At 62.1% G+C, this 56,695-nt stretch carries 55 protein-coding genes (2 of these 55 cut by a window edge); 35 read left to right on the top strand and 20 right to left on the bottom strand.

All coding sequences use genetic code 11. The features are described 5' to 3' along the window. From BLT65_RS30605 to BLT65_RS30590, 4 genes are all read left to right on the top strand, one after another. Window positions 1-743: the 3' portion of an acyl-CoA dehydrogenase family protein gene (locus BLT65_RS30605; RefSeq protein ID WP_091784870.1), read on the top strand. It extends 481 nt beyond the left edge of the window; only the last 743 of its 1,224 coding nucleotides appear in the window; its start codon lies off the left edge, out of view; its stop codon occupies window positions 741-743. Between the two features lie 125 nt (window positions 744-868). After that, window positions 869-1,213 carry a DUF3088 domain-containing protein gene (locus BLT65_RS30600; RefSeq protein ID WP_091784917.1) on the top strand — a complete coding sequence of 115 codons (345 nt, stop codon included), beginning with the start codon at window positions 869-871 and terminating at the stop codon, window positions 1,211-1,213. 61 nt (window positions 1,214-1,274) lie between these two features. Beyond that, the gene (locus BLT65_RS30595; protein WP_091784867.1) at window positions 1,275-2,624 is read left to right on the top strand and encodes an LLM class flavin-dependent oxidoreductase; all 1,350 of its coding nucleotides are present in this window, start codon (window positions 1,275-1,277) and stop codon (window positions 2,622-2,624) included. A gap of 23 nt (window positions 2,625-2,647) precedes the next feature. Continuing rightward, entirely contained in the window at window positions 2,648-4,003 is a 1,356-nt protein-coding gene (locus BLT65_RS30590; protein WP_091784864.1) for an LLM class flavin-dependent oxidoreductase, read from the top strand. 61 nt (window positions 4,004-4,064) lie between these two features. On the opposite strand, the gene BLT65_RS30585 is transcribed toward BLT65_RS30590, so the two are convergent. After that, window positions 4,065-5,255 carry a porin gene (locus BLT65_RS30585; RefSeq protein WP_091784861.1) on the bottom strand — a complete coding sequence of 397 codons (1,191 nt, stop codon included), beginning with the start codon at window positions 5,253-5,255 and terminating at the stop codon, window positions 4,065-4,067. Between the two features lie 223 nt (window positions 5,256-5,478). Between BLT65_RS30585 and BLT65_RS30580 the strand changes: the two genes are divergently transcribed. The 4 genes from BLT65_RS30580 (at window position 5,479) to BLT65_RS30565 (ending at window position 7,765) form a co-directional block, all read left to right on the top strand. Next, window positions 5,479-6,096 carry a LysE family translocator gene (locus tag BLT65_RS30580; RefSeq protein ID WP_091784858.1) on the top strand — a complete coding sequence of 206 codons (618 nt, stop codon included), beginning with the start codon at window positions 5,479-5,481 and terminating at the stop codon, window positions 6,094-6,096. Window positions 6,097-6,306: 210 nt separating this feature from the next. Continuing rightward, a complete protein-coding gene (locus BLT65_RS30575) occupies window positions 6,307-6,651 on the top strand; it encodes a hypothetical protein (protein ID WP_042308957.1) in 345 nt (114 codons plus the stop codon). A 230-nt stretch (window positions 6,652-6,881) separates the two neighbouring features. Further along, window positions 6,882-7,184 carry a hypothetical protein gene (locus tag BLT65_RS30570; RefSeq protein ID WP_244186769.1) on the top strand — a complete coding sequence of 101 codons (303 nt, stop codon included), beginning with the start codon at window positions 6,882-6,884 and terminating at the stop codon, window positions 7,182-7,184. A 200-nt stretch (window positions 7,185-7,384) separates the two neighbouring features. After that, window positions 7,385-7,765, top strand: coding sequence for a hypothetical protein (locus BLT65_RS30565; protein WP_042309010.1), 381 nt, complete (start codon window positions 7,385-7,387; stop codon window positions 7,763-7,765). A 33-nt stretch (window positions 7,766-7,798) separates the two neighbouring features. Here BLT65_RS30565 and BLT65_RS30560 read toward each other — a convergent pair whose 3' ends face one another. After that, entirely contained in the window at window positions 7,799-8,677 is an 879-nt protein-coding gene (locus BLT65_RS30560) for a LysR family transcriptional regulator (protein ID WP_091784852.1), read from the bottom strand. A gap of 215 nt (window positions 8,678-8,892) precedes the next feature. Between BLT65_RS30560 and BLT65_RS30555 the strand changes: the two genes are divergently transcribed. Next, the gene (locus BLT65_RS30555; RefSeq protein WP_042308950.1) at window positions 8,893-9,315 is read left to right on the top strand and encodes a tautomerase family protein; all 423 of its coding nucleotides are present in this window, start codon (window positions 8,893-8,895) and stop codon (window positions 9,313-9,315) included. Window positions 9,316-9,359: 44 nt separating this feature from the next. Then, entirely contained in the window at window positions 9,360-10,172 is an 813-nt protein-coding gene (locus tag BLT65_RS30550) for an acetoacetate decarboxylase family protein (protein WP_091784850.1), read from the top strand. Window positions 10,173-10,277: 105 nt separating this feature from the next. Here BLT65_RS30550 and BLT65_RS30545 read toward each other — a convergent pair whose 3' ends face one another. Then, window positions 10,278-10,919: a glutathione S-transferase family protein gene (locus BLT65_RS30545; protein ID WP_091784914.1), complete on the bottom strand. Its 642-nt coding sequence runs from the start codon at window positions 10,917-10,919 to the stop codon at window positions 10,278-10,280. Window positions 10,920-11,262: 343 nt separating this feature from the next. Here BLT65_RS30545 and BLT65_RS30540 point away from each other — a divergent pair, with 343 nt between their 5' ends. Together BLT65_RS30540 and BLT65_RS30535 are read left to right on the top strand one after the other, a co-directional pair. Next, window positions 11,263-12,837, top strand: coding sequence for an MFS transporter (locus BLT65_RS30540; protein ID WP_091784846.1), 1,575 nt, complete (start codon window positions 11,263-11,265; stop codon window positions 12,835-12,837). Between the two features lie 87 nt (window positions 12,838-12,924). Next, window positions 12,925-13,836, top strand: coding sequence for a LysR family transcriptional regulator (locus BLT65_RS30535; protein ID WP_091784843.1), 912 nt, complete (start codon window positions 12,925-12,927; stop codon window positions 13,834-13,836). Between the two features lie 501 nt (window positions 13,837-14,337). Here the strand turns inward: BLT65_RS30535 and BLT65_RS30530 are convergent. From BLT65_RS30530 to BLT65_RS46675, 7 genes are all read right to left on the bottom strand, one after another. Then, window positions 14,338-15,882 (bottom strand): efflux transporter outer membrane subunit, encoded by a 1,545-nt coding sequence (locus BLT65_RS30530; RefSeq protein ID WP_091784841.1) that lies wholly within the window; start codon window positions 15,880-15,882, stop codon window positions 14,338-14,340. A gap of 11 nt (window positions 15,883-15,893) precedes the next feature. Beyond that, window positions 15,894-19,151 (bottom strand): efflux RND transporter permease subunit, encoded by a 3,258-nt coding sequence (locus BLT65_RS30525; protein WP_091784838.1) that lies wholly within the window; start codon window positions 19,149-19,151, stop codon window positions 15,894-15,896. Between the two features lie 28 nt (window positions 19,152-19,179). After that, window positions 19,180-20,355: an efflux RND transporter periplasmic adaptor subunit gene (locus tag BLT65_RS30520; RefSeq protein ID WP_091784835.1), complete on the bottom strand. Its 1,176-nt coding sequence runs from the start codon at window positions 20,353-20,355 to the stop codon at window positions 19,180-19,182. A 205-nt stretch (window positions 20,356-20,560) separates the two neighbouring features. Continuing rightward, window positions 20,561-21,538: a LysR family transcriptional regulator gene (locus BLT65_RS30515; RefSeq protein WP_091784832.1), complete on the bottom strand. Its 978-nt coding sequence runs from the start codon at window positions 21,536-21,538 to the stop codon at window positions 20,561-20,563. 28 nt (window positions 21,539-21,566) lie between these two features. Beyond that, window positions 21,567-22,256, bottom strand: a complete 690-nt coding sequence (locus BLT65_RS30510) for a gamma-glutamylcyclotransferase (RefSeq protein WP_091784912.1) — start codon at window positions 22,254-22,256, stop codon at window positions 21,567-21,569. A gap of 292 nt (window positions 22,257-22,548) precedes the next feature. After that, window positions 22,549-22,785 carry a hypothetical protein gene (locus tag BLT65_RS30505; RefSeq protein ID WP_042308937.1) on the bottom strand — a complete coding sequence of 79 codons (237 nt, stop codon included), beginning with the start codon at window positions 22,783-22,785 and terminating at the stop codon, window positions 22,549-22,551. Window positions 22,786-23,138: 353 nt separating this feature from the next. Continuing rightward, a complete protein-coding gene (locus BLT65_RS46675; RefSeq protein ID WP_143036589.1) occupies window positions 23,139-23,672 on the bottom strand; it encodes a hypothetical protein in 534 nt (177 codons plus the stop codon). A gap of 234 nt (window positions 23,673-23,906) precedes the next feature. On the opposite strand from BLT65_RS46675, the gene BLT65_RS30495 reads away from it, so the two are divergent. The 4 genes from BLT65_RS30495 (at window position 23,907) to BLT65_RS30480 (ending at window position 27,892) form a co-directional block, all read left to right on the top strand. Further along, window positions 23,907-24,767, top strand: coding sequence for a MurR/RpiR family transcriptional regulator (locus tag BLT65_RS30495; RefSeq protein ID WP_091784826.1), 861 nt, complete (start codon window positions 23,907-23,909; stop codon window positions 24,765-24,767). A gap of 125 nt (window positions 24,768-24,892) precedes the next feature. Then, window positions 24,893-25,933: a C45 family autoproteolytic acyltransferase/hydrolase gene (locus tag BLT65_RS30490; RefSeq protein WP_091784822.1), complete on the top strand. Its 1,041-nt coding sequence runs from the start codon at window positions 24,893-24,895 to the stop codon at window positions 25,931-25,933. A gap of 34 nt (window positions 25,934-25,967) precedes the next feature. Continuing rightward, window positions 25,968-27,305, top strand: coding sequence for an aspartate aminotransferase family protein (locus BLT65_RS30485; RefSeq protein WP_091784819.1), 1,338 nt, complete (start codon window positions 25,968-25,970; stop codon window positions 27,303-27,305). A 32-nt stretch (window positions 27,306-27,337) separates the two neighbouring features. Then, window positions 27,338-27,892, top strand: coding sequence for a carboxymuconolactone decarboxylase family protein (locus BLT65_RS30480; RefSeq protein WP_042308929.1), 555 nt, complete (start codon window positions 27,338-27,340; stop codon window positions 27,890-27,892). A 129-nt stretch (window positions 27,893-28,021) separates the two neighbouring features. On the opposite strand, the gene BLT65_RS30475 is transcribed toward BLT65_RS30480, so the two are convergent. Then, entirely contained in the window at window positions 28,022-28,315 is a 294-nt protein-coding gene (locus BLT65_RS30475) for a DUF4148 domain-containing protein (RefSeq protein ID WP_042309004.1), read from the bottom strand. Window positions 28,316-28,641: 326 nt separating this feature from the next. Here BLT65_RS30475 and BLT65_RS30470 point away from each other — a divergent pair, with 326 nt between their 5' ends. Continuing rightward, window positions 28,642-29,067: an OsmC family protein gene (locus BLT65_RS30470; RefSeq protein WP_035988268.1), complete on the top strand. Its 426-nt coding sequence runs from the start codon at window positions 28,642-28,644 to the stop codon at window positions 29,065-29,067. A gap of 111 nt (window positions 29,068-29,178) precedes the next feature. Next, window positions 29,179-30,018, top strand: a complete 840-nt coding sequence (locus BLT65_RS30465; protein ID WP_091784817.1) for an isocitrate lyase/PEP mutase family protein — start codon at window positions 29,179-29,181, stop codon at window positions 30,016-30,018. An 82-nt stretch (window positions 30,019-30,100) separates the two neighbouring features. Here the strand turns inward: BLT65_RS30465 and BLT65_RS30460 are convergent, their stop codons facing one another. Further along, on the bottom strand, window positions 30,101-31,591 hold the full coding sequence (locus BLT65_RS30460; protein WP_091784814.1) for an HdeD family acid-resistance protein: 1,491 nt from the start codon (window positions 31,589-31,591) through the stop codon (window positions 30,101-30,103). 226 nt (window positions 31,592-31,817) lie between these two features. Here BLT65_RS30460 and BLT65_RS30455 point away from each other — a divergent pair, with 226 nt between their 5' ends. The 6 genes from BLT65_RS30455 (at window position 31,818) to BLT65_RS30430 (ending at window position 36,109) form a co-directional block, all read left to right on the top strand. Next, a complete protein-coding gene (locus BLT65_RS30455; RefSeq protein WP_244186768.1) occupies window positions 31,818-32,531 on the top strand; it encodes a glutathione S-transferase family protein in 714 nt (237 codons plus the stop codon). Window positions 32,532-32,721: 190 nt separating this feature from the next. Then, window positions 32,722-33,300: an RNA polymerase sigma factor gene (locus BLT65_RS30450; protein WP_091784808.1), complete on the top strand. Its 579-nt coding sequence runs from the start codon at window positions 32,722-32,724 to the stop codon at window positions 33,298-33,300. Between the two features lie 16 nt (window positions 33,301-33,316). Continuing rightward, on the top strand, window positions 33,317-33,631 hold the full coding sequence (locus BLT65_RS30445; RefSeq protein ID WP_042308918.1) for a hypothetical protein: 315 nt from the start codon (window positions 33,317-33,319) through the stop codon (window positions 33,629-33,631). Further along, a complete protein-coding gene (locus BLT65_RS30440) occupies window positions 33,628-33,924 on the top strand; it encodes a 4Fe-4S dicluster domain-containing protein (protein ID WP_042308916.1) in 297 nt (98 codons plus the stop codon). The genes BLT65_RS30445 and BLT65_RS30440 overlap by 4 nt, the downstream gene beginning before the upstream one ends. A 28-nt stretch (window positions 33,925-33,952) precedes the next feature. Next, a complete protein-coding gene (locus BLT65_RS30435; protein ID WP_081921006.1) occupies window positions 33,953-34,204 on the top strand; it encodes a hypothetical protein in 252 nt (83 codons plus the stop codon). Window positions 34,205-34,297: 93 nt separating this feature from the next. Further along, the gene (locus BLT65_RS30430) at window positions 34,298-36,109 is read left to right on the top strand and encodes an ABC transporter transmembrane domain-containing protein (RefSeq protein WP_091784805.1); all 1,812 of its coding nucleotides are present in this window, start codon (window positions 34,298-34,300) and stop codon (window positions 36,107-36,109) included. 155 nt (window positions 36,110-36,264) lie between these two features. On the opposite strand, the gene phaC is transcribed toward BLT65_RS30430, so the two are convergent. From phaC to BLT65_RS30415, 3 genes are all read right to left on the bottom strand, one after another. Next, window positions 36,265-38,007, bottom strand: coding sequence for a class I poly(R)-hydroxyalkanoic acid synthase (gene phaC, locus BLT65_RS30425; RefSeq protein ID WP_091784802.1), 1,743 nt, complete (start codon window positions 38,005-38,007; stop codon window positions 36,265-36,267). A 15-nt stretch (window positions 38,008-38,022) separates the two neighbouring features. Then, on the bottom strand, window positions 38,023-38,493 hold the full coding sequence (locus BLT65_RS30420) for a MaoC family dehydratase (protein WP_091784799.1): 471 nt from the start codon (window positions 38,491-38,493) through the stop codon (window positions 38,023-38,025). A gap of 278 nt (window positions 38,494-38,771) precedes the next feature. Further along, window positions 38,772-39,773: an AraC family transcriptional regulator gene (locus BLT65_RS30415; RefSeq protein ID WP_042308910.1), complete on the bottom strand. Its 1,002-nt coding sequence runs from the start codon at window positions 39,771-39,773 to the stop codon at window positions 38,772-38,774. Window positions 39,774-39,979: 206 nt separating this feature from the next. Between BLT65_RS30415 and BLT65_RS30410 the strand changes: the two genes are divergently transcribed. The 9 genes from BLT65_RS30410 (at window position 39,980) to BLT65_RS30370 (ending at window position 48,733) form a co-directional block, all read left to right on the top strand. Next, window positions 39,980-41,035: a beta-keto acid cleavage family enzyme gene (locus BLT65_RS30410; protein ID WP_042308908.1), complete on the top strand. Its 1,056-nt coding sequence runs from the start codon at window positions 39,980-39,982 to the stop codon at window positions 41,033-41,035. 146 nt (window positions 41,036-41,181) lie between these two features. After that, window positions 41,182-42,501: an MFS transporter gene (locus BLT65_RS30405; RefSeq protein ID WP_042308905.1), complete on the top strand. Its 1,320-nt coding sequence runs from the start codon at window positions 41,182-41,184 to the stop codon at window positions 42,499-42,501. 76 nt (window positions 42,502-42,577) lie between these two features. After that, on the top strand, window positions 42,578-43,558 hold the full coding sequence (locus BLT65_RS30400; RefSeq protein WP_042308903.1) for a quinone oxidoreductase family protein: 981 nt from the start codon (window positions 42,578-42,580) through the stop codon (window positions 43,556-43,558). Between the two features lie 10 nt (window positions 43,559-43,568). Continuing rightward, complete coding sequence (locus BLT65_RS30395) at window positions 43,569-44,417, top strand: TauD/TfdA dioxygenase family protein (protein WP_091784796.1); 849 nt, start codon at window positions 43,569-43,571, stop codon at window positions 44,415-44,417. A 20-nt stretch (window positions 44,418-44,437) separates the two neighbouring features. Continuing rightward, complete coding sequence (locus tag BLT65_RS30390; protein WP_091784907.1) at window positions 44,438-44,998, top strand: RBBP9/YdeN family alpha/beta hydrolase; 561 nt, start codon at window positions 44,438-44,440, stop codon at window positions 44,996-44,998. Between the two features lie 39 nt (window positions 44,999-45,037). After that, window positions 45,038-45,433 (top strand): Rieske (2Fe-2S) protein, encoded by a 396-nt coding sequence (locus tag BLT65_RS30385; protein WP_091784793.1) that lies wholly within the window; start codon window positions 45,038-45,040, stop codon window positions 45,431-45,433. Between the two features lie 2 nt (window positions 45,434-45,435). Then, the gene (locus tag BLT65_RS30380; protein ID WP_091784790.1) at window positions 45,436-47,064 is read left to right on the top strand and encodes a 3-(methylthio)propionyl-CoA ligase; all 1,629 of its coding nucleotides are present in this window, start codon (window positions 45,436-45,438) and stop codon (window positions 47,062-47,064) included. 103 nt (window positions 47,065-47,167) lie between these two features. Further along, complete coding sequence (locus BLT65_RS30375; RefSeq protein WP_042308876.1) at window positions 47,168-48,313, top strand: porin; 1,146 nt, start codon at window positions 47,168-47,170, stop codon at window positions 48,311-48,313. Between the two features lie 30 nt (window positions 48,314-48,343). After that, window positions 48,344-48,733 (top strand): BON domain-containing protein, encoded by a 390-nt coding sequence (locus BLT65_RS30370; RefSeq protein ID WP_042308874.1) that lies wholly within the window; start codon window positions 48,344-48,346, stop codon window positions 48,731-48,733. Between the two features lie 151 nt (window positions 48,734-48,884). Here BLT65_RS30370 and BLT65_RS30365 read toward each other — a convergent pair whose 3' ends face one another. Continuing rightward, window positions 48,885-50,687: a sensor domain-containing diguanylate cyclase gene (locus BLT65_RS30365; protein ID WP_244186766.1), complete on the bottom strand. Its 1,803-nt coding sequence runs from the start codon at window positions 50,685-50,687 to the stop codon at window positions 48,885-48,887. Window positions 50,688-50,771: 84 nt separating this feature from the next. Beyond that, window positions 50,772-52,367 (bottom strand): EAL domain-containing protein, encoded by a 1,596-nt coding sequence (locus BLT65_RS30360; RefSeq protein ID WP_091784784.1) that lies wholly within the window; start codon window positions 52,365-52,367, stop codon window positions 50,772-50,774. A gap of 676 nt (window positions 52,368-53,043) precedes the next feature. Here BLT65_RS30360 and BLT65_RS30355 point away from each other — a divergent pair. Together BLT65_RS30355 and BLT65_RS30350 are read left to right on the top strand one after the other, a co-directional pair. Further along, complete coding sequence (locus BLT65_RS30355) at window positions 53,044-53,469, top strand: hypothetical protein (protein ID WP_244186764.1); 426 nt, start codon at window positions 53,044-53,046, stop codon at window positions 53,467-53,469. Window positions 53,470-53,948: 479 nt separating this feature from the next. Next, complete coding sequence (locus tag BLT65_RS30350) at window positions 53,949-54,227, top strand: hypothetical protein (protein WP_091784781.1); 279 nt, start codon at window positions 53,949-53,951, stop codon at window positions 54,225-54,227. A 187-nt stretch (window positions 54,228-54,414) separates the two neighbouring features. Here the strand turns inward: BLT65_RS30350 and BLT65_RS30345 are convergent, their stop codons facing one another. From BLT65_RS30345 to BLT65_RS30335, 3 genes are all read right to left on the bottom strand, one after another. Then, the gene (locus tag BLT65_RS30345) at window positions 54,415-55,296 is read right to left on the bottom strand and encodes a hypothetical protein (RefSeq protein ID WP_091784779.1); all 882 of its coding nucleotides are present in this window, start codon (window positions 55,294-55,296) and stop codon (window positions 54,415-54,417) included. A 143-nt stretch (window positions 55,297-55,439) separates the two neighbouring features. Continuing rightward, the gene (locus BLT65_RS30340) at window positions 55,440-56,357 is read right to left on the bottom strand and encodes a DUF2950 domain-containing protein (protein ID WP_091784776.1); all 918 of its coding nucleotides are present in this window, start codon (window positions 56,355-56,357) and stop codon (window positions 55,440-55,442) included. 12 nt (window positions 56,358-56,369) lie between these two features. Further along, window positions 56,370-56,695, bottom strand: the 3' end of a protein-coding gene (locus BLT65_RS30335) for a DUF3300 domain-containing protein (RefSeq protein WP_091784773.1). The gene runs 1,021 nt beyond the window's last position; only the last 326 of its 1,347 coding nucleotides appear in the window; its start codon lies beyond the right edge, outside the window; its stop codon occupies window positions 56,370-56,372.

Raw genomic sequence — 56,695 nt, 5'->3', positions numbered from 1 at the left:
GCACGGCGTTCTCCGACTTCGCACGGCTGAACCTGCAGGATGAGAACGGCAATCCTGTGGTCGCTATCGTGCCTGTCAAACGCGAAGGATTTCGCGTGCTCGACGACTGGGACGGCATGGGCCAACGGATGACGGCAAGCGGCAGCCTCGAATTCGACAACCTGCTGGTGCTCGCAGACGAGGTGACGCCGCGCGTGCAGACGACCTTGGCCGGCCGTCACGGCGGCGCGCTGCGGCAGTTGCATCTCGTCGCAGTGGGCGCCGGGATCGTGCGCAACGTGGTCGCCGATGCCAAGGGCTATGTGCTGCGGCATGGCCGTCCCGCGCTGCACAGTCCCGCGCCATCGGCGCGCGAAGACGCGTTCATCCAGCAGGTGATCGGCGATCTGACGGCACACAGCCATACGATCGACGTGCTGGTGCGCGACAACGCGCGCGCGCTGGAGCGCTCTTCGCGGGCGATCCGCAATGGCGAGCCCGATGCGGAGGCACGCGTGCTCGAAGGCGCGCTCGCGACGGCGCGAACGCAACTGATCGTCAGCAAGCTCGCGCTGTATGCGGCCGAGCGCATGTTCGAAGCGGGCGGTGCGTCGGCGACATCGCGCGTGCATAACTTCGATCGTCACTGGCGGAATCTGCGCACCATCTTCAGCCACAACCCGCTATTGCACAAAGCGCGCGTGATCGGCGATTACGAACTGAACGGCGTGACGACGCATCTGACGGAAGGCCGTGTTTTCTAGGGCGATTCGCTCGCGCAAGCGCGCATAGCGTGCAACGGCATATCGATGTGCCGATTTCTTCGTGGCGGCGCGCAAGCGCCGCATTCGACAATACCAACGATACATTCCCACAGGTGCCTCGCGCGATGAGCCGTGATCTTCTTCTGTTGCTCGAACCCGGATTTACCGATCCCCGCTATCCGGGCGAACGTTTCATCTGTCCCGACGGCGCGCCCATCGAAGGGCTACTCGCCAGCGACCCGGCGCGCGTTGCAGGGCTGGACGTGCGGCGCGTGCCGTTCGAGCGTCCGCGCCAGGCTGTCGTCGAAGTGCTCGACGAAGCGCATCAAGGCTTGCCCGTGCTCGTGCTGGGTGACGAGCAGCCCGCGCCCTCCGATGCGCAGACGCTGGGCGAGCGCCGCTTCGTCACCGACACGCGCCGCATCCTCGACCTGCTCGCCGAGCGCCACGACTTTCCGAAAGTGCATTGACGCATCAGTGAAAGCATCATGAGTGCGCGTGCAAGCGCACCCGACACAGCGGAGAATTTCGATGAGCCGTATCACGGCACCGGCCACGCCGCGCCGCCTGCATCTGAACGTCAACATCCTGCACTCGGGCTTTGTGCCTTCCGCGTGGCGGTTAGCCGACGCGGACCCGCGCGCATTCGTCGACGTCAATCACTATGTGCGCGTCGCGCAGATCGCCGAAGCGGGCAAGCTCGATGCTGTCTTTCTCGCGGATAACGCCGCGATCGTCGACCAGATCGATTTCCGCCCCATCACCGCGCTGGAGCCGACCGTGCTGCTCGCGAGCATCGCCGCCGCGACGACACGCATCGGCGTGATCGGCACGGCATCGACGAGCTATAACGAGCCTTACAACATCGCACGGCGTTTCGCGACGCTGGACCACGTGAGCAACGGACGCGCGGGATGGAACGTCGTGACGACGGCCGATCTGCCGTCCGCGCGCAACTTCGGCCGGGATGCCGTGCCGGACCATGCGCAGCGTTACGAGCGCGCCGCCGAGTTCACCGAACTCGTGAAAGCGCTGTGGGACAGCTGGGAAGACGATGCCTTCGTCGGTGACAAGACGGGCGGCCGTTTCGTCGATGTTTCGAAAGTGCATCCCGTCGCGCATCGCGGCCGGCACTTCGATGTGCAAGGTCCGCTGAACCTGCCGCGCTCGCCGCAAGGGCATCCCGTGGTGGTGCAGGCGGGCGGTTCGCCCGATGGCCGCGATCTCGCCGCGCGCCACGCGGAAGCGGTGTTTTCCGCGTCCCAGTCGTTCGAGGAATCGGTGGCCTACCGGCGCGACCTCAACACGCGCGCGGCGGCCTACGGGCGCCCCGGCGTGAAGGTGCTTGCCGGTCTCACGACCATCATCGGCGCGACCGAGGCGGACGCGCTGCGCCGGCGAGACGAACTGGTCGATCAGATTCCCTGGCGCTACAGCCTGAACCGTCTGGCAGGTACGCTGGGCATCGACGCGGAGCGTCTGAAGCTCGACCAGCCGTTGCCCGACGATCTCGCGCTGCCCGGTGGCGGCAACGGCAACCACACGTTCTTTCACGCGACCATCGCGCAGGGCCGCCGTCACGGCTATACGGTGCGCGAACTGATCCGCTCGCTGGCGGGCGGAACGGGGCATCGCGTGGTCGTCGGCACGCCCGAGCAGATCGCCGACGATATCGAGCACTGGTTCAACGGCGGCGCAGCGGACGGCTTCAATCTGATGCCCGATGCGTTGCCGAGCGGTCTGCAGGACTTCGTGGACGGCGTCGTGCCAATCCTGCAGAAGCGCGGCATTTTTCGCACCGACTACGAAGGCGCGACGCTGCGCGAGCACCTTGGGCTCGCGCGTCCCGACAATGCGCAGCTATGGCGCAAGAGTGCCTGAGTCCACTCCCATTCTCTCCAGTCATGAGTACACGTAAGGGGCATCTGCGCCTCGGCGCTTTTCTCTATCCGACGGGACATCACATTGCCGCATGGCGGCATCCCGACTCGCGGGTCGACGCTGGGCGCAATTTCCGGCACTACGTGCAGCTTGCGCAGGCCGCGGAGGCCGCGAAATTCGACCTGGTCTTTCTCGCGGACGGCGCGGGCACGCGCGGCGACAATGTCGATTTTCTCAGCCGCACCGCGCACAGCTATGTCGCACAGTTCGAGCCGCTCACGCTGTTGTCGGCGCTCGCGGCCGTCACGGAACGGATCGGCCTGGTCGGCACGGCATCGACGACATTCAACGAGCCGTATCACATCGCGCGCAAGTTTGCGTCACTCGATCACATCAGTGGCGGGCGCGCGGGGTGGAATCTGGTCACGTCGTCGAGCGCGCACGAGGCGAAGAACTTCAACTTCGACGAGCATCTCGCGCATGCGCGGCGTTATGAGCGCGCGGTTGAATTCGCCGAGGTCGTCGAGGGTCTGTGGGACAGCTGGGACGAAGACGCGTTTGTGCGCGACAAGGCATCGGGGCGCTACTTCGATCCATCGAAGCGTCATGTACTTGACCATCGCGGCGAGTTCTTCAATGTGCGCGGGCCGCTGAACGTCGAGCGGTCGCCGCAGGGCAGGCCCGTCGTCGTGCAAGCGGGTTCGTCCGAGGCGGGCAAGGCGCTGGCCGCGCGCACGGCGGAAGTGATCTTCACCGCGCAGCAGACGCTCGACGATGCCGTCGCGTTCTATGCGGACGTCAAAGGCCGGATGGCGGCGTATGGCCGCGAGTGGGACGATCTCAAGATCATGCCGGGCGTGATGCCGATTGTCGGCGCGACCGAAAGCGAGGCACGCGAAAAGTTCGACGCGCTTCAGGCACTGATCGATCCCGCCGTGGGGCTCGCGCTCGTCTCGACGGTGACGGGTGGCTTCGATCTGTCCGGTTATCCGCTCGACGGTCCGATCCCGGAACTGCCGGAAACCAACGCAAGCAAGAGCCGCCAGTTGCTGGCGCTCGAACTCGCGCGGCGCGAGAACCTCACGATCCGCGAACTGTATCTGCGCATCGCGGGCGCGCGTGGACACTGGCAACTGGTCGGCACGCCGGAGCAGATCGTCGATGCGCTCGAAGAGCGCTTCGTCAACCACGGCGCGGACGGCTACAACGTGATGCCCGCGCTGCTGCCCAACAGTCTCGACGATTTCATCCGGCTCGTGCTGCCGGAACTGCGGCGACGTGGGCTGTTCCGCAGCGAGTACGAAGGGTACACGCTGCGCGAGAACCTTGGTCTGACGCAGCCTGTTTCGCGCTATGCGCGCGAAACGGTGACGCAGTGAGTTGCCGCGAGTACTTGCGTCACCCATAACGGGTGACGCACTCGAATCCATACCAGAACTATTAGAACTTCACGCGCACACCCGAGAACACCGCGACCTGACGATTCGTCGATGAAGCCGTGCCCGCGTCGGCAATAGCCGCAATCTTCTGATAACCCGTGCCGACACGCGTCGATGCATCGCCCGCCGCGAGTTGATAAGCCGCAGACAGGTAAAGGTCGGTGCGCTTGGACAGCGCGTAATCGACGCCAAGTGTGAACTGATGCCAGCGCGGCTTCAGGTTCGCGCCGTTGGTGCCGGGCAGATTGCTCGCGCGTCCATCCGTGTACGTGTACACGCCGATCAACGTCAGCGAGGGCGTGAACAGATAGCGCGCGTTCAGATCGTAGTTGTTGAACTTGCGCGACGAGCCATCGCTGTAGTCGAGCTGCGTGTGGCTCCACGCGAAGCCGAACGTCGCTGCGCCGAGCGCGTAGCTGGTGCCCGCTGCCGCAATCTGCTGACGCACGACGCCGCCATTCAATCCATAGAAGAACGCGCCGCTGTAGTCGTCGCCCGATGTGGTCGATGCGCCGCCGATCGCGCCACCCGTGTTCGATGCGGCGTTCGGATGATTCAATACGTTATAGCCGCCGCCGATCGAAAACGGACCGTTCGTGTAGTTCGCCGCCACGCCCCATGCGCGGTTGTTGCTGAAGCCCGTGCCGTTGCTGCTGTTCGCCTGGTTGCTGAATGCGTAGAGGCCATCGACGGTGAAGCCCGCAATCGTGTCGCTGCGGAACTTGACTGCGTTGTTCACGCGAAAGGTCTGGTTCAGATTGTCGTTGTCGCCGATGTGCGTCGACGGCGACCAGAATCCCGGGCCCGCATACTGCGAGACGAGATCGGTCACAGGCTCGTATTGGCGGCCAACGGTTACCGTGCCGATGCCCGTCTTCTGCACGCCCACGAAAGCCTGGCGGCCAAACAGACGTCCGCCTTGTCCCGCCGTGCCGTCGTTCGGACGGAAGCCGCTTTCCAGCGTGAAGACCGTCTTCAGTCCGTCACCGAGATCTTCGACGCCGCGCAAGCCCCAGCGGCTGCCGTTGAGCTTGCCGCTTGTCTGCTGGATGTTGCTCGCGCCTTTCTGGTTGTTGGTATAGGTGATGCCCGCGTCGACCAGTCCATACAACGTGACGGCACTCTGCGCATGCACGAGTGCGGGCGATGCAGCGACAAGACTTGCGGCGCTGGCCAGAACAACACGCTTCATTGGATTCCCTTTTTATTGAAGTCACTGGATTAATAAGGAACCCGATGCTATTAGGGAGAACACTAAACACGAAGCAACTATTTCTACTTTGTTATTCAAATGCAATGCGATTTACAACGGACTTTCGCAGTGAAATGCAGATCAGCCGCGTCGCGGATTACGTTGTGGCATAGTGGCGCTCTCTCCGGACTCGCAACTTTAAGTCGATATCCATCGAGGCTCTATGATCGATTTCTCCGCCGTGGCGGCAGTGTTCTCTGTTTATATCGTCGGTGTCGTGATACCGGGGCCGAACTTCGTCGCTGTCGCGCACAAGTCGGTGTCGGCAACACGTCCTGATGCATTTGCGCTTGTCGCCGGGATCGTGGTGGTCAATCTCTTCTGGGCCACCTGTGCGATTCTCGGCGTCGGCGTCGTATTTGCGATCTTTCCGTGGATCGCCATTGGCGTGAAGCTCGCTGGCGCGGGCTATCTGATCTGGTTCGGCCTGCGCCTCATCATGTCGGCGGGAACGCGTCCGATGGCGGTGCAAAAACCTTCGGCGTCGTCGAGCTTTGGCTCTGCGTTCATGCAAGGTGTCGCGACCAACATTGCCAATCCGAAATCGATCGCGTTCTACGCGGCTGTGTTTTCAACGGCGGCGCCTGCGCATGTGTCCGCACCGACCTTCGTCGCGATGCTCGCGACCGTGGGCATGGTGGCGTCGTGCTGGTACGGCGGCGTCGCGTTGTTTCTGTCGCATGAGGCTGTCTCGGGCGCGTATCGCCGCGCGCAGAAATGGATCGACCGTGCGTGCGGTGCGGTGATCGTCGCGCTTGGCATACGACAGGCGCTGCGCTGACCGCGCGGTCTGTTTTGTGTTGGCGCAAAAGGAGGACGTTCGTAAATCGGCGGGGGCGCGAAAAGGGGTAGACTTTCGGCTACGCACGCTGAACCGGGTGCGACGGGGCGCTCATTCGAGTCGCCCCGTCTGCCATGTGCGCAGGTTGTTTTCAGTGCTACAGCACATACGTATTGAAGACAGGCCGAACAGAATTGAGGTCCACAACCCATGCTAAAACCCGAATTCAATGACGCGGGTAGCGCGCGTCCAGAACTGCTTTGCTACCTCGTGGCCACCGCGGCAGCGTCGTACGCGTTGACGCAGGAGTGGCGCGTCGATCATGTCGTCGAATGCTGCCGCCGCTGGCTCGCGAAAAACGAGGTGAAGATGGACTGGCTCGACCGGGTCCGGATCGGGCAGTTCGCGTTGAAGATCGCGAGCAAGGATCTGCTTGACGCGGGCATCGCCGTGCGTCTGTCCAGTGTCAATGCGCTCTTTACGAGCGAGATGGAACTGAACGAAGCGAGCACGATGGTGCAACGGATGATGTCCTTGTGTCAGGAAGCGCTCTGAGCAACGTTTTGATCAAACGTCAAGCCTGAATGGCGGAGGGTTGCACCGGGCGAACACTGTGTTGCAACTTCGATAGCTGATCGCGAGACGGGGCCAATTCATACTTCGCGATGGTCGCGCACCGCATCGTGCAGGTGCGAGCGTTCAGCTTAGAGGTTGTCGTGAATACATCTGAAGTCAATCAAGTCCTCTCAGGTCTGACTAATCTGATCAGAGAACGCGTGGCAGTCGTGGCGCGAAGACGGGCCGTGCGCGCGGCAATTTTCGCGCTCGTGCCCTTGCTCATGCAGGCGTGCGCGAGTTCCGGTCCCGTCGTCGAGACGGGCGATGCGGGGCGATACACGCTACACGCATCGGCGGCGGGCGGCAGCGCGGCGTGGGCGAGGTCTCACAAGGCAGTCATGCAGAGCGCAAGCAACTTTTGCGCGCAACGAGGCGAGGTGCCGAGCGTCGTGTCGGAGTCGTCCAAAGGCGTGCGGGCGCTCGAGACCCACGAGGCGCAACTCACGTTCGAATGTCACCCGCACTTTTGACGGACGCGTCAACCAATACGACAGACGAAACGGAAAGCTAAAAGTGCAGCGGGCGTAAGCCATCGTTAAGGATCCGCAGCTATAACGTTTGATGCAAATGCGATCTGGGTGGCGCTGCCAGTCAACGATCAAAAAAGGGTGACCCGGACTCGCGGATTCAACCGACGACAGCGTCGATGTCCATTCAGAGGTCGCCCGTCATGACGATCAACTCTCGCTCCATTGGGCGTGTTCCCGCGCTTGTTCCCAGGCTTGTTCCCGCGGCATTCGCGCTGCTGCTCGCGACGCCAGCCTACGCCGGGTCCACCTGTCCCGACTTCGTGATTCTGCCGTCGGGTAGCGTGTTCAACATCGCGAAGCTGATCGCGGATACGGGTTCTCCGGAGGCCGCGCTCAAGAAGGCCAAGGGCGCACTCGATGAGATCGCCGCAAACGGCGGTTGTCCGAAGTCAGTGCGACGCGCCGTGTGTGACGAAACGATGGCTGTGGCGAGAAAAGCCGTCGTCGCGCTTGAAGCCTGCGCCGCGCATGGTCCTCAGGCTGACGGCGTGGACAAGGACGGGCGCACTGCATCGAAGTAGGCGGGGCACTAAGCAGGTCACTAAGCGGCCGCGTCAAGCCGACGCGTTCGTCGTACGCAACGCGACGCCCAGGCTGCGGATCGTTTCTCTCATGCCGGCGTCTCGCACGCGCGTATAGACGGCGATTTCGATCGGCGCGAGCGGCGGCAAGCCGAGCCGGCTGCCGACATCGACGGCTCGCGGCGGGCATCCGCGCCGCGTCATGGGCGCGACTGCAAGACCTGCCATCACGGCGGCGCCCACCGTGCCGATGCCGCCACCGACAAATACCTCAGTCCACTTGATGCCTGCTTCATCGAGCGCCTTCAGCGCGTTCGCGCGCACGCCGCAAGGGGCGGACAGCGACGCGATCCGCAACGGCTCGCCGGGACTGTGCATCCATTGTGGCGAGGCAAACCATCCACAGTGTTCGACGAACAGTTTTTCCGCGTCCCTTCGCGTGGCGTCGCGTCGCGCGAAGACGGCATCGAGTTCGCCGGAGTCGTAACCGGCGAGCATTTCGCTGGACGCGCCGATCTTCACTTCGACCCGCAACGTAGGGTCCTGCGCGGAAATGCGGGCGATCAACGGTATCAACCCGTCCGCGGCGGTGTGGTCGATGATGCCCAGGCGCAGGCTGCGTTGCGCCTGCACTGTCGGATTCAGCGCGCGGTCGTGCGCGCTCAGCAACTCCCGCGCGGCCGCGAGGAATGCCGCGCCCTCGGGCAGCAACTGTACGCGCCGCGGCGTGCGTTCGAGAAGGCGGCGCCCCAGCCGTTCTTCGAGCCGCTTCATCTTCAGGCTGATCGACGATTGCGTGATGTCGAGCACTTCGGCGGCGCGCGTGAAACTGCTGAGGTCGGCGACCAGCACGAATGCCTGAACGTCGTCGAGGTCGAGGCGCCGCGTCGGAGATTGATAATCGGTTCTCATGTTAGCGGCTCCAGTCATCGCGAATTTAAATCATAGACGAGTGCCTGGTTTTTCGCAGATTCAGCGCAATACTGCGTCCACAAAGCAGGACGAAGCAAGAAAGCGTGTTTTCAATCATTGGTGAAATTCATCACAGAAATACTTAGTGATGAATTGTTGTTATCGAAGTGCAACCCTAAGATTCATCTCAAGCAAACGCACTTCAGGAGCTTCAAATGCCAATGACCCATGTCTCGATGCGCAGCGGCAAACCCGCTGCGTACCGCACTGCCGTTCTCGAAGGTATCCACGAAACGCTTCACACGTCGCTTGGCGTGCATCCGGAGACGTTCTTCATGACCGTCAGCGAACACGAGGATGCGAACTTTCACGTCAACACGACTTTCCCGTTCACGCGCTCGTCCGACGTGCTGCTGATCCAGATCACGCTGACAGCGGGCCGTTCAGCCGACGACAAGCAACGCTTCTATCAGGACCTCGTTGCGCGGCTCGAAAAGAACCCGGGCGTCAAACCCGCCGATGTGTTCATCAACCTCGTCGAGGTGGCGGGCGAGAACTGGTCGGCAGGAAACGGACTCGCCGGACGAAGCGCAGCTTTGGCAGCGGACGGCTCGACAGCCGCCGGCACTGCCGCCTGAAACATCGCCATCCGCCTTACTCAAATCTGATTCTGGAGAACATCATGTCGAAGCAATACGCCGTTCCTCTGTCGCCCCGTGGTCTGTCGAGCATTGCGCCGCCGCCGCCGTGGCACTATTCGGGCGACTTTCTGATCGTCGAGTTCTGGGCCGATCCCGCCGCTGTGGCTGCGACGTTGCCGGCGGGTCTGAGCGTCGATCCGTCGTCGCCGGGTCACGCAACGGCGCTGTTCGTCGACTGGCAGTTCACGGGCCAAAACGATGAACTGCTGGACCCGGCGCGCTATCAGTACCGCGAGTTCTTCCTGCTCGTCGATGCGTTGTATGAAGGCCAGCCAGTCGCATACTGCCCGTACATTTTCGTGGACAACGACTCGGCGATGATGCGCGGCCTGATTCAGGGCTTTCCGAAGCGCCTCGGCGCCGTGTACCAGACGCGCACGTTCGCGGCACCCAGCCTCGCTGCTGCGCAGGTAGCGCCGGGCGCGCGCTTTGCGGCAACGGCATCGGCGGCGGGCCAGCGCATTGCGCGTGCAGAGGTCAAGTTGACGGGCAAGGTGGACGATCCTTCAGCGGTCAGTCTCGCCGGACGACCGATCGTCAATCTGCGTCACTTCCCGAGACTGGCTGCCGGGCAGCATGAGACGCCCGCCGTCCACGAACTCGTGATGTCGATCATGGACGACCCCCGCATGGCCGACGTGTGGGCAGGCGAGGGGCAACTGAGCTTGCCCGTCGCCGAGGGTGAAGAGATTTCCGATCTCGCGCCTGTGCGCGTCGGCGCGGGTTATCGGCTGTCGATGTCGTACACGGTGACCGACCTGAAGACGCTGAGCGACGGCACGCAGGCTGCGTGAGATTGACTTCACACCGCTATCGAAGTGACGCCACGCGGCCCAGGAAGCAAAACTTCCGGGCCGCGTGGCTTGTTGCGCATTTGATCGCGCAATACGCAACGGCTGTTACGCCGCGAGTCGTTCTTCATGACGTGCAACGACGGCCGCTTCGTCGCTGAGCGCCTTCTGCGCAGACGGGCGAGCTTCGACGCGCGCCACGTAGGCCATCAGGTTCGTCAGATGGTCGAGCTTCACACCCGAACGCTCATGCCACATTGTTGCCCACACGTAGGCGTCGGCGACGGTGAACTGCTCGCCCGTCAGATACGGGCGTCCATCGGCGAGACGCTTGTCGAGCGCGGCGTAGGCCGACAGCAGCTTGTTCGTATGGAATTCGATGCCTTCCGGCGTCATCAGTTTGCGCATCAGCGGAATGTGTTTTTGCGCGATCTCGGTGGCGACGAAAGTCAGCAGTTGATCCATGCGCACGCGCTCGATCGTCCCGCGTTGCGGAATCAGATCGGAGCCGGGATGCTGGTCCGCCAGGTACGACGCGATCACGACCGTTTCCGTCAGGATGTCCTGACTTTCGTTGTCGAGTTCGAGCGCGGGCACATACAGCAGCGCGTTGACATCGGCGAACGCCGAGCCATTCGACGTCGACTTGCCGAACACGTCGAAATGCACGAGTTCCGGCGCGAGGCCGAGTTCGTTGGCGACAAGCTGGACGGCGAGTGAGCAGGTTGCTTTGGCGATGTAGAGCTTCATGATCGACATTCCTTTTAGCGCGGACCGGTCAGGGTCGGGTTTCGTTGGGGCGCCGTCGTCGGCACCGTTGCAGCGAAGTATGGGCAGTTTCGGTTGCGCGATAAACGGGGCAAGGAGAGTCGCTGAGTCGCTTCGCAAGCGACAATCCGGCAGGGGCATGCGGACGTCACGCGGTTCTGTGTGGGTGCAACGTGTTTCGATTGTCGCGTCGTGGGAGACGCACTGAATACCGCGCGGCTGTTTATCGAGTGAGTATCGGGCTGCATAATCGGGCCCCTGTCTATCAGTCGTGATGCAGCGTTGCATCACCGGCACCTCTCCTGTCATTACCTCTTTCCCGATCATGCGCACTCCCTCGTCTAACGGCGCGGAGGGCAACAAGCTGCTGATTCTGGCCGCCGTCTGCCTCGCCGCGTTAGTCTTGCCCCTGTCTTTCTCCGGGGGCGCTGTCGCGACTCCCGCAATCGGTCGCGATCTTGGTGGCACGGCCACGTCGCTGACCTGGATCACGAATGCGTTCATGTTGACGTTCGGCAGCTTGCTGATGGCGGCGGGCGCACTCGCGGACCAGTTCGGTCGAAAGAAGCTGTTCGTTGTCGGACTTGGCGGTTTCGTGCTGACGTCGGTGGCGATGAGCTTCGTGCCGTCGGTGTTATGGCTCGACATCTTGCGTGGCGCACAGGGCGTGGTCGCCGCCGCGTCGCTGTCGAGCGGCGCTGCTTCGCTTGCTCAGGAGTTCGATGGACATGCGCGCACCCGCGCGTTCAGCTTTCTTGGCACGAGCTTCGGTATCGGCCTCGCTTTCGGGCCGTTGATGGCGGGTGTGCTGATCGAGCATTTCGGCTGGCGTTCGATTTTCATGGTCATCGCAGCGATCGGCACGCTTGCGTTCATGTTCGGCGTGCCGCGCATGCGCGAGACGCGCGATCCGGGCGCGACGGGCCTCGACTATCCCGGCACGATCACCTTCACGGCGACGCTCGTTCTGTTCACGTTCGGTGTCATCCAGGCGCCGGCGAGCGGATGGGGCAGCGCGCCCGTCGTCCTGCTGCTGATCGCTTCCGCCGTTTTCCTCGTTGCCTTCATCGTGATCGAGACCAGCGTGAAGCGGCCGATGCTGGAACTGAGTCTGTTTCGCTATCCGCGATTCGTCGGCGTGCAGATCTTGCCGGTGGGGACGTGCTACTGCTATATCGTGCTCGTCGTGATGCTGCCGTTGCGCTTCATCGGCGCGGAAGGACTCAGCGAAATCGACGCGGGCGTGCTGATGATCGCGCTGTCGGCGCCGATGCTGATGGTGCCGCTTCTCGTTGCGTCGTGTACGCGTTGGGTATCGGCGGGTGTGCTGTCCGGTGTCGGCTTTCTGATCGCCGCGGCGGGACTCTACTGGCTGAGCCTCGTCGACTTCAGCGGAGCGAAGGCCGCGCTCGTGATGCCGATGCTCGTGATCGGCATCGGCGCGGGCATGCCGTGGGGGTTGATGGATGGCCTGTCCGTCAGCGTCGTGCCCAAAGAGCGCGCGGGCATGGCAGCAGGCATATTCAGCACGACGCGCGTGGCGGGTGAAGGTATTGCGCTCGCCATCGCGACGGCCATTCTTGCGGCGTTGGCGCACACGAGCCTGATGCGCGTGGTGCCGGATACGGACGCTGGAGTCGCCGCGCGAATCGCGGAAGCGGCACAACGCGTCGTTGCTGGCGACATGATCCATGCGGCGGCGATTCTTCCGGAAGCCACCCGTCACGCGCTCTCGATGAGTTACGCGGATGCATTCACGCGCCTTCTGCATGTGCTGATCGTCATCACGCTGCTATCCGCCGTGGCGACGTTTGCTTTCCTCAGTCGCACGTCCAGTCGGAATGACGATCCCGACGCGCAGACGCGAGCAAAGCAGTTGAAAGAAACGGTGGACGCATAGCGTGAACCACACGGCTGTCTCACGCGAAATTGCAACGGACCTGCTAAAGTTGCCGAACCCCTCGATTCCACGCCAATCGATCGTCACATGAACGAACGCGCAGATGCACCGATCAATGAGATCGCGGTCTTTGTTGCGGTCGCGCAGAGCGGCAGCTTCACCCGCGCGGCCGAAGAAATAGGCAGCAGCAAGTCGAATGTCGGGAAGGCGGTGCAGCGGCTCGAAGCGCGCCTCGGCACGAAGCTGTTCCAGCGTACGACGCGCGCGGTCCGCCTCACCGAAGATGGCGAGACCTATCTGCAGGCCGCGCAACAGGCGCTCGACGGTCTACGCGAAGCGGAGCAGCAGCTCGCGTCGAGACGCTCGGAGCCGGCGGGGCGCGTCAAGATCGATCTGCCTGCGGGGTTCGGCCGGCTGCTTCTTCCCAGCTTCATTCAACTGCGCGACAAGCATCCAAAGATCACGCTCGAAGTGGCGCTTACCGACCGGATGTCGGACCCCATCGGCGAAGGATGGGATGTCGTCGTGCGTATCGGTGCGTTGCCCGATGATAGCGAGCTGACGGTGCGCAAGCTGTGCGATCTGCGGCTCGGGCTCTATGCGTCGCCGGAGTACCTTCAACGGCGCGGCGACATTCACGATATCGGCGCGCTCGCTGCACACGATGCGATCGTTTTTCGTGGACCTTCAGGAAGGTTGCGCGCATGGACGCTGCAGGATAGTGATGCTGTCAGGGAGTATTCGCCACAGCCCGTGCTGGTGCTCGCCGACGGACAGGCGCTCGTGGAAGCGGCTGTGGCCGGTTTCGGTGTTGCGCAGATTCTTGATCGCGTGGCGCTTCCTTACGTGAAGGCGGGAAGGCTTGTTCATCTGTTGCCGAATGCCGATGTCGATGGGCCACCCGTGCATGCGATCATCTCGCTAGGGCAGAAGATGGCGGCGAAGACGCGCGCGGTCGTTAATCATCTCGCGGAGATGTTGCAGGGGGAGGGGCGCTAGGGGCTTGTGTTTCGATTTCTTCGATAAAGGGTTTGTTGAGGATTTTTTGGGGGCGTGGCTGGCGGATGTTTGAGGTTTGTTCTGCGTGGACGCCATTGGTCTTTTGCTTTTGCTGGCATCCGCGTTATGCCTACGTGCTTCAAGCGTTGCCCCTGTGCGGGGCGGCACCTACTTTTCTTTGCCGCCGCAAAGAAAAGTAGGCAAAAGAAAGCGGCTAACACCGCCAACCCTTGTTATTGCCTGCGGGCCCCCAACGGCCCCGTCCCGTTCGCGGCGGCGTTCTTGCTGAGACCCGCTGCCAACGCTCTTGACAGTCACATCACCTCCTTCAATCACCCGTAGAGAGGCTGGCGGCAGCGAATCGTTGCTGCCGCCCAGGTGGCAAACTGTGTGTAGGTTGTCGCGTCATACAAGTCTGCGCTCTTGCGACACCGACCTCGCGTTCCAGTTCGGAGTGGTGCGTATGGCGCGAAAGCCTGCTCACAGTTGTCCCATGAAGCCTTACTTTTGTGCGACCGTCGTTTGCGTCGCGGTTGGATGCCCCGCTTCACCCAGCGCGGCCGGCTGTGGAACGACATCACCCCATCCACCGCCGAGCGCGCGTATCAGATTGACCGTCGACGCTGCCTGCACGCCCTGCAGTTGCACGGCAGCGCGTCTCGCTTGCAAAACAGTCCGCTCGGCGTCGATCACGTCGAGATAGTTCACAGCGCCTTCCACATACTGCTTGCGGGAGAGATCGGCGGCGCGCTGCGACGCATTGACGGCCTCGTCCTGAGTGCGCGTTTGGGTTTCGAGAATGCGCATGTCGGAGAGGTTGTCCTCGACTTCCTGAAACGCGACGAGAACCTGCTGGCGATACTTCGCCACATCCTCTTCATAGACGGCGCGCGCATTCGCCAGATTGCCCTTGCGACGGCCGCCGTCAAAGATCGGCACGTTCAGCGCAGTGCCCGCCAGCGGACCCAGCAGAAACGCGCGGCTGCTCCATTTGAAGAGATCGCCGAGCGTCGCCGATTCGAAGCCGCCCGTGCCCGTCAATGTCAGCGACGGGAAGAATGCTGCCTTCGCAATGCCGATGCGCGCATTGGCGGCCGCCATGCCGCGCTCCGCGGCAGCGATATCCGGACGGCGCTCCAGTAGCGATGAAGGCAGGCCAGGCGGAATCCGCAAGTTGACGGATTCGAGTGGATTGGCCGCCATCGAAAATTCTGCCGGTGCCTGGCCGAGCAGAACCGCGAGGCTGTGTTCGGAAGCCGCGCGAAGGCGCTGTACCGTCATCGCATCGGACTTTGCTGACGCAAGCTCGGCCTGTGCGCGTTGCAGATCGAGTTCGGTGATATCGCCTTCCGCAAATCGACGCTGCACGAGTTTCAACGCCTGTTCGCGCAGGGACACGGCCTGCGCGAAAACCTGCGCTTCGGCATCCAGTTCGCGCAATGCAAAGTAGTTTTGCGCGACATCCGCCTGAAGCGTCAGCAGCACCGAACGATAGAGCGCTTCGCTTTGTTGCGTATCGGCTTTGGCGGCGTCGACGCTCGACGCGACGCGGCCAAACAGATCAACCTCGTACGATGCGCTAGCCTGCGCGCGCCAGAAGGTTTGCTGCGGCACGTTCGTGCCGTCGGGTTCGAACAGCGATGCCGCCGACACACGTTGCCGCGTCGGGCCGAATCCCGCATCGAGTGTCGGGAACAGGCCCGCGCGCGCCGCCTGGTTCAATGCGCGCGCTTCCTTCACGCGCGCGGCGGCCGCCTTCAGATTCTGATTGGCGTCGAGGGCCTGCTGTTCGAGTTCATCGAGCTTCGCGTCGCCGAATACTTTCCACCATTCGCCTCGGGACATGTCCTCGGAAGGCTGTGCTGTTTTCCAGGCACCCACTGCTTCACCCGCAAGCGGTTGGGGCGGCGCTTCCTTGAACGTGCCGCTGACGCCCGGCGTCGCGGGCACGTCGTAGGTCGGCGCCAGCGAGCAACCGGCGACGGCCAGCAGCGCGCCAAGCAGCAGCGAACCCGTAAAACCCTGTTTCCAGAATGTGCTTCTCATGATGAGGCTCCTTAATCCTGCAACGCCGGTTCGCGGACCTTCGCATCAGGTGCGGCGGGCCTGCCGGTCGCACCCTGTTCGTTGCCGTCGCGCTCGTGCGGACCATGAATGTGCGGACGGCGGCCGTGCTTGTCCCTGAGCCGCTTGCCGCCCGAGAGCTTGCGCAGGATCACGTAGAACACAGGCGTTAGCAGCAGGCCGAAGAACGTGACGCCCAGCATCCCGAAGAACACCGCAATGCCCATCGCGCGACGCATCTCCGAACCGGCGCCCGTCGAGATGACGAGCGGCACCACACCCATGATGAAAGCGATCGACGTCATCAGAATCGGACGCAGACGCAGGCGGCATGCTTCGATAGCCGCCTGCACGATGGAACGGCCCTGAATTTCCAGCTCCCGCGCGAACTCGACGATCAGAATCGCGTTCTTCGCCGACAGACCGACCAGCACCATCAAGCCGATCTGCGTGAAGATGTTGTTGTCGCCACGCGTGAGCCACACGCCGAACAGCGCGGACAGAATGCTCATCGGCACGATCAGCAGAATGGCGAGCGGCAACGTCAGGCTTTCGTACATCGCGGCCAGCACGAGGAACACCAGCAGCACGCTGATGGGAAACACCCAGAACGCGGTATTGCCCGTCAAAATCTGCTGATACGTGAGATCCGTCCACTCGAACCGGATGCCGCGCGGCAAGGTCTGCGCGGCGATGCGCTCGACGGCCGCCATCGCCTGGCCCGACGAGTAGCCCGGCGCGGGTCCACCGTTGATGTCGGCGGCGAGATAGCCGTTGTAGCGCACCACCATTTCCGGGCCGTAAGTCGGCGTCACCTTCACGAGCGATGACAGTGGCACCATCTCGCCCTTGTCGTTGCGCGTCTTCAGTTGCAGGATGCTGTCCGCCGTCGCGCGGAACGGCGCGTCGGCCTGTGCCCGAACCTGATACACACGGCCGAATTTGTTGAAGTCGTTCACATACAGCGAGCCGAGATAGATCTGCATCGTGTCGAAGACGTCCGTCACGGAGACGCCGAGTTGCTTCGCCTTTTCGCGGTCGAGTTCGACATTCAACTGCGGCACGTTGATCTGATAGCTCGAGAAAGACGGACCAAGCTCGGGCGCCTTCGCAGCCGCGGCGAGGAACGCCTGTGTGGCCTTGTTCAGCGCTTCGTAGCCGAGCGCGCCGCGGTCTTCGATCTGCAGCTTGAATCCGCCGATCGTGCCGAGACCCTGGACGGGCGGCGGCGGAAACGTCGCAATGGCCGCGTCCTTGATGCCCGCGTATTTCGTGTTCAGTCCGCCGACGATGTCGGCCGCCTTTTCGCCTTTGCCGCGCTCCTTGGAAGGATTGGTCACGGAGAACACCAGGCCGCTGCTCGACGAATTCATCAGGCCCGTCACCGAGAGCCCCGGGAATTCCGTCGTGTGCCTGACGCCCGGCTGCCGGCGCGCGATGTCGCCCATTTCGTTCACCACCTTCTCGGTGCGATCGAGCGATGCGCCTGCGGGCAGTTGCAGGATGCTCACGAAATAGTCCTTGTCCTGCGCGGGGACGAAGCCGCCGGGCACGATCCTGCCCAGCAGGACGGTGCCGCCCAGCAGCACGGCATACACGGCCATCATCGCGAGCTTGCGGTTGATGATGCCGCCGACACCCTTGCCGTACGCATCGGAGCCGCGATTGAACAGCTTGTTGAACAGGTTGAAGAACGGCCCGAAGAGGCGGTCCATGACGCGCGTGAGCCAGTCCTTTGGCGCGTGATGGTCCTTCAGCAGCAGCGCCGAGAGGGCAGGCGACAGCGTGAGCGAGTTGAACGCCGAGATGACGGTCGAAATCGCAATCGTCATCGCGAACTGCTTGTAGAACTGCCCTGTGAGCCCCGACATGAACGCAAGCGGAACGAACACGGCGACCAGCGTGAGCGCAATCGCGATGATCGGTCCGCTCACTTCCCGCATCGCCTCATACGATGCTTCGAGCGGTGTTAGGCCCGCCGCGATATTGCGCTCGACGTTCTCGACGACGACGATCGCATCGTCGACCACAATGCCGATCGCCAGCACCATGCCGAACAGCGACAACGCGTTGATCGTGAAGCCGAACGCGAGCATCAATGAGAACGTGCCGACAATCGATACGGGCACCGCGAGCAGCGGAATCAGCGAAGCGCGCCAGGTTTGCAGAAACACGATGACCACGACCACCACGAGGAAAATGGCCTCGAACAGCGTGTGTACCACGGCATCGATGCTTTCTCGCACGAACTGCGTCGGGTCGTAGACGATTTCGGCTTTGACGCCTTCTGGCATGTCCTTTTGCATTTCGGCTGTGAGCCGGCGGATATCGTCCGAGATCTGCAGCGAGTTCGCATTGGGCTGCTGGAACAGGATGATCTGAACGGCCTTCTTCCCGTCGATACCCGCGCGCAGCGCGTAATCGGACGCGCCCATTTCCACGCGCGCGACGTCACCCAGATGCGTGACCGCGCCATCGGGTGACGTCTTCAGGATGATCCTGCGGAACTCGTCTTCCGTTTTCAGGCGGCCTTGCGCGTTCACGCTCAACTGCAGCGGAATGTTGGTCGACATCGGCGCGCCGCCGACGATGCCCGCCGCGACCTGCACGTTCTGCTCGCGAATCGCTTTCACGACATCTGTCGCCGTCAGGTTCTGGCGTGCCACCTTGGTCGGGTCGAGCCACACGCGCATCGAATAGTCGCCCGAACCCCATAGCACGACTTCGCCGACGCCCGGCACCTGCGCGAAGCGGTCCTTGATGTTGATGAGCGCGTAGTTGCGCAGATAGGTCAGGTCGTAGCGGTCGTTCGGCGAGACGAGATTGACGCCCATCGTGAGCGTCGGCGACGACTTGACGGTCGTCACGCCTAGCCTCTGTACGTCTTCGGGCAAGCGCGGCATCGCCTGCGATACCCGGTTCTGCACGAGTTGCTGCGCCTTGTCCGGGTCGGTGCCGAGCTTGAACGTTACCGTCGTCGTCATGTTGCCGTCGCTGTTGGCCTGCGACTGCATGTACAGCATGTTCTCGACGCCGTTGATCTGTTCCTCGATGGGCGACGCCACGGTCTCCGCGATCACTTTCGGGTTCGCGCCCGGATACTGCGCGCGGACCACGACGGAAGGCGGCACGACTTCGGGATATTCCGCCGTCGGCAATTTCGTCAACGCGATCACGCCCGCCAGCAGGATCACCACCGACAACACGGCCGCGAAAATCGGCCTGTCGATGAAAAACTTTGATATGTTCATGATGAGTCTCTCGTCCCTTCTCGTCTTGTTACGCCGGCTGGCGTGCTGCGTTGACCATGTCGACGGCGTGAGGCTGCACGGTGTCGTTCGGACGGGCGCGCATCGAGCCGTTGACGACGATGCGTTCGCCTGCCTTGAGACCCGAGTCGACGACGCGCAGGTTGTCGTGCAGCGCCCCGAGCTTGACCTCGCGGTAATGGACCTTGTTCGCGCCGTCGACGACGAGGACGTACTTTTTGGCCTGATCGGTGGCGACGGCGGCGTCGTCGATGAGGATCGCGGGGTGCGCTTCGCCGCCGCCTACTTGCACGCGCGCGTAAAGGCCGGGGACGAGCGTGCCGTCGCGGTTGTCGATGGTCGCGCGCACGCGAATCGTCGCCGACGACGTGTCGAGCCGGTTGTCGACCGAACTGATCGTGCCTTTGAGCGAATAGCCTTCCTCGTTCGCAAGACCGATCGTGACCGGCACCTTTGCATTGCGGTCGCGGCCGAGGTACTGCAGATAGGTTTGTTCGTCGACTTCGAACGACGCGTAGATGGGGGACACGGAAACGAGGGTCGTCAACAGCGGAGCGTTGGCGCCCGCCGACACGACGTTGCCAACCGTCAGTTCCGCGCGCGACACGCGGCCCGTCACGGGTGCTGTCACGTTCGTGTAGCCGAGATTCACCTGAGCGGATTCGAGCGAGGCTTCAGCCGCATTGACGGCTGCCGATGCCTCACGGTCCGCGTTGTGCTTTTCGTCGTAGTCGCGTTTTGCGATCGCGTTATCGGCGAGCAGGTGGTCAGCCCGCGCCGCATCCGTCGACGCATACGCAGCGCGCGCTTTCGCAGCCGCGAGTTGCGCCGCCGCGCGATCGACTTCCGCCTGATAGGGACGCGGGTCGATCGTGAACAACGGGTCGCCTTTTTTCACCAGTGCGCCGTCCTTGAAGTACACGGCGACGATCGTGCCGGGTACGAGCGGGCGCACGTCGACGCGGTCGATGGCTTCGAGCCGTCCCGAGTAGCTTTGCCAGTCCGTGATGGTCTGGGACAGGACCGTCGCGACATCGACTTCGACGGCGGTTGGCGGCATATCGGCGGCATGGGCGGTGTCGACGGGACCGCTGAGCGGACCGCGAAGATAGCCAAGCCCGGCGACAGCGCCAACGAAGGCAACAGCACCGAGCGCGACGGTCATCCGTTTTCGGTTGGTATACATGGATAGATATCCTTATCAATGTAAATGGATCATTGAAGAAGCGGTCGAATTGATTTCCTGCGCGAGCCCGTTGCGTTCGCGGGCTGTCAGCGTTGCCGCGAGTATGGACTGCGCGATCTGGCGGATAAAGCGGGCGGGAGTGGTTTCTTTGTAGCTTGTGGAGCGACAATATTGCGTGCGTTCGACGCAGTCCTCCGCGAACCGGCTATGAATGCACGAGGGCCGTTTCCTGGGATCGTGCGATGCCGTGATGGTCGTGGCTCATCGCCACGGATGGGCTTTTACGAAGCAGATGACAGCCTTCGAACCGCTCGGACACCCAATCGACAAACGCCCTGACCTGCGGCGACAAATGCCGGTTGTGCGGATAAACCGCCCACACAGGCAGGGGCGCGCGGCGCCATTCGCCCAGCACTTCGATCAGCGCGCCAGTTTGCAGATGGCGCGAAGCAAAGAAGTGAGGCACCTGGATCAGCCCGAGCCCCTGCAGTCCGCATTGAAGGTAGGCGTCGCCATCATTGGCGGCGAGTTTCGAACGCATGCGGACTTCCACCGGCTCGCCGTCGACGATGAAGTTCATCTCGATGATTCGTCCGTTGCGGCGCGAGAAATAGTTGACTGCGACGTGAGCGTCGAGCTCGACCAGCGACGTCGGCTCTCCGAATCGCGACAGATAGTCCGGGCTGGCGACAGTGACGAACTCCGATGTGCCGATACGCCGCGCGACCAGCGTCGAGTCGGGCAGATGCCCCATGCGTATCGCGCAATCGACGCTTTCCTGCACGAGGTCGACGGGTTTGTCGCTGACGCCGAGCATCAGATCGATGTCGGGATAGCGCGCGTGAAAGTCGTCTAGCGCGGGCACGACGACGAGCCGGCTTATCGAGCCGGGCATGTCGACTTTTAGTTTTCCGCGTGGCAGGGCCGCAGTCGAAAGCGAGGTTTCGGAGTCTTCGACGTCGGCGAGAATACGCGCGCATCGCTCGTAATAGGCCGCGCCGTCGGGCGTCAGGCTGATGCGTCGCGTGGTGCGGTTCAGCAGCCGCACCTTGAGGTATGCCTCCAGATTCTGGACGATCGTCGTCACGGACGAACGTGTCATCTGCAGCGCGTCGGCCGCGCCGGAAAAGCTGTTGCAGTCCACGACCCGCGTAAAGACCTGCATCGCCTGAAGTTTGTCCATGATTGCGTGCTTCGTGTCGAGGCGTCTTTCAATGCTCGCCACGGCAGACTGGGCCGGCGCACGAGTCGTGCGAAGGACGTTCGATTGCGTGGACAATCGCCTCGACATAAGGATCGTTCACGCCGCATTCCGCAAGCGCGGCGTGAAGCTTGAACAGATACTCGGCATTGGTGCCGAACGTGCCCGTCGCGCACCCGATCAGCGGGGCGACGGTCGGCACGGACGAATCGTGCTGGAACTGCTCGCGGGATTCGTCGGCGACGAAGGCAATCGCGTGCGTCTCCTTGCCGTCTTCGAGCGTGATGGGCGCCCAGGTGGGACGGTACGACCCGAGCACCATCTCCCGTATCCAGATGAGCCGCAACTCGTCGTTCGATGTCGCGGCGCGTAGTTGAAACGCGATGCCCCGGGTGTGCCCGCCGGGACGAAGCGCGAGCATCCTGCCTGGGTTGTCCGGGATTGCGCGGCCCGCTGTCATCTGCAGGCAGAAGCTGCGTTGCCAGCCGTGCAGCGTCGCGACCATCCGCTTGTCGAACTCGATCATCGGGTTCCAGATGAGCGAGCCATAGGCGAATACCCATATCGAGGCGACGCCCGCTGGCTTGTCCCGCAGCGTTGCTTCGAGCGATGCGGCGATCTGTTCGAGCGTCCAGAGGTCCGGCAACGATTCGAAGTGTTGCAGGTATGCGCCTGAGTCAATGATCTGTCTGGTCACCATCTTCGTCGCCCGTGGAGATTGCGTCACATCGGGACATGACGCGGTGATCGGCGACATGTCCGGAGAATGGGCACGAGTATGACGGCGGCAGCGCGTCGGATAAACCGTTGCTGCGGAAACGCTTTGGCGACGCGGGGGCGACAATCGGGTGACTCATCCGCGAAGCATGTGACGCAGCGCTGTTGCGCCAGCGAGATGGCGTGTGATGGTCCAGGCAGGGTGGGCGCGTGCTTCGCCCGATGACGGCGCGAAGCACGCGTTACGCGCAGCGAATGTGCGCGGTGGGTCGGTGTCAGTCTTGCGGCAGCGGTTGCCCGGGCGCTTGCCAGTGCTCAGTGACGGCCTTGTCGGTGATACGCACCTTCGCGAGAAGCGGCACATAGCCACGCAACTTGATCTCGCCGACAGCGAGCATTTCTGAACGGTAGATTTCCGGGGTTACTTTGGTGCCGTCCTTGAATTCGACGGTGTATCCATCGATCGGCCCCCATCGGCCCTTCGGTACGGGTTCGACATAAACGTGCAACATTTGATTTTCTCCAGCGGTATGAAAAGAACACTGGGCGGGTCGCACCGGCTCGCCGATCGGTCGGCTGGTCGTCGTCGGTTATCCACCTCTTGTATAAGAGAGTACCGAATCGGGTGATAGGCGCGAGGTAGGAATGTGGTGCGTCGAACGGATAAAAAGTCTCATAAAATCAAAAGGATGCTGGTGTCATTTCATATTGAGAAAAGAGTTTTTCCCATGCGCATCGCGTTCACGATGCCATGCAGCATTCGGTTTTGTGACACGGGCCATGATTTCGCAATGTGGGATTTCGAGTGCCGGTGGTAAGCGCGCGCATGTCGAGCGGGATTTGAAGGCCATTGCGTTCACGCGAACTACGCATCGTCTTCTTCACGATAGACGCGAGGCATATGCAGGCACGGCGTCGTTAGAAATACCTGACCGGTCTTACTCACAACGATTGATCCTCTCGTGTCGAGAATCGAAACGTTCAGGATAAAAACCAGATTGGTGATGTTCCGCTTGTTGTCGGGCGTTTGCCACCACCAGAGTTCGGGCATTTTCAGATTGAGAAAATACATGCCCATGAGGCTGATTCCCGCTTCCGATGTCGGCCCGTTCTTTTTGTGCATCGGTTCACAAGACAAAACCTTTATTGTCTCCAGTTCTCCAATGCCCCAGAAAGCGGCCGAGAAATTTCGCGCGACCAGACCTTCAACCGGTACTCCGTCTGCGCTGCGGACACGGACGAGAGTCGGAACTTTGATTGCCGACTTGTCCGCGGCAGGGTTGAACATCGGACCAGCGGGTGTCGACGTAAAGCCGATTGCTCCGTCGATGAGGATGTCTTCGTGAGCAAAGCGGGCGGGGGTATCTACGGGTGCCTTGACGATAGGTCCAGTAACCACGGTGTACTCCTTGTTATGGGCGCAATTGCGACGCGGGATGATTTATCTGCTTTCGAATCGCCGACGAGTGCTGCTCCATTACGTTAGGTCAAGCAGGGTGACTTCGCGTTTTGAAGTGTTGGCAAGCGAACAAAACATCATGGTTCTTCAGCAAGTCCACCACGCCACTCTTCATTCGCCCGCCTTCATACCGGGTGATAACATTTGTTGTCATCCTCATTCCCGGTACACCGTATGCCCGACACCTTCGACCAGCTCGCCGCCCTGATCCGTGGACGTTTCTCCGAACTCAGTCCGCAGTTCCAGATGGGCGCGGCGTTTCTGCTCGATCACCCCGATGAGGTCGCCGTCTCGTCGATGCGCAAGGTGGCCGAGCGCGCGCAGGTGCAACCCGCGTCGCTCGTACGGCTGTCGCAGCAACTGGGCTTTCCGGGCTGGAACGAATTGCGCGACCTGTTCGTCGCGCGGGTGCGCACCCGGCCCGAGCCGCTGACGAGCCGCGCCCGCTCGCTCGTCAAGGGTCACGCGAAAGACGCGCTCGCGCACGATCTGCTCGTCGCGCAACAGCACAATCTCGAAGTCACGGCCGCGCACAACACGCGCGTCACCGTCGAAGCGGCCAAGCTGTTGCGGCGCGCGCCGCACGTCCATGTCGCCGGGTTCCGGTCGTGCTTTCCCGTCGCGTTCGGCTTCGTCTATGGATACCGGCTGTTTCGCTCGTCCGTCTCGCTGCTGTCAGGCGAAGCGGGTACGCTCGAAATGCAGTTGCGCGGCATCGAACGCGACAGCGCGACTATCGTCGTCAGCTTTGCGCCGTATTCCGTCGAGGCGGCGCGCGTCGCCGAAGCCGCGCTGGAAAAGGGCAGCAAGCTGATCGCGATCACCGACAGCGCCGTGTCGCCCATTGCGCTGAACGCCGACAAAGTGTTGATCTTCTCGCACGAAAGCCCGTCGTTCTTCCCGTCGCTGGTGGCGGCGACGGCGATTGCGGAATCGCTGGTCGCGCATCTGCTCGCGCTCGAAGGCACGGACGCCGTCCAGCAACTCGAACTCGCCGAGCAGTCGCTGCACGCGAAGGGCGCCTACGTGCCCTGACCGGCGCCCGCAACCTTCAAGGCCATGTCAAGGCAACAGACGGGCGCATTGCGTCGTCATTGACAACATATGTTGTAATGAACTATAAATGTGCATCGCGTGTTGATTGATGTTCGAGGTGTCGTGTGTCGAAGCAGGGTTGGGAATTGCATCGGATAGCGGGCGAGCCGTTTGAAATCGGCCGTCAGCTTGGCGAACTGGCGCGGCCGGCGTTCGATGCGTACATGCAGCAGAGCGCCGCGTGGCGCGGCGTGCAGGCGTGGCGTGGCCACGCGTTCGTGCAACATCTGCGTGACGCGGCGCGCGCGCACTGTCCGGATCAGCTAGCCGAACTGGATGGCATGGCGGCGGGTCTCGGCTGGCGGGCGGACGACATTTTCCTGTGGAACTGCCGCGGCGAACTGGTGCATAACACGCCCGACGGCTGTACGACTTTCGCGGCCGTGCGCAGCGGCGACACGCTGATCGTACACAACGAAGACGGTGATCCATTCCTGCTTGGCAAGGGTTTGCTCGTCGACATCCAGCCGAAGGGCAAGCCCGGCTTCATCAGCTTCTATTACCCAGGCTCGTTACCCGGCCACACGTTCGCGGCGAATCGCGCGGGTCTTGCGCAGGCGATCAACAATCTGCGCATCCGTCAGCCGGTGACGGGCGTGCCGCGCATGTTCCTGACGCGCGCGGTGCTCGATCAATCGACGCTCGATCAAGCCGTGCAGCTTCTGCACGACACGCCGCGCGCGAGCGGCTTTCATCACACGCTCGCCGCAGCGGGCGACCGCCGCGTGTTCAGCGTCGAGGCCACGGCAATGCGCTGTTCGGTCGAACGCGTCGAGCGCGTTTCGGGCCACGCCAATCACATGATTCATGCTGGCTGCGAAGACGAGGCGCAAATCGTTACCGATTCGTCATGTGATCGTCAGGCGCGTGTCGGCGTGCTGCTCGAACAGCGCGGCGCGCAGATCGACGGCGACGCGCTCGTCGACATGCTGCATGACAAGGCGCCTACGGGTCTGCACATCTACCGCGACGACCCACGCGATCCCGACGACGAAAACACGCTCGCGACGGCGCTGTTCCAACTCCGTGACGACGGTGTCGCGCTGCGCGTGTACGCGCAACACGCCGTCGTTTTCGAAACCTTCATTGCACGCACGGCGGCCTGAAAGTCGCTGGCTTGCGCTCACCCAAGGAAAGCGCATGACTACCGTATTCCACCGCATGCCGAAGCAGACCTTGCCCGTCGCCGTCAAAGGCGAGGGCATCGAGATCGTCGATTCGACGGGCAAGCGTTATATCGATGCATCGGGCGGCGCGGCCGTCTCGTGTCTCGGCCACAGCAACCAGCGCGTGATCGATGCGATCAAGCGTCAGGCGCAGGAACTGCCATACGCGCACACGTCGTTCTTCACGACGCAGCCCGCCGAGGAACTCGCCAGCTATCTCGTCGAACGCGCGCCGCAAGGTCTCGCGCATGTGTATTTCGTGTCGGGCGGATCGGAGGCGATCGAGGCGGCGTTGAAGCTCGCGCGTCAATATTTCGTCGAAGTGGGGCAGCCGCAGCGGCGGCATATCATCGCGCGGCGTCAGAGCTATCACGGCAACACGCTGGGCGCGCTTGCGATCGGCGGCAATGCTTGGCGGCGCGAGCCGTTCCTGCCGCTGCTGATCGACGCGCATCACGTGAGCCCGTGCTACGCGTATCGCGAGCAGCGCGCGGACGAAACGGAAGAGCAGTTCGCGCAGCGCCTCGCCGACGAACTGGAGCAGAAGATTCTCGAACTCGGTTCCGACACGGTCGCCGCGTTCGTCGCGGAGACGGTCGTCGGCGCGACAGCGGGCGCGGTGCCGCCCGTGCGCGAGTATTTCCGCAAGATTCGCACAGTGTGCGACCGCTACGGCGTGTTGCTGATTCTCGATGAAATCATGTCGGGCATGGGCCGAACGGGCCACCTGTTCGCGTGCGAAGAGGACGGCGTCACGCCTGATCTGCTGACCATCGCAAAGGGCCTCGGCGCGGGTTATCAGCCGATCGGCGCAACGCTCGTGAGCGACAAAATCTATCAGGCGATCACGGGCGGTTCCGGCTTCTTTCAGCACGGCCACACCTATATCGGCCACGCGACGGCCTGCGCCGCCGCGCTCGAAGTGCAGCGCGTGATCGCCGACGAGCATCTGCTCGACAACGTAAAAGCGCGCGGCGAGCAACTGCGTTCGCTGCTGCGCGAACACTATGCGCAGCATCCGTACATCGGCGACGTGCGCGGGCGCGGACTCTTCGTCGGCGTGGAACTGGTGCAGGACCGCGCGACGAAAATGCCGTTCGATGCGAAACTGAAGCTGCATGCCGCGATCAAGCGCGAGGCGTTCCAGCGCGGGCTGATGGTGTACCCGATGGGCGGCACCGTCGACGGCAAGATCGGCGATCATGTGCTGCTCGCGCCGCCGTTCATCTGCACGCCGCGCGATATCGAACAGATCGTCAGCCGCCTGACGGATGCGATCGAAGGCGCGCTCACGGCATCGGGCGCGGCCTGATCAACCCACACACCCTGCACGAAGAGCGATTCATGACCAACCGCCTGCCTTCTTTCGACGCCAGCCACGCGACACCCGACCAGAAAGCCGTGCTCGACGAAATCCTGTCGGGACCGCGCGGCAATCTGAACGGGCCGTTTCTCGGCTGGATTCATAGCCCCGAACTCGCGCAGCATGCGCAGCGCCTCGGCGCATTCTGCCGCTACAAGACGGGCTTGCCGCTGCGGCTGTCGGAACTGGCGATTCTCGTTACGGCCTCGCGCTGGCAGGCGCAGGCCGAGTGGTTCATCCACTATCCGATCGCCATCGACGCCGGCGTGCGCGCCGAAGACGCCGAGGCGATCCGCCTGGGCCAGGCGCCTTCGTTCGCCGACGCCGACGATGCGCTCATCTACGCGTTCGCGACGGAACTGTACGACGCGAAGCGCGTGTCCGACGCGACCTACGCGAAGACGGTCGAGCGCTTTGGCCACGAGGTCGTGATCAATCTGGTCGGGCTGCTCGGCTATTACGCGCTGGTCGCGATGACGCTGAACGTGTTCGGCATGCGCGCGCAAGGGCAGGACTCGTTGCCGTTCCCCGAGTAAGCGCGCGTCAAGCGCGACAAAAGCAAAGGCCCCGGCTGACTTCATGAGTCAGCCGGGGCCTTTGCAGTTTCGACGGCGGCGCGTGATCGTCGAATCAAACGCGCCGCGTTACGTCACGGCAAACAATGCTTAGTTGCCGCGGAACGTCGAGAAGATGCGCTGTTCGACGCTCGGACGCTTGCCCGATTGCGACGAGCCAGCCGTCACGCCGCCGACTTCCGTCGCTCCCGACGTTGCGCCCAATTGCGGCTTGGCGGGCGGATACGCCACGTCGTTCTGGTCCAGCGAGCCGTTTTGCTGCGCGGCGACCAGTTCGGCCTGAACTTGCGCGCGCGTCACGGGGCCATTGGCTTGCTGCGCGAACGCGGCGGCGGGAACGATCAGAGCGGATGCGACGACCACTGCGGAAAGAAGCGATTTCATGATGACCTCCGAGAACATTTGTTGATCGGTTCGGTTTGAACACCGATGTCCGAACCGTTGGGCAGAGTGTATTGCCGCGAGGGTGATGAAAAAAGCGGCAGATTGGATAAAGATTCTTGCCGTGGATGAAATAATGGCCATGCGCGCCGCTTCACGGCAGTGCCACCGATATCCGCCTATGATGAAGCTTCGGTCCACGCCCACGGCCCACGGGTTTGGCGCAGCACGCGTGACCGATGCCGACGCCGCGTGATTCCGGGCGGGACCGTCGCGGCCGGCATCGTGGTTGGGAACGCGGCAGCGCGAACGCGACACAGGAGCGACTAATGAAGCGCAAAGCATCAGCAATCTGGCAGGGCGGTCTGCAAGACGGCAAGGGCTCGATCTCCACCGATAGCGGCGTGCTCAAGGACACGCAGTATTCGTTCGCGACGCGCTTCGAAAACGGCATCGGCACGAACCCCGAAGAACTGATTGCGGCGGCGCATGCGGGATGCTTTTCGATGGCGTTGTCGGCGGAACTCGGCAAGGCGAACATCAAACCGGAGCGCATCGCGACCACGGCCACCGTCACGCTCGACAAGGACGGCGGCGGCTTCGCGGTGACGGCCTCGCATCTGGACGTCGTAGTGAAGATTCCGGGCGGCGACAAGGCCGCATTCGACAAGGCCGCGGCCGACGCCAAGGCCGGTTGCCCGATCTCGAAGGTGTTGAACGCAACGATCACGATGGACGCGAAGCTCGAAACCTGAGCAACCTGCGCATCTTCTGCGTTTGCCCGGTCACGAGACAGGCTGGGCAAAACTTCCCATTCCGCACATTACGAACCTTCCGCATCCACTTGCGCGACCGATGGAGCCGCCATGACAACAACACAAGCAGACAAGGCGCGGGCGTTTCGCGCGCTTCACGAGGCCAGCGTGCCGTTCATCATTCCCAATCCGTGGGACATCGGCTCTGCGCGCCTGCTCGAAGCGCTCGGGTTCAAGGCGCTGGCGACCACGAGCGCCGGCTACGCATTCACGCTGGGCTTGCCGGACAACGCCGTCGGCCGCGAGCAGATGATCCGGCATCTTGCCGAACTCGCGCCCTCGACGGATCTGCCAGTCAGCGCGGACCTCGAAAACGGCTTCGGCGACGCGCCTGAAGATGCTGCCGAAACGATACGCCAGGCGGGTGCGGCGGGCGTCGTCGGCGGCTCGATCGAGGACGCGACGGGCCGTGCCGGCGATCCCATCTACGCTCACGAACTCGCCGTCGAGCGCGTGCGCGCCGCCGTGGAAGCCGCCCGTTCGCTGCCGTTTCCGTTCATGCTGACGGCGCGCGCGGAGAACTATCTGAACGGGCGCGCCGATCTCGCCGATACGATCCGCCGCCTGCAGGCTTTCCAGGAAGCGGGCGCCGACGTGCTCTACGCGCCGGGCCTGAAAACGCGCGAGGATATCGCCGCCGTCGTCAGTTCCGTCGACCGGCCCGTCAATGTGCTGATGGGCATGGCGGGCATGCCGTTTTCCGTCGACGATCTCGCGCAGATGGGCGTGAAGCGGATCAGCGTCGGCGGGGCGCTTGCGCGCGCGGCGCTGGGCGCGTTGCTGCGCGCGGCCAATGAGATGCTCGGGCGCGGCACGTTCACGTACACGAGCGAAGCAGCGACGATGAAAGAGGTCACCGACCTGTTCGCGGCCGTGCGCAAGCCTGATTAATGCAGCGTTGCGCGTGGCGTGATCCATTCGCAACCGGGCAGAACGGCGCGACGGCGATTCGCGCGAACGGCATGGACCCGCGTTACGAAGCATCCGGGTGTTTCGCGGGGTAATGCTGATCGGTTGCCGGCTGCCAGGGCGGCTCCAGGCTTTCTTCAGACCCCGAGTCCCGACCGGCGACGTCCGTATCATAGATATTCGATGCGGCCGCTTTTTCCGCACGCCAGCGCTGGCGCGATGCGTACATCGTCTGCAGCGCGAGGCGTGCCATCTTCACCCATCCGGAGGGGCGCGGGTCCGCCAGCATGCTGAGCGCGCGTGCGTAGTCGAGCGTGAGTCCGGGCGTCCATGCCATCGTCGCCGAGCGTTTTCTGACCTGTGCCGCGACCCAGAGTTCGGGCGTGGTCGCCACGCGCAGGAACGGCTTCCAGCCGCTGCGCTTTCCCCACGCACGCACCGATGCGCCCTCGATCGCCGCCTCCAGCGCTTTCGCGACCGTGCTAGAACAATTGCGGTACGTGAGGTTATACGTCGTATCGCGACGATACTCGGCCCAGAATCGTGCGAGACGCTCCGGATCGTAGTTTCGGATGCGGATCTGCCGCGTCGACGGACACCATGCTGCCGATTCCGTCGCGTAGTCCGGCTGGAACAGACCGGGCACATCGTTGTCGCGTGTCGCGCGCAGGATCCGCGAGAATTCCTCCGGCGACCTCTCGATTTCAACCGCCGGGTACAGGCTGATATAGATGCCTTCGGCCGTTTCGAGCGCGGCGTGCCCCGTCGAGATCGAGCCGTTCCTGTCGACGGCGGCGATGTAGCGGTCGACTATCGGCTGCCGACGCGCTTCGGCTTTGACTGTCCCAACGGGCGTCCAGACGTGTACGGTCAGCACGTGCTCGTGCGGTTCGGGCGGACCGTCGAATGAGTCCGGCAGCGGGCGCTTCAGTTCGACGGGTGTGTCCGTCATGGCGGCCGTTGCGTGTGCAGTGGGTTTCTCATCGGCGACGGCGGGATTGACCGCCATTCGCCTGACGCGCATGGCGAGCAGGATCATGTTCCAGCCGCCAAACAGCAAGCCGAATGCCACGCAGTACGCAACGGTGCCCGCATAGTGATCGGGGTAGGGCTGATAGAAGAAGATTGCAATCGCAACCTCCAGCCCGCCGCCTGCGGCTGCAATTTTCCACTTCCGGTAGCGGACCACTCTGGCCGCGATGATTTGCAATGCGCCGTCCACGAGAAACAGCGTGCCGAAGATCATCGACAGAATAAAGTTGCCGTGCTCCCCGCCGACCAGCACGAGGGCTGCGGACAGAATGAACGTGATCCCTTTCACGTAGCGCAGGGTGCGCTGGCCGCCCATGCCCGTCCATGCGACGCATACCGTCGCGACGCCCTCGAGCAGCAGAAGGGCGGCGAACGGCATGATGGGGAACCACAGTGCGCCGTCGAGCGCATCGCAGAAGATCGTCACACCGAGCGCGACGCTCAGGCAGCCGATCATCAACAGTTCGCGCCAGCGGACGCGGAGATAGTCGACACCAAGAAGAATCATCGCGAGACGGACCATGATTTCATCCTTGCTGCATTTCCCGGTTGATACAGGCCGGGAGACCAGTTGGACTGCGCTTGCCACGGGCGTCTTGAGCTATGCCGCGTGACGGGCAACACAACGCATCATAGTGCGATTCTGTGAGATATGAGAAAAGGTTGGCGGGATGCAGGTTGAGTGCTGCAGCGCGTGTTTTGTGTGACGATAAGCGGTGAATTTTTACGTTCCCTCCGGCGTAGCGAGCGTGCCTGTCGCCGGCGTTAGAATGCCGGTACCCTTTGCAGCCGGGCAGTTTCAACGAAGGAACGTCACCATGCTCAAGGTCTACGGCTTTTCGAAGGTCAACGCTGTCGCACGTGGCCACACACGCGACCTGCGCGTGCTGTGGGCGCTCGAAGAGATGCAGTTGCCGTTCGAGCTGGCCGGCATGGACCATCCCGCACATGATCTGAACACGGAAGCCTATCGCCGGCTCAGCCCCTTCGAACAGATCCCGTCGATTGACGACGACGGTTTGGTCGTGTCCGAATCCGCCGCGATCGTCGCCTACCTGGCGAAGAAGTCGGGCCGCCTGATTCCCAGCGACCGCGCCGGCGAAGCACAGGTGATGCGCTGGTGCTTCGCCGCGATGAACACGGTCGAGCCACCGCTGCTCGGTCTGATGGTGCTCGACTGGACGGCGGATGGCAGCTGCGGCAAGCACCGCGAATTTCTGGTCGGCTGGGCGAACCGGGTGCTGACGAACCTGGAGCGCTGGTTCGCTGACCGCGACTTCGTCGCGACAGACGGTTTCACCGTCGCCGACATTTTGATGACGCACGTGCTCTCCTCGGGCATCAAGGACGAGCGGTTGATCGCGCCGTATCCGGTTGTCGCGTCGTATCGGGATCGGTGCCTGGCCCGGCCCGCGTGGAAGCGGACCATCGATGCGTACTGCGCGCGGGTCGAGGCGGGATAGAGCGTCATCGTCGGCCAGGGCGAGTTCAACGTCACCTTCGCCGCAAAACCTCAGCTTGCCATGCCGATTGCGGTTCTCGCGGCGTCCAACTCTCTCGACACTTCACCCTAAGCGTGCTCGCTCGCAAACAAATTTCGCGAGTCAGTCACTCGCGTCACAATATTTTTCTTCGCGGATCGTCATCACGGGTATGGAACCGCCAAACGCCCCGAGCACGATGACCGAGCAGGACCGCGAAATCGCCGCTGCGGTCGCCCGCGAGCGTCCAAGGCTGCGCAATTTCATCCGCCGCCGCGTCATCGATCAGGACGAAGCCGACGACATCCTTCAGGACGTTTTCGAAGAACTCGTCGAGGCATGGCGGCTGCCGGACCCCGTTGAGCAGGTCGGCGCGTGGCTGTTTCGCGTCGCGAGAAACCGGATCATCGACCGCTTCCGCAAGAAGAAGGAAGTGCCACTGCCCGATGCCACCAATGCTGAAGAAGCCGATGGCGAATACCGCCTGGACCTGACGCTGCCCTCAGCCGATGCCGGACCCGAGGCCGCCTACGCGCGCGCGGTGCTGCTCGACACCTTGCGCGCCGCGCTCGACGAGTTGCCCGCGAACCAGCGCGAGGTGTTCATCGCTCACGAACTGGACGGCCGCAGCTTCAAGGAGATGGCGGCCGCGACGGGTGTCGGCGTCAACACGCTGCTCGCGCGCAAGCGTTACGCGGTCCTGCATCTGCGCGAACGCCTGCGCTCGTCCTACGACGGCTTCGAGATATGAACCCAAGGAGAATGGAATGAAGTTCCGCCGCAAAATTTTCGCCAAGGCGCTGATGCTCGTGCTGATCATTGCGCTGCTGGGCTGGATCGTCATGAGGCTATGGAACTGGATCATCCCGACCCTCGTGATCGATGCGCATGCAATCGACTATCCGCGTGCGATCGGTCTGCTCGTGCTGTGCCGTATTCTTTTCGGTGGATTCCGGGGACATGGCGGCTGCTACAAAGCCCGGCAATGGCGTCACTGGCAACAGATGACGGAGCAAGAGCGTGAGCGGCTGCGCAACGACCCCACGTCGGCTTCGCGCCAGAACGAGGGAGCGGGCACATGACACGCAATGCCACTTCGGCTTGCAAACAGCCGCCCGGCGTGATCGTCCCAAAGGTCGATTTCGCGCGCTGCGAAGGTAAGGCGGATTGCGCGGTTGTTTGCCCTGAAAACGTATTCGACATCCGCCGCATCGATGCAGCCGATTACCAGGCACTCCGCCCATTACAACGCTTCAAGCTGCGCGTGCATGGGATGAAGGTCGCCTACGCGCCGCGTGCGGACGCGTGCCGCGCATGCGGCCATTGTGTGTCGGCGTGTCCCGAGCACGCCATCACGCTCGTCAGGATGCGCTGAACAGACGTTCCACTTCGAGGTTGAGACAATGACGATGCTCAGTCCACATGAACTGGCCACGCTGATGCTCGTGCGCAGCGCACCCGATCAGATCGATACGACGCGTGTCGAACTCGATACCCTGCTGGATTACCGGCTCATCTCTATCGAGCCGCGCGTTGGCGGATGGCGTCGTCCGATGCTGACGCCCGCCGGCGTGCATTTGCTGGAAGCCACGACGCGTCTCGAACGAAAACACGACGGCGACGCGCTGACGAGGGAAGACGATAATCTGCTCTAGCGACAAAGACGAACCGACGACAAACCGTGCCGCGAACGTCTTGATCCACGGGCTGACATAATCGATCTGTCGCCCATCCACCCAGACATCTCCATGCCCGATACCCCCGCGCGCACGCTACGCGTCGCTCCGCTTTTTGCCCTGCTGCCGTTCCTGCGTCCGTATGCGAGGCGCTGGGCGCTCGCGTTTCTGGCGCTCCTGACGTCGGCGGGCGCGACGCTGGCGCTGCCCGTGGCGTTCAAGTACCTGATCGACCGTGGCTTCGCGAGCGGCGACCGCACGCATATCGATCGCTACTTCATCGCGCTGTTCATCGTTTCGCTGATTCTCGCCGCCGCGACGGCGCTGCGCTTCTATTGGGTGTCGTGGCTCGGCGAGCGGGTCACGGCCGATTTGCGGCGGGCCGTCTACGACCACGTGATGCGGATGAGCCCGCAGTTCTTCGAGACCACGCAGACGGGCGAGGTGCTGTCGCGGCTCACCACCGACACGACGCTGATCCAGACCGTGGTTGGCACGAGCCTGTCGCTTGGACTGCGCAATGTGCTGCTGGCCGTTGGTGGCATTGCGATGCTGATCACGACGAGCCCCGTGCTGTCCGGCTACATCATCGCGACGCTGGTCGTGGTGGTCGCGCCCATCGTGATCTTCGGGCGGCGCGTGCGGCGGCTTTCGCGCGCGAGCCAGGACAAGATCGCGAATGCCAGCGCGCTGGCGGGCGAAGTGCTCAATGCAATGCCGACCGTGCAGTCGTACACGCAGGAGACCTATGAGGCGAAGCGCTTCGGTAGCGCTGTGGAACTGGCCTTCGACACAGCGCTCACACGCATTCGTGCGCGCGCGTCGCTGACGGCGGTGGTGATCGTGTTCGTGTTCGCCGCCGTCGTGTTCGTGCTCTGGCTGGGCGCGCAGGCGGTACTCGCTGGACAGATGACAGCGGGTCAGCTGTCCCAGTTCATCCTTTATGCGGTTTTCACGGCGGGTGCAGTGGGCGCCGTCGCCGAAGTGTGGGGCGATCTGCAGCGGGCTGCAGGCGCAACGGAACGGCTACTGCAACTGCTGGCTGCGCGTTCGCCAGTGGAGGAGGCCGGGACGACCGTGCCGCTTCCGGCGCACGGAGACGGCATCCGTTTTCACGACGTCAGCTTCTCCTATCCGTCTCGTCCCGGCATCGCCGCGCTCTCCGGCTTCTCGCTCGATGTCCGTCCGGGTGAGCATGTCGCGCTGGTCGGGCCGTCTGGCGCGGGCAAGACAACGCTGTTTCAACTGCTCTTGCGCTTTTACGAGCCGCAGTCCGGCGACATACTGATCAACGGTGTGTCGACGAATCAGGTACCGCTCGCGTCGTTGCGCAAGGCGATTGGCGTGGTGTTGCAGGAATCGGTGATCTTTTCGGGCAGCGTGCTCGACAACATCCGCTACGGGATGCCCGACGCAACGCTCGCGCAAGTTCAGCGCGCCGCTGGGATGGCGGCTGCCGCCGGCTTTATCGAAGAACTGCCGCAAGGGTATGACACGTTCCTGGGGGAGCGCGGTGTGCGGCTGTCGGGCGGTCAGCGTCAGCGCCTTGCGATTGCGCGCGCGATTCTCAAGAATCCGCCCATCCTGCTGCTCGACGAAGCGACCAGCGCACTCGATGCCGCGAGCGAACGGCTCGTGCAAACGGCGCTGGACAACGCCGCGCTGAACCGAACGACGCTTGTCATCGCGCATCGTCTTGCTACTGTGCAGCAGGCGGATCGTATCGTTGTTCTGGACCAGGGCCGCATTGTCGCGCAAGGCCGTCACACAGAGCTTCTGCAGAGTTCGCCGCTTTATGCGCAGCTTGCGGCACTGCAGTTTGGTGAACTGCATGGGAAGAGTGTGGAGCGTGACGTCTTGCGCGCTCACGTTGGATTGCAGTGAGCCGGGCAGGCGAACTTGCACTGCCGTCGGCTGCAACCGGCCGCGAACCGTTCTCCATCCTGATCGCGGCAAGTGCAGCCGCATAGCGGGACGCGTCTGATTGCGACGCTCCCGTCCACTTCATGCAATCGTCACCGTAGCCGGGTGCGACGACTCTAGTCCGCCCGCACCTTCACATACCTGCCAGGCGCCGGTTCGATCGGCTTGTGTTTCGCGTTGCCCAGCACCTTGCGCGCTTTCACCTGCTCGCCCGCATGCTGCTTCAGCCACACGATCCAGTGATTCCACCAGCTACCCGGCTGTTCTTCGGCGGACGCCAGCCATGCATCGGCTTCGCTGGCAGACTCGTCGCTCGTCCAATAGCTGCGCTTGTTCTTCGAAGCGGGATTGATGACACCAGCAATATGTCCACTAGCGCCCAGCACGAATTCGACCTTACCGCCTAGCAGTTGTGTCGAGCGCCACGCGGATTGCCATGGAACGATGTGATCCTCCTGCGTTGCAAGCAGATAGCTGGGCATGTCGATGCGCTTGAGATCGACGGGCGTGCCGCACATCGTGAGCTTGCCGGGCACGCGGAGATTGTTCTCCAGGTACATGTTGCGCAGATACCAGCTATACATCGGCCCGGGAAGATTCGTGGTGTCCGCGTTCCAGTACAGCAGATCGAATGCGGCAGGCGTCTTCCCTTTCAGATAATTGTTCACGACGTACGGCCAGATCAGATCGTTCGCGCGTAACGTCTGAAAGGTGAAGCCGAGCTCACGTCCGGGATACAGCCCACCGCGTCCGATTGTCTGCTCGCGCATCGACACACCCGCTTCGTCGACGAATATGCCAAGGTCACCCGGTTCGCTGAAGTCGAGCAACGCTGTCAGCAAGGTCACGCTGGATACCGACTCGTCGCCATTGGCACGCATCACCGCGAGTGCGGACGACAGCATCGTACCGCCGACACACCAGCCCAATGCATTGACCTTGTCGGCGCGACTGATGGCGCGCGTCACTTCGATGGCCTTCATCACACCGTGTTCGAGGTAATCGTCCCAGCGGGTATTCGCCGTCTGTGCATCTGCATTGCGCCAGGACACCATGAACACGGTGAAGCCCTGTTCATTGGCAAAGCGCACAAAGGAGTTCTGAGGCTGCAGGTCCAGAATGTAGAACTTGTTGATGCAAGGCGGGACGATCACCAGCGGGCGCTGCGCGACCGTTGGCGTGAGCGGCGCGTACTGGATCAGCTGGAACAGATCGTTCTCGAATACCACCGACCCTTCGGACACCGCGACGCTGCGGCCCACTTCGAACGCGCTCTGATCGGTGATCGAAATGGTGCCTTGCTTCATGTCCTCCAGCAGATGCGTGAGGCCCGCCAGCAGACTGCTACCGCTGGTTTCGAGCGCACGCCGGATCACTTCGGGATTGGTCGCGGCAAAATTCGAAGGGCTCGCCAGGTCGATGAACTGCCGCATGTAAAAACGGAGCTTGTGCTTTTCCTTCTCATTCAACGCGCTTGCCTCGGTCATGTCTTCGAGCATCTGGGCGTTGATCAGATAGTTTTCCTTCAGAAAGCCAAACCAGCCATTTCCGGACCATTCTTCGGCGTGAAAGCGCCGGTCGCCACGCGTTGGCTCCGCGACCGGCTTCCCGCCCGTCTGTGCCCCGAGCACGCGAGTCAAGGCGCTGTTCCAAAGCTCTGCTTGCTGTTGCCAGTATCGGGTGCTGGCACGCATCATGATGTTTCGCGCGCCGGATGCGACGGGATGGATCTCGTTGCCATCGGCGTCCGTCACGGTCACGTCGGGACCGTCGGTTAGCGGCAGCCCTCGCCAGAAACTGAAGCTGGCATCGAGCCAGCCTGTAGAAAACTCATCCGGCATGCTAAATAACATCTTCATATCAAATCCCGACCATTACCTTTTATTCACTGAAAGTTCCGCGGATGTCTTGCCCAGATCGTCGCGCGAAGTGGGCATGACGAGCGCGTCGCCTTCTATCACGACCTTGCCGCCGACCGTGCAGACCGTCGACATCACCACGCGGCGTTTTTCCGGGATCAGTTCCTTGATGGTCACTTCTGCGTGTACCGTGTCGCCTGGGCGTACGGGAGCCTTGAATCGAAGATTCTGCCCAAGGTAGATGGTGCCCGGACCCGGCAACCGGCCGGCGATGGTCGCGGAGATGATGCTCGCGGTGAGCATGCCGTGCGCGATGCGTCCCTTGAAGGGTGTCGTCTGCGCAAATTGCTCGTTGATGTGAACCGCGTTCATGTCGCCCGACGCACCAGCGAACAACAGAATGTCGGCCTCGGTGATGGTCTTGGCAAAGCTGGCGCTCATGCCAGGCTGCAGGTCTTCGTAGTCGTAACCGTTCAGGTCGTTCATGCGTTTATCCAGTTGCCGGCGTGCATTCCCCACCTTCATCGTGTCTCGGCACGTCATGGAGCTGCATCGTTCGGTTAGTCCGAGCGGTTTGTCGTGCCTGCTATCGTACTGTCAGGGTCTGTCGATGCCCGTGTCCAAACCTGCCGTTGCAGTGACAAAGCAGGCCATGCTGGCCATCAGGGCAATGCGGGAGCGTCGCGCGCTGGCGTGCGCCAGTGCGTCGAGATCAATGCTCCGGGTGGAAACCGACGCGGGTGATGACCGGGTCGGCGGTATCGTCATTTCGACCGGCTGTTTCGCCAGTCACGCGGCGTCATACGAAATTGCGAAGTGAACCACTTCGTGAACGAGCCCTGTTGCGAATAGCCCAGCAGTGCTGAGACCCGGCCGATCGGATAACGTGGATTGCTCATATAGCGCACGGCCAGTTCGCGCCGCACTTCCTCGACGAGCGTCGAGAAGCTGGTCTCAGCCGATTCAAGCTGACGCTGCATGGTGCGTACGCTCAGACCCAGCTGACGCGAAACCAGTTCGACCGTGGCTTGCTCGAGCGGTAGCAGCAGGTAAATCGCCTTGCGCACTTCGAGCGCGGCGGAGTCGTCACTCGCCGCGTTCATCGGCGTGGCGAGGCTTTCGGCGTATCGCACAAGTTCTGGATCAGCGGCAGGATTCGGGTAGTCGAGATCGGCCGCCGCACAGACGAAGCCGTTGAAGTCGCTTCCGAACTGCATTTGACAGCCGAAGAAGCGTCGATGAAACGTCAGGTCGGCGGGTCCGGCATGAACAAAATGGACAGTGCGCGGCTTCCAGTGGTCGCTGAGCAGCGCGCTGGCGTGGCGCGCGAGGACGGCCACCGCCAGCTCGATCGCCTGCTTTGTCGGGGTACCCGGTTCAACGACGAGTTCCTCCCTGATCGTGACCGTGTCGCCCGCGTTCTCAACGTAGACGGCCAGCGCTTCGTTGAGCAGATGCCGGTATTCGGCTGCAGCGAGCAGCACCTCGCGCAATGTGCGTTTGTGGGCGAGCAGGATATTGACCACGCCCGTCCCGAACTTCTGGCGGGTTTCCGCCATTTGCAGGGCGAAGGTCGGGCAAGACGCCATATCGGCCGTCAGTTCGATGAGCCGGCAGCATGCGGCGGCCGGCACGCGATCGTCGGGATTGGCGAGCGCTGCCGCATCGATCCCGACCTGCTGCACGAGCTCGAACGGGTTCAGTCCGAGCCGCCGTGTCACATCGAAATAGCCGCCCATCGCTACCGACCGCAGCATCGTTTCCATCGCTACTCCCGTTTGAACGTGTAGGCGGCCAGCTCGCGCCTGCAACAGGCTAGGTGTTTTCACGGAGTGGCATGCAACGCTAAAACAATGGCGCCCAATCACAAAAGTGTAGCGCGTGATTCCCGTACTGTGCGGATATCGGTTCTGGTGTTTTCGCTGATACGACGCGACACCGGAAGGCCATCACCCCACATCGGAGATCAAAGATGCAGTTTCTCGACGATTCGCTCCACCCGGAGAACCAGGACAAGGTCGTTATCACCACCGCCCCGTATGGTCCGGAATGGATGCCGGCTGACTTCCCGGAAGACATTCCGGTGACGATGGACCAGCAGATCCAGAAGGCCGTCGATTGCTACAACGCCGGCGCCACGGTGCTTCACCTGCACGTGCGCGAACTGGACGGCAAGGGCTCGAAGCGCCTGTCGAAGTTCAACGAACTCATCGCGGGTGTGCGCGCCGCCGTGCCCGACATGATCATCCAGGTGGGCGGTTCGATCTCGTTTGCACCGGAAAACGACGGACAGGCCGCGAAGTGGCTCTCCGACGATACGCGTCACATGCTGGCCGATCTCGACCCGAAGCCGGACCAGGTGACGGTCGCGATCAACACGACGCAAATGAACATCATGGAGTTGCTCTATCCGGAATACCTGGCAGGCACGTCGCTGTCCAATCCGGCGTTCATGGCTGCCTACAGCGAGATGACCGTGCCGGCGGGCCCGGCATGGGTCGAGGAACATCTGCGCCGCCTGCAGGCCTCGGGCATTCAGCCGCACTTCCAGCTCACGGGTATTCACGCGCTCGAAACGCTCGAGCGCCTCGTGCGCAAGGGCGTCTACAAGGGGCCGCTGAACCTGACGTGGATCGGCATCGGCGGCGGCTTCGACGGTCCGAACCCGTTCAATTTCTTCAATTTCGTTCATCGCGCGCCGGATGGCTGCACGCTGACTGCCGAGTCGTTGCTCAAGAACGTGTTGCCGTTCAACATGATGGCAATGTCGATGGGCCTGCATCCTCGCTGCGGTATCGAAGACACGATCATCGACCAGCACGGCAATCGCTTCACGTCGGTGCAGCAGATCGAGCAGTGCGTGCGTGTCGCGCGCGAACTCGGGCGCGAAATTGCCACCGGCAAGGAAGCACGCGAGATCTACCGCATCGGCGTGCAGTACGAGACGGCCGATGAGACGCTCGCGGCTAACGGCATGGCGCCGAACCGCGAGACGGGCGTCAGGAACCTGCCGCTGCGCGCGGCGTGACGGTAGGCGTGCAGGTGAGGCGTCGATTGTCGTAAAAGGCGGAACTCCCCGGTTAGCGCCGGGGAGCGAGTTGCGATATCCATAAGCGGTTGCTGTGCCCTGCGGGCAAAGACGGCCGCTATCAAGCGGGACAGAGGAGACACATCATGCTCATGCAGCATGCCGAACCCACGGCGGGCAATGTACCCGTCACACAGGCCGACGTACGCGGCTATGCCTGGATCGTATTCGCCCTGACGGTCGGGCTGCTGCTCTCCGACTACATGTCGCGGCAGGTGCTGAACGCCGTGTTTCCGTTGCTCAAGGCCACATGGGGCCTGTCCGATACCCGGCTGGGTTCGCTGAGCAGCGTGGTCGCGCTGATGGTCGGCGTGCTCACCTTTCCGCTGTCGGTGCTTGCCGACCGCTGGGGGCGCGTGAAGAGCATCGTCCTGATGGCCGCGATGTGGAGTCTCGCGACGCTGGGCTGCGCGATCTCGACGAACTATGGCGAGATGCTGCTGGCGCGGGCGTTCGTCGGTATCGGCGAAGCTGCCTACGGCAGTGTCGGGATCGCAGTGGTCCTGAGCATTTTCCCCGCACGGCTGCGCTCCACGCTGACGGGCACGTTCATGGCGGGCGGGGCGTTCGGCTCAGTGCTGGGCATGGCCCTGGGCGGCGCGGTTGCGGCCCAGATGGGCTGGCGCATGGCGTTTGGCGCGATGGCGGCGATGGGGATCGTGCTGGTGATCGTCTACCGGCTTGTCGTTACCGAAAAGCGTCTCGCGCTGCTGCAGCCGGCAAGCCTGAACAAGGCGGAAGGGCTCGGTGTGCGGATGAGCCTGCGCGCGCTGATGAAGGGGCTGTTCTCGACGAAGTCCGTCGTGTGCGCCTATGTCGGCAGCGGGGTCCATCTGCTGGTTCCCGCCGCTGTGTGGGCGTGGATGCCGAGTTTCCTGAATCGCTACTACGGCATGCCCATCGGCAAGGCCGCGACGAGCGCGGCAGTGTTCGTGCTGGTGACGGGCCTTGGCATGGTGGTGTGCGGCAGTCTCGCCGACCGGCTCAGCAAGAGTGGACGCGAACGGAAGTGGAGCGCCGCGATTGCCTTCTGCCTGGCGTGCTTCACCCTGCTCGTGATCGGCTTTCGCATGCCTGCGGGTCCGTTGCAACTGATCGTGATTGGCGTGGGTATGTTCTTCTGCGCAGGGGCGAGCGGCCCGTCGGGTGCGATGGTGGCCAACCTCACGCCCCCGTCGATTCACGCATCGGCGTTTGCGACCCTGACGCTCGCGAACAACCTGCTGGGTCTGGCACCCGCCGCCGTGCTCACGGGCCTGGTTGCCGACCGGCTCGGACTGCTTGGTGCATTGCAACTCGTGCCGTTTGCGCCGCTCATTGCAGCTATCGCGTTCTTTATCGGCAAGCGGAATTACGCGAGCGATCTCGATCGCCTGAATACGCTGCGCGAAGAGGCCGCACACTGATTGACCGATGGCAGCGCGTGCGTTACGCCGCGCGCCAAAACTAATTCGCAGTTGAGTAATGGATAGGAGATTCAACATGGCAAAGGCAGTGCGCTTCCATGAAACGGGTGGTCCCGAAGTCTTGCGCTACGAGGACGTTGAAGTGGGCGATCCCGGCCAGGGGCAGGTCCGCCTGCGTCACGAGGCAGTGGGCCTGAATTTCGCCGACACGTATTTCCGCAGCGGCCTCTACCCGGTCCCACTGCCTGCAGGCATGGGCGTCGAGGCGGCGGGCGTGGTCGAATCGATTGGCCCGGGCGTGACGAACGTCGCGGTGGGCGATCGCGTGACCTACACTGGATTCGTCAATACGCTTGGCGCCTATAGCACCGAACGCCTGGTTCCCGCAGGTCCGCTCATCAAGCTGCCCGATGCGATCTCCTGCGAAACGGCTGCTGGCATGACCATGCGCGGCCTGACCGCGTCGTATCTGATGCGCCGCATCCACGACTTCAAGGCGGGCGACGTCATTCTGCTGCATGCCGCTGCGGGTGGCGTCGGGCTGATCGTGTCGCAATGGGCGAAGCTGCTGGGCCTGACCGTGATCGGCACGGTTTCGACGGAAGCCAAGGGTGAGATTGCCCGTGCGCATGGCTGCGACCACGTCATCTACTACGGCCGGGAGAATGTTGCGAAGCGCGTGCGCGAACTGACGGATGGCGTAGGCGTGAACGTGGTGTTCGACAGCGTCGGCAAGGATACCTTCGAGGCTTCGCTCGATTCGCTCAAGCGTCGCGGTCTGATGGTCTGCGTGGGTACGGCGTCGGGTCCGATCCCGCCGTTCAATCCGCAGATGCTGGCGGTGAAGGGCTCGCTGTATATGACGCGCCCGGCGCTGGCCGACTATATCGCCGACCCCGCCGAAAAGGACGAACTGGCAGGCGAAATCTTCGGGCATATCGCCGCGGGCCGGATCAAGATCGAGCTCAACCAGCGCTACGCGCTCGAGGACGCGGCGCAAGCGCACCGTGACCTGGAAGCGCGCAAGACGACCGGCTCGTCGGTCTTCGTCATCTGAGGAGCAAGCCATGCGAGTCGAACCTTTGACCTGTACGATCGGCGCCGAGCTGACGGGCGTGCATCTCGCCGATGCGATCCACGATGACGGCCTGTTTGCGGAAATCCGCGCGGCGCTGCTGAAACACCGCGTGGTGTTCCTGCGCGACCAGGAGATCACGCGCACCGAGCATGTGGCGTTTGCGCGCCGGTTCGGAGAACTGGAAGATCATCCCGTCGCCGGCAGCGATCCGGATCATCCGGGCCTCGTGCGCATCTACAAGAATCCGGACCAGCCCAACGACCGCTACGAGAACGCGTGGCACGCCGACGCCACCTGGCGGGAAGCGCCGCAGTTCGGCGCGGTGCTGCGCTGCGTGGAGTGTCCGTCCGTGGGCGGCGACACGATGTGGGCGAACATGGTCCTCGCCTACGAGAACCTGCCGGAGCACGTCAAGACGCAGATCGCGGACTTGCGTGCCCGCCATAGTATCGAGGCGAGTTTCGGCGCCGCGATGCCCATCGAGAAACGCCTCGCACTGAAGGCGCAATTCCCGGACGCGGAGCACCCGGTGGTGCGCACGCACCCTGAAACAGGCGAGAAGGTGTTGTTTGTGAATGCTTTCACCACGCATTTCACCAACTATCACACGCCGGCACGGGTGCGCTTCGGGCAGGACGCGAATCCTGGCGCGGGCGATCTGCTGCGCTATCTGGTCAGCCAGGCTTACCTACCCGAGTACCAGGTGCGCTGGCGCTGGAAGCCGAACAGCATCGCGATCTGGGACAACCGCAGCACGCAACACTATGCGGTGATGGACTACGCGCCGTGCCATCGCAAGATGGAGCGTGCCGGGATCATCGGCGACAAGCCGTATTGAAGGGAAAAGGCAACGTCGTCATGACTCTCGCTATCACACCCACCATTCTGATCGTGCCGGGCTTGCGCGATCACGTCGCCGGGCATTGGCAAACGCTGCTGGAACAGGCGTTGCCAAACGCGGCTTCCGTGCCGCCGCTCGAATACGACGGGCTCAGTTGCGCGGCGCGTGTCGCGGCACTCGATGCGGCGCTCGCGAAGATCGACGGCCCGGTGATTCTGGTGGCGCATAGCGCGGGCGTGATGATCACGGTGCATTGGGCGAGGCAGCACAACCGCAAGATTCACGGTGCGCTGCTCGCCGCGCCCGCCGACCTCGAAACGCCGCTGCCGGCCGGCTATCCGACTTTCGATGCGCTCGCCGTGAATGGCTGGCATCCCGTTCCGCGCGAACGGCTGCCGTTTCCGAGCATCGTCGGCGCGAGCCGCAACGATCCGCTCGCGAAGTTCGAGCGTGTGGAAGCGATGGCGCATGACTGGGGCAGCCGTCTCGTCGATCTCGGCGAAGTCGGTCACCTCAATCCCGCTGCGGGCTTTGGCGAATGGCCGATGGCGACGACGCTGATCCGCGAGTTGCTCTGAGCTGACTGTTACCTCATTTGGCAAGAAAAGGAGCCTGCGATGTCACGTCAGGTAGGGATGGGTGTTGCCGGCGAAATCGAGCCGGGCCAGCGCAGGCGGGTATTCGTCGACGGTCGGTGCATCGTGGTTTTCAACGTCGACGGTGCGATTTACGCGATCGACGACGCGTGCCCGCACAACGGCGCGTCGCTCGGGAATGGTCAGCTGGAAGGGCACGTGTTGCGCTGTCCCGCACACGGCCTGCGCTTCGATCTGCGCACGGGGTGTACGCCCGGAACGGGCGGCTTGAGCCTCATCAAGTTTGCTGTCGAGACAGTCGATTCGAAGCTGGTCCTGAATCTCGACGAACAGAACGCAGTGCTCGCGAACGGGACAGGCGGCAATGCAGCAGGGCAACCGGAAGCGCAGCACTGCGCAACGAGACAGGAGAAGTAACAATGCAAGGTTTGATGATGCAGCAGCCGCTGCTGGTCGCGTCGCTGCTCACGCATGCGGAGCGTCATCACGGTGGCCAGGAAATCGTGTCGCGACGCGTCGAAGGGGATATTCACCGTTATTCGTACCGGGACCTCGCGCAACGCGCACGCCGCATGGCCAATGCGCTTAGCGCCCTCGGCATCGAGCAAGGCGAACGGGTAGGGACGCTCGCATGGAATGGCTACCGCCATATGGAGCTTTACTTTGCCGTGTCGGGATCGGGCGCCGTGTTGCATACGCTCAACCCACGCCTGCATGTCGATCAGCTCGCGTACATCATCGAACACGCGCAGGATCGCGTCGTGTTCTTCGACCTCACGTTCCTGCCGTTGATCGAGAGCGTCGCCGCGCGCGTGAAAAGCCCGAAGATTTTTGTCGCGATGACCGATCGGGCGCACATGCCCCCCACGCATGGTCTGTCCTCGATGCTGATGTGCTATGAGGATCTCATCGATCTTCATCATGATGTATTCGACTGGCCGCTGCTCGACGAGAACAGCGCCTCGTCGCTGTGCTACACGTCGGGCACCACGGGCAATCCGAAGGGCGTGCTGTACAGCCACCGCTCGACCGTGCTGCACACCTATGCGGCCGCGTTGCCCGATTCGCTCAACTGTTCGGCGCGCGATGCGATTCTCCCCGTCGTGCCGATGTTCCATGTGAACGCATGGGGATTGCCGTATATCGCGTGCATGGTCGGCGCAAAGCTGGTGTTTCCCGGGCCGGCGCTCGACGGCAAGTCGCTCTACGAACTGATCGAAGCCGAGCAGGTCACGTTGTCGGCGGGTGTGCCGACAGTCTGGCAGGGACTGCTCGCACACGTCGACGCGATCAAGGGCGAGTTCTCGCATATGAGGCGTACGATCGTCGGTGGTGCCGCGTGTCCGACCGCGATGGCAGCCGCATTCAGGGAGTCTCATCGCGTCGAGGTCCTGCATGCGTGGGGCATGACGGAATTGAGCCCGGTCGGCACGGTCTGCAGTCTGAAGGCGCATCAGCTTTCGCTGCCTGTCAGCGAGCGTTACGCGGTCCAGGCGAAGCAGGGGCGCGCGGTGTTCGGCATCGACATGAAGATCGTCGACGCGGAAGGCAACGCGTTGCCGTGGGACGGCATCGCGGCGGGCGACCTGATGGTGCGCGGTCCGTGGGTCGCGCGGGAGTACTTCGGCAGCGAAGGCCAGTCGCCGCTGCGCGACGGCTGGTTTCCGACAGGCGACATCGCAAAGATCGACGCCGACGGCTTTATGCAGATCACTGATCGCAGCAAGGACGTCATCAAGTCGGGCGGAGAATGGATCAGTTCGGCCGACATCGAAAACGTCGCGTGCCTGCACCCCGATGTGACCACTGCCGTCTGCATTGCCGCGCGGCACGCGAAATGGGACGAACGGCCGTTGCTGCTGATCGTGAAGAAGCCGGGAAGCGAGCTGGACGCGAACGGATTGCTGGAGTTCCTTGACGGACGCATTGCGCGTTGGTGGAAGCCAGACGCGGTGGTGTTCGTGGATACGGTTCCTATCGGTGCAACCGGCAAGGTGCTCAAGAACCAGTTAAGAGATCAATTCGGCGACTTCTACCTGACGGCCTGACACGCGAACCTGAGAGGCACGCGTTCAATCAATCAATCAATCAATCAATCAATCAATAAACGACCGGGAACATCCCGGCACTTATAGAAGCAGAGGAGACGGAATGAAACTGAAGTCATGCTGCGCTGCTGCGCTGGCGATTTTCGCCACGGCAGCCCATGCGCAATCGTCGGTCACGCTGTATGGCGTCATCGATACCGGGATGCTGTATCAGAGCACGTCGGCGGCGACGTTTCAGCCGCATGCGCGTAACCTCGGCCACGTGTATCAGCTCAAGGACGGCGGTATCTACGCCAGCTTCTGGGGGCTCAAGGGAAGCGAGGATATCGGCGGCGGCTACAAGATCAACTTCAAGCTGCAGGGCGTGTTCAACTCCACGAACGGCAAGTTCGGTCTCGCCGATACGCCGGGCCAGACCGCGATCTTCAACCAGTTTGCGACGGTCGGCGTATCCGGCCCGTTCGGAGCGTTCGACGCCGGCCGGCAGATCATCCCGATGATCTACGCGATGGCTGAAACCGACGTGCGCGGCGCGCAGTATTTCGGCAGTATCCTGACCGCATGGCTGGGCATCAATCAGGCGGCCGGCTGGCCCGGCACCAGCACCAACGCCCCGATCGGCGCCCTGTATGACAGCAATGCGCTCGTCTACAACTCGCCGAAATTTTATGGTGCTTCGCTTGCGCTCGAGTACGCGCCGGGCGGCGTCGCCGGTCAGTTCCAGGGCGGTACGCGTGAATCCGCCGTGCTCAAATATTCGAACTACGGTCTGAATCTGTCTGCCGTGTACTACAACGGACACGATACCAATCCGTTCCCGTTGACGTATCCGGCCGCTCCCGCCGTGCCCGCGACAGGTCTCGCCAACAACCGTTTCTACTATTTCGGCGCGATGTACACGATCAGCGGGTTTTCGATATCCGCGTCGTACGGCATCGGCAAGAATCCGGCAAAAAGCAATACTGCCGATTTCGAAATGATATCGGGCGGCCTTGGCTACCAGTTCAACCCTAGCCTCAAGGTCACGTCCGGCTACTACTACCTGAAGGACCGGAACAATTCAGCGAACCACTCGAGCGAATTCGCAGTGGGCGCGGAATACAACCTGTCCAAACGGACCAAGGCCTACGCGCAGGTCGGCTATGTCGACAACAAGGGGACCATGAACCAGACGATCATCTACGGTGCGCCGGTTGCGCCGGGAGAGTCGACCACTGCGGCAATGGTCGGTATTCGCCATACGTTCTGAGTCCACCACAAAGATCAACGGGAGTATTCGATGAAAAACAATCACGTAGTTGAACTGGCCGTCGCGGTATTGTTCGTCGCAGCGTCCATGAATGCATGGCCCCAGTCGGGTCAGCCAGCAAGCGGACCGGCCAGCGTGCCGGGCGCATCCTCGATGACGGCGTCCGGTGCAGCCGCACCGGCTACCGGAAGGAAAGCCGATCGAGCGCTGCGTCGGAAAGTGTATGCCGCCATTGGAAAGCTAAAGGAGATCAGCGCCGGGAATATCGGCATCACGGCGAAAGACGGCGCGATAACGTTGAACGGCTCGGTTACCGATGCATCGCAGATCGACAAGGTCGTGGAGATCACGAAGGGCGTGCCGGGCGTGACTTCGGTGACCAACAAGCTGACCGTGAAGAAGCCTTTTGGCGGGATGTAGGCGGTCTTGGTCGGTGGCGGTGACGGTGTGTGAGTCGGAGTAGCGGGCCGCAATCGTTACTGAAGTCCGCTTCGCCTCTTGCTTCAGGCCGAGCCGTTTGAAACAGGCGGTTCGCGATCGACGCTTCCAGTTCCGGGCCGAGGCGCAGAAGCTACCCTTCATTCAAGGGCGCGGTTGTGTCAGGCACCCAGATCTGAACACAGTTGCGTCCGTGATTCTTGGCTGCGTACAACGCTGCGTCGGCCCGTTCCTGTGTTGCGCTGAGATCGCTTTCGTTCTCATCGTACAGGGCGATGCCGATGCTCAGCGTTTGCGAAACGGTAGCTCCGGATTCGAGCGATACAGGCGTGTCCTGCACGGCGATACGAATGCGTTCGGCGATCGTTCGCGCCTGTTCGAGATCGGTATCCAGCAGTATCGCGGCAAACTCTTCGCCTCCAAGCCTGGCCGCCAGATCGTCTTCGCGAAGTGCATTCTCGAACGACCGGGCGGTCACCTGAAGCACGCGATCGCCGGCCGCATGTCCCCACGTGTCGTTGACGCGTTTGAAGAAATCCAGGTCCAATGCCAGAACGGATAGCGGCCGGTGATGACGTCGTGCGTGTTCGACTGCTTTTTCGGCCGCTTTTGCGAAATACCGGCGATTGGCGAGCCCGGTCAGCGCATCGAAGTCGGCTTCTGTCCGAAGTTGCTTAAGCAGTTGATGTTGGTGGGTGATATCCACCAGTGTGACGAGCAGTGAATCCGGTTCATCTCCTTTATCACCTGTTCGAAGCCGGGTGCAATGCACGAGCATTTGCCGGATTCCGTCACGGGTGAGAAGAGGAACGGGCTCGTCGGTAACGACTTCACGCACTCGCGTCCAACTGGCAGCATCGACAAAGAGCCGGGAAAACGGCTGGCCTTTGCCGGCTACGGCGCCAAATAGTGCAAGCAGCGCTTCATTCGCCAGCACGATATTCTCCGTTTCAATGTCGACGATCGTGACGGGTGTCGGCATGTTCTGAACAATGGTCAATACTGTGCCCGCAAATCTCTCGATTCGATGCTGCAGACGGTGCTCGCGGTAGATAAGCAGCACGCCGCCCGCCAACATCAGAAGGAGCAGTGCAGTTCCGGCGAGATTGATGTATATGCTGTTCCGCAGACTGTCGCGGTAGCTGCTGACGGCGTAACCGACGTCCAGTGTCCAGTACCCGGCGGCCGGTCCCAACACTATCCTGCGCGTCGCGACGAGGCGCTCGTTCAGGTCAAAAGTCCAGCGCGCATAGTGAGTGCCCGGGATGGGTCCCTGGCGAGCAGCATTGTCTTCAACGAGTTCTTGCCCGATTGCCAATCCGGAATAGCGGGGATAGCGCGCGATAACGCGATGCTCGTTGTCGCTCAATATGATCGCGGTGCCGTTCACCAGCTTCACGCCTTCGAGCAGGTGCTGTTCGAGGGGAATCAGATAGACCGCGATGGCATCCAATTTCCCCGCCCGGTTGCGATGGCCTTCTGCTACCACCAGCGCGCCGCTCTGCCTCCACACAACGGGTAGCCAGAGATGGGTAGCGGGGTCCGCGCGTACCGTATCCAGGATGGTGGTGAGGTTCGATATTTCGTTGCGGACGCCGGGGCGAGATCCAGCGACGAGGCGCGCATTCCCGTCAAACACGACGATCGATGCATCGCCTAGCGACTCCTTTAGCGTGTCGGTCACGTCGTGGAGAGATTTGTCGGTGAGGTTGTCTGCGTCGATCAGGGCTCGCGTGACAGCCATCATCCCATTGAGATCGCGGAGGCGGTCTTCGACCAGCCGTTGGATAAGAGCAGTCTGTACATCCAGACGCTGCGCGACCTGTTGATCCACCGCCCGAAAGTCATGCAAGGACTGGTAGATATTGACCGCGATATTTGAAGCAACCAGCACGGCAAATACGGGCAACGCTTTGCGCAGCCACGACTTGCGCATGACGGGTTTAAGCGACCAGCTAACAGTCGTGTTGAATGATCGCCGCATAGTTCGCCAAGGTCTGGGGCCCGCATTCACTGCATTTCAACGGTCGTCGCATTGTTTCATCGGCTCAAGCTGCGTTCTGGGTTCGCCGAGCCAGGCGATGAGTTCCTTGCTGCGCATCGCCTTTGCGAACAGCCAGCCCTGTCCGTACTGCACGCCTCTCTCCACCAGATAATCGACCTGGGCATCGTGCTCCACGCCCTCCGCCAGTATTTCCACACCTAGCTCGTGTGCCATCCTGATGATATGAGGCGCGACGATGCTCGATGCCGCATCCTGTGCAATGGTGTCGATAAACGACTTGTCTATTTTGAGGACGTCGATCTTGAAGGTTTGCAAATACGACAGGCTGGAGTATCCGGTTCCGAAGTCGTCGATATACACCGGGTGGCCGGCGTTTCTGAACGCCGCTATGGTTTGCCGCGTCGTGTCGGCATCCAGGAAGATGCGCTCAGTCAATTCAATCCTGATCTGCGCGGGACGGATATCTGTTCCTCTCAGTCTAGCGGTGAGAACATCCAGGAAGCGACGCGTTTGCAAATCCTCACCGCTCACGTTGATGGAAACGTAGAACGACGGGCGCGAGCGCAGGAGCGTCGATAGTTCGTCAATCGTCTTGTCCAGTACGAGATCCGTCAATGGCTGAATAAGGCCGTTTTGCTCGGCCACTGCAACGAAGATTTCGGGCGAGATGTTACGCCCGTTCAACTTCCATCGGACCAGCGCTTCTACGCCGACGCATTCGCCGTCCGCGAGCCTGACGATGGGCTGAAAACACACGTCGATCCGCTTGCTAGCAATTGCCCAATCGAGCGTCGACGGGAAGGAGAGTTGTTGTGAGATCTTCCTGAACGAAAGCCAGCCGAACAGGCCACCCACGACAACGCCAATCGAGAGCCACATGCCAAGCAATCCCGTCCAGTTGCCAAGCAGGCTACGACGCGGGGATTTAACTACCACGGCGAGAGGCAGGGTTGCCGAACGGCCAATCGCATAGTGCCACTGGTCGCTGCTGACGTTTCCCGCCTGTTGCCAGGCATTGAGCATATCGGCCGAATCTGCACCGGTCGACAACGCCAGAAGCGCGTTGGTGTCGCTGCTAAACACGGCGATCGGCCTTCGTGCCGGATCGATCAGATCGACGTAAGACTGGCTGTCGATCGAAACGTAATTGCCGTTACGACCCACCTGAATATCCTGGCGCGTATTGCTGAGTGGACTTTTATGCCTGTACCAGATCAGAAAGCCGTCGTTGCTGCGCCGGTCAGGCTCAGGCACCGTCAGATGCTGCTCCCGTACGTCGCCCAAAAGCGGTGAACACAAATATTGGCCGCCGCCGTAAGCGCCCGCATCCTGCACGTACCGGTAGTTGAAGATCACACGGGCAAGTTGCGCGATGTGGGCGGAGGAGCAGGGCGCGCCGGGCGTCGCCTCCATGTCGGCGATGGCGGCCAGTGCCTGATAGGAAACGAGCTCCGCGCGCATGACGGCTTTCGCTGCGAATTCCCGCAGGTCGTCCTGTTCCCGACGTTCGGCGTCTTCTTCCGCGATATAGATGCTGGTCAGTACTGGCGCCAAGGAAGCAAGGCAACCAAGCGCAATGGAAGCCGAAACGATCGACAGTCGCTTGATCATCTGGCAAGTCCTGTTGTGGACAAACGCGGAGGGGAACGCGCATGACACGCTGCCGTCCGATCGCGGTCGAACGCGCGGCATCGTGATGTCAGCGTAAATCATAGTATCCGGCGCTATTTTTTCAATGCACCTAACCCTGTGCCGTTTCGACGAAACACGTTCGGGACGCTGAAATCATTGACTGTCGCGCCCGGTGGTATTGGACCAAGGTCCAATACCAGCACGCGCGTGCCAGACTTATTCTTGACCTGACTTACGGTTGTTCGGACGGCGCCATGACATGATCGACTGGGTTGGCGCGGCAGTCTCCGGCATGCCGCTAAACCTTGCTGGCCAGAAGCAGCAAGGAGCTGGACCTGCCGATGGTGGTCAACGGCCTTCAATTCCGTATAAACATGATGCGGTCTCCCTGAACGTGATGGCCTCGGCGCGATGCCCTGCAGAGGAAGGCTCGAACGACGGGCTGCCGTCGGGTCACGTTTGAATGCAGTGCATCGTGATGCCAGGGTAGAGCATAGTGGCTCGCGCTATTTTTCAATGCAACTGCATCGTGCATCCGCTACACGGACGGGTTTGCGAACCTCCGATCCCCGTCGGCAATCTGCGGGAGAAGACTATGCTTTACTTGCGTGTGAAGCCGTCTGAATGGATGTCAAGTCAGCCCAGGGGAACTACGATGACTCAATGGAGCAAACGGCAATTTCACGCAGTCCTGGGAATTGTCATTCGACCCAGGTTCGGAAAAAGCGGATGTCTAACCGTAAAGTGCGCTCTGCTCATCAGCATCTGCGCGTGCTTGCTGCCGTTGGCGGGATGTCCCTATTACGCGGTGCCGGCCGGAACCGTCGTCACGACACCAGCCAGTTTCGATCGGTCCTTCGCCGCTGCGTCCGGCGCAATGCATGACGAGGGTCTGGTCATCACTGTCCAGGACCCGGCCAGCGGCAACATTGTCGGCACGTTCGAGGGCAGCACAGTGACGGCGAGCGTACGCCAGCAAGCTGATGGCAGCGTGGTCGTGCAGTTCAACTCGGTAGACGCGCGCGACCCCTCACTGCTCAATCGCATCTCGCGCAGCTACGATCGGCGTATGGGGCGTTGAGCGTTTTCCTCTGCGCGACGGGCCATAGAAATCTATAACTCATTCATGCAGTTTGCGAATTTATTAGCCAATGCGAATTTCTAAAATACAGATTAGAAACCCTAAATTATTTCAATACTGTAAGATTTAACGGGCGCAGCGCGATGCGCCGCAGTGAGTGTCGGGAATAGCTTGCGCGACGGTACACTATCCTCGCCATTTGATAAGAAGTTGCAATCTGGTTCGCATTCGCGTTGTGCGAGTCATGTTTGATAAGTCACATCCGCTTGCGATGGCGCAAGATGTCGCCTATAACAGCCGACAGACCTTTACGTACTCGGTCCGAAGGCACATTTCTATTATCGAACGATTGTGCTTGCATCGCCTCTTTTCTCGCTATGCGTGCGCTTTCGTGCCATTTATTCACGTGCTGCCGCGTACTCTCAATACGCATGACGACAATCGCGTGAATCTGGATACCATAGACCGGAGAGAAGACTATGAAGATCATCACACTCATACTGACTGGTGCGATTGTCACGTTCGCCTCGATTGCTTCGGCACAAAACGAGGCTGCGTCTTCCCCGGCAGCCGCACCTTCGGCGCAGGGTGGCAGCAACGATGCGATCGTGAAGATGCGTCAGCAGGAAGCTGCCGCTAATCGCGCTTATGACAAGAGGGTGGCGGCCGCGAAGAAGGTCTATGACCACAAAAAGGCGGAAGCCAAGAAAGAGCGTGATGCTGCTATCGCCGCCGCGCGATATGGGACAAACCAATAACCAGCAGGCTTATCTTTTTGTATTTTGAAGTCCTTCAACATAGTCGTTACATTGACCGAAAATATCGCGATACAGATTTTCAATCTGTATCGCGTGACCAAGGCGATCGACCTGGTGTGTTCGAAGGTAGGCCGAGGCGCGCGCTTGCAGTAACGGTTGCTTCGATCGCGGCGTTGCTCGCGGCATCCTACGGCGCGTCGGCACTGCCGGGATTCGACGAGGCGGGCGAAGGATCGGCAGTGCGCGGCACGCTCAATTGTCCTTCGGACGATGTGTCTTGCCCGCCACGGGGCGCCATGGTCCGAAGCAGGATGAAATCCCGCTCGGGATCGGGCATTGCGATGATTGCGTGCAAGGTCACTCTCGTCATCCAGCAAACATCCGATGCCGTTGCCTTCGACGGATTGGACGCGTAGAACGCATATCGCTCCATGTTCATCTCGTCGCCGTGCAGTTCCGCGATGAGCGTGCGCGAGAGCTGCTGATCGGCGGCCGCGTACTGTTGTGGCGTTTCTGTTGCAACGGGCGCATTTGACGCCTCGATGACCAGCACCTTGAACAGCAGCGAGAAGTACAGGTCGACGTCGGAATCCGTCATCTCACGCAACGAGATGCGATTCATCACCGCGCGCATGTCGGACAGACCGAAGCAGTTGACGGGAACCAGCTCGTCGAGGAATCGGGTCAGCAGTGTCACATACTTGAGCCGATCCGAAGGCGTGAGATGGGCAAGCCCGTTCGACATGTATTTTTCACGCGCGACGGGATCGAGAAAGATCTGATCGACCCGCCGTGTGTCGCCATTGGTGCCCGTCGCGATGTTGGGGGCACGCCGGATCTTCTCGACCCACGCGCGAACGATGTGAGCCTTATTCGAATCCGGATCGATGCCCTCCGCCAGAAGGAGGCTTTCGAGATCGACATGCTGCGCATCTGTCGGAGCAGTGGAGAAGGTGAGGTCGTCCGTCAGCGAGTCAAACCCGGGATCACGGCGTATCGCGGCGCCAGCCAACGTCGTGGCCGCCAGTGCAACGATCAGCAAGGCGATACAAGAGGCGGAATGTCTCATGTTGCCTCCCCGCATTGAGCCGCTTTACGCGTGTGTTTGCCCTGAAAGTCGGGAATGAAAGAAGACGCGAGCTGTTTGCCGCGAGCGTCCGTTGTTGTCACGGGTTGACGCGGCAGACCAATCGTATAGCCCGAGGCTTTACTTCAAGGCTGCACCTTCGCCCAGCCGGGTCCAGGATCGAACGAGGAAGTGGCCTTCGCCTTTGCCGCGCTATCGGGACCGAGATCGCGTTCATACACCTGGCCCGCATGGCTGACCATGAAGCTCTTGATGCCCGTCTCCCCATAGCGCACAGGCCACGCGAGCACGGCAAAGCCACCAAACAGCTTGCCGTGCGCGACATAGTCGTAGGCACCACCTGGCGCATGCGGACCTTGCGACGTCAGCAGCTTGTAGTGGTAGCCGTGGTATCCGGCGTCCCCGGCATTGCGAGTGGTGGCCTGCACGAAAGCCGGGCCGAGCGGGCTAGGAGGCGCGCCGGGTTCTGTCGGCCAATACAGGCCGTCATGCTTTCCCGGTGAACTCGACAGTTTCGACGCGTACCTGAGCAGGCCGACGCCATCGTGATCGGTGAGGGCATATTCGCGCTGCGCGTCGTAGACCGCGAGCATCGTCTGAATGACGGCGAGTTCGTTTCGGCCGATCCGACGTAAGCGCATTTCCTCGACGCCCGCCTGCATATCGAAGTGCCACCCTTTGGCGCCCTTCGCGAGCGGAATGGGAAAAGTCCATCCGTCGTTGCCGACGGCAATACGGGCATGTTTGTCGCCTGACTGTTCGACCTGATGCGACTTGCCCCATTCGTCGAGGAAGCGGCTGCGGATGTCGGCGCCGACGGGCGGAATCAGATTGCGAAAGTCGCGGCCGAAGATGGATTGCAGTGTCGCCTCGTCGTTGTTCGTGACGGCTTCGCCGAATGCATTCATCGCGGCATCGGGCGTACTGAAGTCCTTCTCGGCGTGCGCCACAGGCAATGCGCCAAAACACAGTACGCATCCCACGACAAAGGTGCGCACGATGCCCGCAAGCCGTCCCAAACAAAATCTGGAGGTGGATGTCATGCTCGTCTCTCCCTAGCGTCTTCCGCCGCGCCCGCCGCCGCCACGCATGCCGCCGCCGCCGCTTGGTCGGCTGAAGCCTGAGCCCTGCATGCTAGAGCGTCCCCGGTCGTGGCTGCGTTGCGTGGCGCCGCCTGCGCCTACGCCCTGAAATGCGTTGTCGCGCCCGCCACTGACGCCGCCACCGCCGCCTGCGCGATCGCTGGCGCGCGAAAAGTCGCTGGTGCCCGCGCGGTTCGATCCACCGCCAAAATTACCGCCAGCGGATCGGTCTGCGACACCCGCGCCACCCGCCCGATCGCCACCCCGATCGCCCGTCCGATCTCCCGCACGATCGCCCA

Source organism: Paraburkholderia steynii, assembly GCF_900100565.1.
Classification (GTDB): Bacteria; Pseudomonadota; Gammaproteobacteria; order Burkholderiales; family Burkholderiaceae; genus Paraburkholderia; species Paraburkholderia terrae.
This window is presented reverse-complemented; position numbering and strand designations above follow the sequence as displayed.

Coding starts and splice junctions, on each gene's coding strand:
- BLT65_RS30575 (WP_042308957.1), top strand. CDS start 6,307: ATGCTAAAACCCGAATTCAATGACGCGGGTAGCGCGCGTCCAGAACTG.
- BLT65_RS30495 (WP_091784826.1), top strand. CDS start 23,907: ATGCCCGACACCTTCGACCAGCTCGCCGCCCTGATCCGTGGACGTTTC.
- BLT65_RS30375 (WP_042308876.1), top strand. CDS start 47,168: ATGAAACTGAAGTCATGCTGCGCTGCTGCGCTGGCGATTTTCGCCACG.
- BLT65_RS30415 (WP_042308910.1), bottom strand. CDS start 39,773: ATGGAAACGATGCTGCGGTCGGTAGCGATGGGCGGCTATTTCGATGTG.
- BLT65_RS30395 (WP_091784796.1), top strand. CDS start 43,569: ATGCGAGTCGAACCTTTGACCTGTACGATCGGCGCCGAGCTGACGGGC.
- BLT65_RS30360 (WP_091784784.1), bottom strand. CDS start 52,367: ATGATCAAGCGACTGTCGATCGTTTCGGCTTCCATTGCGCTTGGTTGC.
- BLT65_RS30545 (WP_091784914.1), bottom strand. CDS start 10,919: ATGAAGCTCTACATCGCCAAAGCAACCTGCTCACTCGCCGTCCAGCTT.
- BLT65_RS30385 (WP_091784793.1), top strand. CDS start 45,038: ATGTCACGTCAGGTAGGGATGGGTGTTGCCGGCGAAATCGAGCCGGGC.
- BLT65_RS30445 (WP_042308918.1), top strand. CDS start 33,317: ATGAAGTTCCGCCGCAAAATTTTCGCCAAGGCGCTGATGCTCGTGCTG.
- BLT65_RS30400 (WP_042308903.1), top strand. CDS start 42,578: ATGGCAAAGGCAGTGCGCTTCCATGAAACGGGTGGTCCCGAAGTCTTG.
- BLT65_RS30430 (WP_091784805.1), top strand. CDS start 34,298: ATGCCCGATACCCCCGCGCGCACGCTACGCGTCGCTCCGCTTTTTGCC.
- BLT65_RS30440 (WP_042308916.1), top strand. CDS start 33,628: ATGACACGCAATGCCACTTCGGCTTGCAAACAGCCGCCCGGCGTGATC.
- BLT65_RS30405 (WP_042308905.1), top strand. CDS start 41,182: ATGCTCATGCAGCATGCCGAACCCACGGCGGGCAATGTACCCGTCACA.
- BLT65_RS30350 (WP_091784781.1), top strand. CDS start 53,949: ATGAAGATCATCACACTCATACTGACTGGTGCGATTGTCACGTTCGCC.
- BLT65_RS30475 (WP_042309004.1), bottom strand. CDS start 28,315: ATGAAATCGCTTCTTTCCGCAGTGGTCGTCGCATCCGCTCTGATCGTT.
- BLT65_RS30435 (WP_081921006.1), top strand. CDS start 33,953: ATGACGATGCTCAGTCCACATGAACTGGCCACGCTGATGCTCGTGCGC.
- BLT65_RS30345 (WP_091784779.1), bottom strand. CDS start 55,296: ATGAGACATTCCGCCTCTTGTATCGCCTTGCTGATCGTTGCACTGGCG.
- BLT65_RS30525 (WP_091784838.1), bottom strand. CDS start 19,151: ATGAACATATCAAAGTTTTTCATCGACAGGCCGATTTTCGCGGCCGTG.
- BLT65_RS30555 (WP_042308950.1), top strand. CDS start 8,893: ATGCCAATGACCCATGTCTCGATGCGCAGCGGCAAACCCGCTGCGTAC.
- BLT65_RS30530 (WP_091784841.1), bottom strand. CDS start 15,882: ATGAGAAGCACATTCTGGAAACAGGGTTTTACGGGTTCGCTGCTGCTT.
- BLT65_RS30485 (WP_091784819.1), top strand. CDS start 25,968: ATGACTACCGTATTCCACCGCATGCCGAAGCAGACCTTGCCCGTCGCC.
- BLT65_RS30470 (WP_035988268.1), top strand. CDS start 28,642: ATGAAGCGCAAAGCATCAGCAATCTGGCAGGGCGGTCTGCAAGACGGC.
- BLT65_RS30580 (WP_091784858.1), top strand. CDS start 5,479: ATGATCGATTTCTCCGCCGTGGCGGCAGTGTTCTCTGTTTATATCGTC.
- BLT65_RS30355 (WP_244186764.1), top strand. CDS start 53,044: ATGACTCAATGGAGCAAACGGCAATTTCACGCAGTCCTGGGAATTGTC.
- BLT65_RS30515 (WP_091784832.1), bottom strand. CDS start 21,538: ATGGACAAACTTCAGGCGATGCAGGTCTTTACGCGGGTCGTGGACTGC.
- BLT65_RS30535 (WP_091784843.1), top strand. CDS start 12,925: ATGAACGAACGCGCAGATGCACCGATCAATGAGATCGCGGTCTTTGTT.
- BLT65_RS30590 (WP_091784864.1), top strand. CDS start 2,648: ATGAGTACACGTAAGGGGCATCTGCGCCTCGGCGCTTTTCTCTATCCG.
- BLT65_RS30550 (WP_091784850.1), top strand. CDS start 9,360: ATGTCGAAGCAATACGCCGTTCCTCTGTCGCCCCGTGGTCTGTCGAGC.
- BLT65_RS30450 (WP_091784808.1), top strand. CDS start 32,722: ATGGAACCGCCAAACGCCCCGAGCACGATGACCGAGCAGGACCGCGAA.
- phaC (WP_091784802.1), bottom strand. CDS start 38,007: ATGAAGATGTTATTTAGCATGCCGGATGAGTTTTCTACAGGCTGGCTC.
- BLT65_RS30585 (WP_091784861.1), bottom strand. CDS start 5,255: ATGAAGCGTGTTGTTCTGGCCAGCGCCGCAAGTCTTGTCGCTGCATCG.
- BLT65_RS30390 (WP_091784907.1), top strand. CDS start 44,438: ATGACTCTCGCTATCACACCCACCATTCTGATCGTGCCGGGCTTGCGC.
- BLT65_RS30565 (WP_042309010.1), top strand. CDS start 7,385: ATGACGATCAACTCTCGCTCCATTGGGCGTGTTCCCGCGCTTGTTCCC.
- BLT65_RS30460 (WP_091784814.1), bottom strand. CDS start 31,591: ATGGTCCGTCTCGCGATGATTCTTCTTGGTGTCGACTATCTCCGCGTC.
- BLT65_RS30465 (WP_091784817.1), top strand. CDS start 29,179: ATGACAACAACACAAGCAGACAAGGCGCGGGCGTTTCGCGCGCTTCAC.
- BLT65_RS30420 (WP_091784799.1), bottom strand. CDS start 38,493: ATGAACGACCTGAACGGTTACGACTACGAAGACCTGCAGCCTGGCATG.
- BLT65_RS30480 (WP_042308929.1), top strand. CDS start 27,338: ATGACCAACCGCCTGCCTTCTTTCGACGCCAGCCACGCGACACCCGAC.
- BLT65_RS30410 (WP_042308908.1), top strand. CDS start 39,980: ATGCAGTTTCTCGACGATTCGCTCCACCCGGAGAACCAGGACAAGGTC.
- BLT65_RS30600 (WP_091784917.1), top strand. CDS start 869: ATGAGCCGTGATCTTCTTCTGTTGCTCGAACCCGGATTTACCGATCCC.
- BLT65_RS30540 (WP_091784846.1), top strand. CDS start 11,263: ATGCGCACTCCCTCGTCTAACGGCGCGGAGGGCAACAAGCTGCTGATT.
- BLT65_RS30365 (WP_244186766.1), bottom strand. CDS start 50,687: ATGCGCAAGTCGTGGCTGCGCAAAGCGTTGCCCGTATTTGCCGTGCTG.
- BLT65_RS30520 (WP_091784835.1), bottom strand. CDS start 20,355: ATGTATACCAACCGAAAACGGATGACCGTCGCGCTCGGTGCTGTTGCC.
- BLT65_RS30595 (WP_091784867.1), top strand. CDS start 1,275: ATGAGCCGTATCACGGCACCGGCCACGCCGCGCCGCCTGCATCTGAAC.
- BLT65_RS30560 (WP_091784852.1), bottom strand. CDS start 8,677: ATGAGAACCGATTATCAATCTCCGACGCGGCGCCTCGACCTCGACGAC.
- BLT65_RS30370 (WP_042308874.1), top strand. CDS start 48,344: ATGAAAAACAATCACGTAGTTGAACTGGCCGTCGCGGTATTGTTCGTC.
- BLT65_RS30510 (WP_091784912.1), bottom strand. CDS start 22,256: ATGGTGACCAGACAGATCATTGACTCAGGCGCATACCTGCAACACTTC.
- BLT65_RS30505 (WP_042308937.1), bottom strand. CDS start 22,785: ATGTTGCACGTTTATGTCGAACCCGTACCGAAGGGCCGATGGGGGCCG.
- BLT65_RS30380 (WP_091784790.1), top strand. CDS start 45,436: ATGCAAGGTTTGATGATGCAGCAGCCGCTGCTGGTCGCGTCGCTGCTC.
- BLT65_RS30340 (WP_091784776.1), bottom strand. CDS start 56,357: ATGACATCCACCTCCAGATTTTGTTTGGGACGGCTTGCGGGCATCGTG.